This window comes from Pseudomonas putida (genome assembly GCA_041879295.1).
Lineage (GTDB): Bacteria > Pseudomonadota > Gammaproteobacteria > Pseudomonadales > Pseudomonadaceae > Aquipseudomonas > Aquipseudomonas putida_Y.
The window spans coordinates 4299315-4356985 of record CP047152.1; the positions used below are offsets into that span (position 1 = coordinate 4299315).

Consider the following 57671-nt stretch of genomic DNA (forward strand, 5'->3'; position numbering starts at 1 on the left):
GCTGAGGTAGATCACCATCATCACCTGCTGCGAATGCCACACGGTCAGCAACTGCTTCTGGCTCAGGGCGTAGAACACCCAGATACTGGTCGCCAGCAAGATGGTCAATACGCCCGTGGTATAGGCACCCAGTGAAGTCAGCAATTCCTCCAGGCGCTGGTTGAAGAACAGGCCAAACCCTGCCAGCAGCACCAACAGCCCCATGCCCTGCCCCACACTGAAGCGCTCGCGGAACACGAATACGCTGGCCACCAGCAACAGCACCGGGCCGATCTGTACCACCAGTTGTGCGGTGCCCGGGCTAAGCAGTTTGAGACCGATCAGGTAAAGCACGTAGTTGCCCATCAGGCCGAACACCGCAACCAGCACCAGGCCCTTGCCCCTGGGCGCCAGTTTGCGGATGGACGGCAAACGCCGTTGAGCCGCCAGCCAGGCGAACAGCAGGCCACCGGAGACCAGCAGCCGGTACCAGGTGACGGTGATCGGGTCGACCACTTGCAATACCTGCTTGAGCTTGATCGGCAGGATGCCCCAGAGCAGCGCCGTCAGAAGTGCCAGGAACAGCCCATAGCCCCAGCGGCCAGAAGTGGTGTGCATAAAATCCTCGATCAAGCCCGTGGTGGGGGTGATTGAATTCTACGGGGTTGGAGGACGGTCACGGTGCAGAGTGCCGAGAAAAGAATTCATCAGGTCATTCTTCCAGGGCATGGCTGGGGGGCGAGGTGTTGCCTGTGCTGACCGCGAAAGCGCCAGAACAGGCAACATCACATTGGGCTATTTCTTGTGCTTGGCAAACGCCTCTTCCAGCGCCTGGTTGATGGTGCGCAACACCTTCACCCGCGCCCAGCGCTTGTCATTGGCCTCCACCAGCGCCCACGGGGCAATCTCGCTGCTGGTACGGTCGACCATGTCGCCCACAGCCTGGGTGTACTCGCCCCACTTGTCGCGGTTGCGCCAGTCATCCTCGGTGATCTTGTAGCGTTTGAACGGAATCTGCTCTCGCTCTTCGAAGCGCTCCAGTTGGGTCTGCTGGTCGATCGCCAGCCAGAACTTGACCAGCACAACGCCGGCATTCACCAACTGCTCTTCAAAGTCGTTGATCTCGCTGTAGGCACGCATCCAGTCAGCCGGGCTGCAGAAGCCTTCCACCCGCTCCACCAGCACCCGGCCATACCAGGAGCGGTCGAAGATGGTGAACTTGCCCCGTGCCGGGATGTGCCGCCAGAACCGCCACAGGTACGGCTGGGCGCGCTCTTCTTCGGTGGGTGCGGCAATCGGCACGATGCGGTACTGACGTGGGTCCAGCGCCGCCGCCACGCGTCGGATGGCGCCCCCCTTGCCGGCCGCGTCGTTGCCCTCGAACACCGCCACCAGCGCGTGCCGGCGCATGCGCTTGTCACGCAGCAGACCGGCCAGACGGGCCTGTTCGGTGATCAACTGTTCCTGATAGTCGGCCTTGTCCAGGCGCAACGTCATGTCCAGGGCGCCAAGCAGGCTGCGGTCGTCGATGCTATGGCTCAGCGGGGCCACGTTGCCCTGGTGCTTGCCCTTGGGATTATTGGCCAGCGCGGCTTGCAGGCTTTCCAGCAGAATACGCCCCACCGCCAGGCTGCGGTAATTCGGGTCTACCCCTTCGATGATGTGCCATGGTGCATAGTCGCGGCTGGTGCGGCGCAGCACGCGCTCACCAAAGCGCACGAAGCGGTCGTACGTTTGCGACTGCTGCCAATCCAGCGGGCTGATCTTCCAGCTGTGCAGCGGGTCGTCCTTGAGCGATTTCAGCCGTGCCTTCATCTGCTTCTTGGACAGGTGGAACCAGAACTTGATGATCAGCGCACCCTCATCGCAAAGCATCTCCTCCAGGCGTTCGGCACCGGTAATGGCCTGATCGAGCACGGCATCCTTGAACACCCCGTGCACCCGCCCCTGCAGCATCTGGCTGTACCAGTTGCCAAAGAACACCCCCATCCGCCCCTTGGGTGGCAAGGCCCGCCAGTAGCGCCAGGCGGGCGGGCGGGCCAGCTCTTCGTCGGTCTGCTGGTCGAAGGTGAGCACATCGATCATGCGCGGGTCCATCCACTCGTTGAGCAGCTTTACCGTCTCGCCCTTGCCGGCGCCTTCGATGCCGTTGATCAGCACGATCACCGGAAACCGCGCCTGCTGCTTGAGTTCGTACTGGGCTTCGAGCAGGGCCTCGCGTAAAGCGGGTACCTCGGCGTCGTAAGCCTCCTTGTCGATGCTGTGGCCGATTTCGGCAGATTCGAACATGCACTGGCTCCTTCAATGGATAAGCAAGACTAGCGGATTTCATTTCTGCCTGTACGGGCCTCTTCACGAATGAACGCGCTCCCACAGCTCATCCGGATGGCATAAAATCCCGCCATCCGCTGCAACCGAGCCCACCATGCCCACCCTCCTCCAGCACGCCCAGATCGACTGGGACGACCAGGGCCGCCCCCATTCGCGGCACTATGACGACGTCTATTTCGCAGTCAACGAAGGCATCGAAGAAACCAAGCACGTGTTCCTCGGCCAGACCCGCCTGGCCGAGCGATTTGCCAACCTGGCGCCGCATGCCTGCACGGTGATCGGCGAAACCGGCTTTGGCACCGGCATGAATTTTTTCTGCGCCTGGCAGCTGTTTGACCAGCACGCACACAGCGACGCGCGCCTGCACTTCGTCAGCGTCGAGAAGTACCCACTCGCCCACGCCGACATGGCCCGCGCAGTAAGCCTGTGGCCTGAACTGGCCGCCTATACGGGGCCGCTGCTGGAGCAGTACGTGGCGGTGCACCCGGGCTTTCAGCAGTTCACCTTCGCCGATGGCAGGGTCACCCTGACCCTGTTGATAGGCGATGTGCTGGAACAGCTGCCGCAGCTCGATGCGCAGATCGATGTGTGGTTCCTCGACGGCTTCGCCCCCGCCAAGAACCCCGACATGTGGACCCCGGCGCTGTTTGCGCAACTGGCGCGGCTATCGCATCCGGGCACGGTGCTGGGCACCTTCACCACCACCGGCTGGGTACGCCGCAGCCTGGTCGAAGCTGGCTTCGCCATGAAGAAGGTGCCAGGCATCGGCAAGAAGTGGGAGGTGATGAGCGGCGCCTACGTCGGCCCCCTGCCCGGCTCATGCGCGCCCTGGTACGCGCGCCCCGCTGTTGCGCAGGGGCCGCGCGAGGCGCTGGTGATCGGTGCCGGACTTGCCGGCAGCAGCAGCGCCGCCAGCCTGGCCCGGCGTGGCTGGCAGGTAACCGTGCTGGAGCGCCACGAAGCCCCGGCCCAGGAAGCTTCGGGCAACCCGCAAGGGGTGCTGTACCTCAAGCTGTCCGCCCATGGCACCGCACTGTCGCAGATGATCCTGTCCGGGTTCGGCTACACCCGGCGCCAGCTGCAGCGGTTGCAGCGTGGCCGTGACTGGGATGCCTGCGGGGTGCTGCAACTGGCCTTCGACAGCAAGGAGGCCGAACGCCAGGGCAAGCTGGCTGTCGCCTTCGACCACGGCTTGCTGCACTGCCTGGCGCGCGCCGAGGCCGAAGCCATCGCCGGCGTGGCGTTGCCTGGCGGCGGGTTGTTCTACCCCGAAGGTGGCTGGGTGCACCCGCCGGCGCTGTGCCAGCAGCAGTTGCAGCACCCCGGTATTCACCTGGTGGCCCACCAGGAAGTGCTCGAACTGCGCAAAGTGGGTGAACGGTGGCAGGCCTGGGCTGGCGACCAACTATTAGCCAGCGCTCCAGTGGTGGTCCTGGCCGGCGCGGCCGATGTGCGGCGCTTCGAACCTTGCGCGCAGTTACCACTCAAGCGCATTCGTGGGCAGATCACCCGCTTGCCGGCCACCGCCAGCAGCCAGGCGCTACGCACCGTGGTGTGCGCGGAGGGCTATGTGGCACCGCCGCGCGAGGGTGAACATACACTGGGGGCAAGTTTTGACTTCCACAGTGAAGACCTTGCGCCGACGGTGGCCGAGCACCGGGGCAACCTGGCGTTGCTGGATGAGATTTCTACTGACCTGGCCCGGCGCCTGGGCGTGGCCGAGCTGAACCCCGAGCAACTGCAAGGGCGCGCGGCGTTCCGTTGTACCAGCCCGGATTATTTGCCGATTGTCGGGCCGATGGCTGACGCGCAGGCGTTTGCCGAAACTTATGCCGTGTTGGGGCGTGATGCCCGACAGGTGCCGGATGTGGCCTGCCCTTGGCTGGAGGGGTTGTATGTGAACAGCGGGCATGGGTCGCGCGGGTTGATCACGGCACCTTTGAGCGGGGAACTGGTGGCCGCCTGGGTGTGCGGCGAGCCGTTGCCGTTGCCGCGTGAGGTGGCGCAGGCGTGTCATCCGAACCGGTTTGCCTTGCGCAGGCTGATCCGGGGGAAGTGATTGCTTCGGGCGCATGGCGTTGAATTTATTGCGCCGGTGAGATCGAGCGCCGCCCGCGCGGCGCATCGCGAGCTGCGCTCGCTCCTACGTTTGTTTCGGGCCAATTATTCCTGGGGGATTTGCGCGCGAACGCTTTGGTGTATGACCCTGTATTGCGTCGTACGAGCAAGGCGGTCGCGCGCGCCTGTTACAGGCGTTACTGGCCCGAAACAAACGTAGGAGCGAGCGCAGCTCGCGATGCGCTGCGCACGCGGCGCTCGATTTCTGCAATACTGCGAGATCCCAGGCAATAACCTGCCACCTCAACCTTATATAACAAACTGTTCTAAAACTCTAAAAAAGCAAACAGGTCAGTTCATTAAGGTGCCCTAATCCGGGGCATCACCTCCCCAACGGAAAAACCGGTAAGGACTTATGTGCGGATTAGCAGGAGAATTACGTTTCACCCCCATCGACCAAGCCCCTCGCCCAGCCGACCTGGCTGCGGTAGAGCGCATTACCCATCACCTGGCCCCGCGTGGCCCGGATGCCTGGGGCTTCCATAGCCAAGGCCCGATCGCCCTGGGCCACCGGCGGCTGAAAATCATGGACCTGTCCGACGGCTCGGCGCAGCCGATGGTCGACAACACCCTGGGCCTGTCATTGGCCTTCAACGGCGCCATCTACAACTTCCCCGAACTGCGCGAGGAACTGCAGGCGCTGGGCTACAGCTTCTGGTCCGACGGCGACACCGAGGTGCTGCTCAAGGGCTACCACGCCTGGGGCGCTGCCCTGCTGCCCAAGCTCAACGGCATGTTTGCCCTGGCCATCTGGGAGCGCGACAACCAGCGCCTGTTCCTGGCCCGCGACCGCCTCGGCGTCAAACCTCTGTACCTGTCGCGCAACGGCGAGCGCCTGCGCTTTGCCTCGACCCTGCCGGCACTGCTCAAGGGCGGTGACATCGACCCGATGCTCGACCCCGTGGCACTCAACCACTACCTGAATTTCCACGCCGTGGTACCGGCACCGCGCACCCTGCTGGCCAACGTGCAGAAACTGGAGCCTGGCACCTGGATGCGCATCGACCGGCATGGCGAAGTGGAGCGCCAGGTCTGGTGGCAACTGCACTACGGCCCCCACCCCGACGAGCGTGAGCTGGACCTGGAAGGCTGGACCACCCGCGTGCTTGACGCCACCCGGGACGCCGTAGCCATCCGCCAGCGGGCTGCTGTGGATGTTGGCGTATTGCTGTCCGGTGGGGTCGACTCCAGCCTGCTGGTGGGCCTGTTGCGCGAAGTGGGGGTGGAAGACCTGTCGACCTTCTCCATCGGCTTCGAGGATGCCGGCGGCGAGCGCGGCGACGAGTTCCAGTACTCCGACCTGATCGCCAGGCACTACGGCACCCGCCACCACCAACTGCGCATTGCCGAACACGAGATCATCGACCAGTTGCCGGCCGCGTTTCGCGCCATGAGCGAGCCGATGGTCAGCCACGACTGCATCGCGTTCTACCTGCTGTCGCGGGAAGTGGCCAAGCACTGCAAGGGCGTACAGAGCGGCCAGGGTGCCGATGAGCTGTTCGCCGGTTACCACTGGTACCCGCAGGTGGACGGCGCCGACGACGCCTATGCTGCTTACCGAGATGCGTTCTTCGACCGCAGCCACGCCGAATACCGCGACACCGTGCAGGCCCCCTGGCTGCTGGAAACCGACGCCGCCGGCGACTTCGTACGCGAACACTTCGCCCGCCCCGGCGCACCGGCTGCGGTGGACAAGGCGCTGCGCCTGGACAGCACCGTGATGCTGGTCGACGACCCGGTCAAACGGGTGGACAACATGACCATGGCCTGGGGCCTGGAGGCGCGCACGCCGTTCCTCGATTACCGCCTGGTGGAACTGTCGGCACGCATTCCCGCACGCTTCAAGCTGCCCGATGGCGGCAAGCAGGTGCTCAAGCAGGCGGCGCGACGGGTGATCCCGCATGAGGTGATCGACCGCAAGAAGGGTTACTTCCCGGTACCGGGCCTGAAGCATCTGGAAGGTGCCACCCTGGGCTGGGTACGCGAGCTGTTGACCGACCCCAGCCAAGACAGAGGGTTGTTCAACCCGGCCATGATCGACCGCCTGCTAAGCAACCCGCACGGCCAACTGACGCCATTGCGCGGTTCCAAGCTATGGCAACTGGCGGCGCTTAACCTGTGGTTGAGCGAACAAGGAATCTGACCGATGAAAGCCCATGAAATCGCTTATGGTCAGCGCCTGCTGCGCGGCCAGGCGCCGTCCTATGAGCGCCTGCAAGCGCGCTTGGCCGGTGACGGCAGCCAGCCCCATGACCAACCGCGTGCCGTGCACTGCGGCTGGGGCCGGCTGCTGATAGGCCACACCTACCCCGACCCGGTTTCCCTGGCCGAGGACTTGCTCGACGAGCACCCGGGCGAACGCGACATCGCCCTGTACGTGGCCGCACCGCAGCAGGTGCTGGCCCAGGCCCCACAGCAGCTGTTCCTCGATCCGTCCGACACCCTGCGCCTATGGTTCACCGACTACCGCCCGGCGCAGCGAGTATTTCGCGGCTTCCGCGTGCGCCGGGCACAGAACCCCGCCGACTGGCAGGCAATCAACACCCTGTACCAGGCCCGCGGGATGCTCCCCGTCGACGCCGAGCTGCTTACCCCCCGGCACTTGGGTGGCCCGGTGTACTGGCTGGCAGAGGACGAAGACAGCGGCTCGGTGATCGGCAGCGTCATGGGCCTGAACCACACCAAAGCGTTCGATGACCCCGAGCATGGCAGCAGCCTGTGGTGCCTGGCGGTGGACCCACACTGCACCCGCCCGGGCGTGGGCGAGGTGCTGGTGCGCCACCTGATCGAACACTTCATGAGCCGTGGCCTGGCTTACCTGGACCTGTCGGTGCTGCACGACAACCGCCAGGCCAAGCGCCTTTACCAGAAACTGGGTTTTCGCAACCTGCCCACCTTCGCCGTCAAGCGCAAGAACGGTATCAACGAGCAGTTGTTCCTCGGGCCTGGCCCGCAAGCCGACCTCAACCCCTATGCACGCATCATCGTCGACGAGGCGCTACGCCGCGGCATTGAAGTGCAGGTGGATGACGCCGCTGGCGGCCTGTTCACCCTGAGCCTGGGCGGGCGACGCATTCGCTGTCGGGAATCGCTCAGCGACCTGACCAGTGCCGTGACCATGACCCTGTGCCAGGACAAACGCCTGACCCAGCACGCGCTGCACAACGCTGGGCTGCAGGTGCCAGCGCAACAGCTGGCTGGCAATGCCGATGACAACCTGGCGTTTCTCGACGAGCATGGCGCGGTGGTGGTCAAGCCGGTCGATGGCGAACAAGGCCAGGGCGTGGCGGTGAACCTGACCTGCATCGACGACATCACCCGTGCCGTGGCGCACGCCCGCCAGTTCGACAGCCGCGTGCTGCTGGAAAGCTTCCACGCCGGGTTCGACCTGCGCATCGTGGTGATCGGCTACGAGGTGGTGGCCGCCGCCATCCGTCACCCGGCGCAGGTGCTGGGCGATGGCAAACACAGCGTGCGCCAGTTGATCGAAGCCCAGAGCCGTCGCCGCCAGGCCGCCACCGGTGGCGAAAGCCGCATTCCGCTGGACGACGAAACCGAGCGCACCTTGCGCGCAGCGGGCGTTGGTTATGACGACGTGTTGCCGGCCGGCCAGCGTCTGGCCGTGCGGCGTACGGCCAACCTGCACACCGGCGGCACCCTGGAGGACGTCACCGAACGCCTGCACCCGGTGCTGGCCGATGCTGCCGTGCGCGCGGCACGGGCACTGGAAATTCCGGTGGTGGGGCTGGACTTCATGGTGCGTGATGCCGGGCAGCCGGAGTACGTGATCATCGAGGCCAACGAACGTGCTGGCCTGGCCAACCATGAACCGCAGCCCACGGCCGAGCGTTTTATCGACCTGCTGTTTCCCCATAGCCGGCCTTTGGCGTAAACCCGTGCCGGCCTCTTCGCGGGCAAGCCCGCTCCCACAGGGATATCACCGCCCTTGAAGGTTGCGTTGTACCTGTAGGAGCAGATTTCCCGCGAAGGCAGCGTTGTACCTGTAGGAGCGGGCTTGCCCGCGAAGTCAGCGCTGTACCTGTAGGAGCGGGCTTGCCCGCGAAGAGGCCAGCACAGGAGTAAAGGAGTCCCCAACATGTCCGAGCGACACCCCGAACCCGATCTCGACTACCTCAAACGCGTGCTGCTGGAAATGCTCGCCATCCCCAGCCCCACCGGTTTCACCGACACCATCGTGCGCTACGTGGCCGAACGCCTTGACGAACTGGGCATCCCCTTCGAGCTGACCCGCCGCGGCACCATTCGTGCAACCCTCAAAGGTCGGCAGGCCACCCCCGATCGCGCCGTCTCTGCCCACCTGGATACCATCGGCGCCAGCGTGCGCCAGTTGCAGGACAATGGCCGCCTGGCCCTGGCGCCGGTCGGTTGCTGGTCCAGCCGTTTTGCCGAAGGCAGCCGGGTTAGCGTGTTCACCGATACCGGGGTATTCCGTGGCAGCGTGCTGCCGCTGATGGCCAGCGGGCATGCCTTCAACACGGCCATCGACCAGATGCCGATCAGCTGGGACCACGTGGAAGTGCGCCTGGATGCCTACTGCGCCACACGCGCCGACTGTGAGGCACTGGGCGTGAGCATTGGTGATTTCGTGGCCTTCGACCCCTTGCCCGAGTTCACCGAAAGCGGCCACATCAGCGCCCGTCACCTGGACGACAAGGCTGGCGTAGCCGCATTGCTGGCGGCATTGAAGGCCGTGGTGGAAAGCGGCCGCCAGCCGCTGATCGACTGCCACCCGCTGTTCACCATCACCGAGGAGACCGGCTCGGGTGCAGCCGGCGCCCTGCCCTGGGACGTCAGCGAGTTCGTCGGCATCGACATTGCCCCGGTGGCGCCTGGGCAGGCGTCCAGCGAGCATGCGGTCAGTGTGGCCATGCAGGACTCGTCGGGACCTTACGACTACCACCTGTCCCGGCACCTGCTGAAACTGGCCGGCGACCACGACTTGCCGGTGCGGCGCGACCTGTTCCGCTATTACTTCAGCGATGCCCATTCGGCGGTGACGGCCGGGCACGATATCCGTACCGCGCTGGTGGCCTTTGGTTGCGATGCCACCCATGGTTACGAGCGCACCCATATCGACAGCCTGGCAGCACTGAGCCGGCTGTTATCAGCCTACCTGCTGAGCCCGCCCGTGTTTGCCAGCGACTCGCAGCCGGCCAATGCATCGCTCGAGCGCTTCAGCCACCAGCTGGAACATGATGCGCAGATGGAAAGCGACACGCGGGTACCGGCGGTGGACAGCCTGGTCGGAAACAAAGGCTAAACGCCCATGGGGCTGCAAAGCGGCCCCAACACCTCGAATGTTTCGCGTAGCATGCTCATACCCACTTCAGACACCACCCGACCATGCTGATCCCCTACGACCAACTGCAAGCCGAAACCCTGACCCGCCTGATCGAGGACTTCGTTACCCGCGACGGCACTGACAACGGCGACGATACCCCGCTGGAAACCCGCGTGCTGCGAGTACGCCAGGCGTTGGCCAAAGGCCAGGCTTTCATCCTTTTCGACCTGGAAAGCCAGCAGTGCCAGTTGCTGGCCAAGCATGATGTGCCCCGCGAACTGCTCGAATAGCAGGTCTGGCCTGTTCAGGCCTTGTTCTGCTTGGACGCCTTGATGCGCTTGTAAACTTCGGCTCGATGCACCGGCACCTCACGCGGGGCATCCACACCAAAGCGCACCACGCCGTCCCGGGTCTCCACCACCATGATCCGGATATCATCGCCAATCATGATGACCTCCCCCACTTCACGCCCTATTACCAGCATGTTCCGATCCTCCTGCAAAAGGAAAAACCGGAGCCTGCCCCGTAGGCATTCAGCTACTCAATAGCTCCACTGCGATTCAGAAGCCCCTTACGCATTTGAGTAACTTCTCCTACAGACCAATCATCGCGACTGGGCTTTTGCCCGCATTTTCACCGCCATTTCGGCCATCTCGTCATACAGCCGCTCAGGGGCCTGGCGTTTCAGTTGCCAGGCCTGGCGCCCTGCCTCATGGGGCAGGATGAGGAACTCGCCTGCAGCGACCTGCTGATGGATATAGTCGGCAATGTCCGCCGCACTGATCGGCGAACCTTCGAGCAGCTTGCCCACCTGTGCCTTCATCGCCGGGTTCGGCCCGCGGAACGAGTCCAGCAGGTTGGTCTGGAAGAACGACGGGCACACCACGTGCACCGCCACCTCAATCTGGCGCAACTCCACCAGCAGGCTTTCCGACAATGCCAGCACACCGGCCTTGGCCACGTTGTAGTTGCTCATGCCCGGGCCCTGCATCAGTGCAGCCATCGAGGCGACGTTGATAATGCACCCCTTGCTGCGCTCCAGCAGCGGCAGGAACGCCTTGCAACCCTTGACCACGCCCATCAGATTGACGGCGATCTGCCAGTCCCAGTCTTCCAGCGACAGCTCGGCGAAGAACCCGCCCGAAGCGATACCGGCGTTGTTGACGATCACATCGACCCCACCAAATTTCTCTTCGCAGGCCTGGGCAAGGGCCGTCAGCTGGCTATAGTCGCGCACATCGCAGCGCTGGACGAAGCCGTCGCCACCGGCCTGATGAACCTGCTCCAGCGTTTCGCGCAGGCCGGTTTCGTTAACATCGGCCAGTGCCAGGCGCCAGCCCTCACGTGCCCAGCGCAGGGCGATCTCGCGGCCGAGGCCGGACCCGGCGCCGGTGATCATGATGCGTTTTTGCATGGTCGCAGGCCTTGTTCTGACAGGTAGTCCGGTGAGTCTAATCAAGGCGTTGCCATCCAGCAGGATTCATCAGGGTAGTGAATGGGGGGGCATGATTGGGCAGACGGCTGCACGGGGATGGAATCTTTGCCAACCCGCACCGGTCCGAATTATCGAGAGGCCAGCAATCTCAGGCTCTTGCCCCCTAATCATGCAAGGACTTTGACATGACCACGATCCTTATCATCATCCTGATTCTGCTGCTGATCGGTGGCTTACCGGTCTTCCCCCACTCGCGCAGCTGGGGCTATGGCCCTTCCGGCATTATTGGCGTGGTGTTGGTGATTCTGCTGGTACTGCTGTTGCTTGGGATGATATGACGCGCTGCGGATAGCCACTTCATCCAACCAGTTGAGGTGAATGGCAAGCGGGTCGCAACACCCGGTTGCCGTCCTACAGGTTCGCATCGAACACCATCGTCACCACAGCGTGATACTCGATACCAGGCAACATGTCCTGTTCCTGGGTGTGACCGCGAGGGTATACATGAAAATGCAACTGCCCTTGGCTGCCGGTCACACCCTCTGGCGGGACTTCCAGGCTCATGGCGTTCTCAGCTCCGCCAAAGGACATTGCCTGCCGATAGAGCGAACGGCCATGGTAGGACACACCTGGCAAGGTCATGGCCAGATACAGCGGTATGTCATGGCCCTTGGCCGAGCGTAAATTGCACGTGCTGCCCAGCCCCGTGCTGCACAGCGCCCAGACGTTGAACGGGCCACTGGCAGTCAGGCTGAAGGTCACGTCTTTTTCCAGCTTGTCTGCCGCACCCCGCCCTCGGCTCCCATGCCCCTGCGCGTGCCGCGGCACCAGAGTCACCTGCTCGGAGCCCGGCTCAAAACGCACCTCAAGGTCATGCACCACCTCCAGCTCGACGTTGATCGCCACTGAATCGTCCGTGAGCCCGGAGACCGTTCGGCTCGAACCCAGGCTTATATCCCTGTCAGGGCCTATCGAATAGACCACGCGCCCTCGGTACACGCCCGACTTCAAGCTCGCCGGTAAAGGCGTCTTCAACCTGTAGCCCAGCGTCAGGTGACTCACGTGGTAAGTGCTCGCATTCGCCGCATTGACGTTGGCCCAGCAACCGTTGCTGGCTGGCGACCACAGAAACAGGCGATGGGCCGCGCTGGCCAACGCAACCTGGCAACCACTCGAGTCCAGGCCCGTGCGCGCCGCAAGCGTCGGTGCCCCATCGTCCGAAGTTACCGCACCGCCCAGGTGGGTAATGGCAAAGTCCATGCTGACTTGCTCACCGGTCTGGTCACGGACCATCAGTAGCGTAGTCGGCTGGACAGGGGCCGAGAGGTAGAAGCCGTCGGCGCCTTCGCCATCGACTGTTTTCGAGTACTCGACCCCCACATCCAGCAGGTCCTGCAGCGGATCGCCACAAAGCTGCGGCAACTGAGTACACACAGGGGACGACCGGGGCGTCAGGTTTTCAAACTGCCGGGTCTCGCCGCGGTAACGCAGCTTGAGCGTAATATCGGCCGCTTGCGCCCACGACGAACCCAACACGCCAGACAGCAGTACCAGCATTGCACACTTGCGAAACATGCCCCTACCTCTCACTCGGCCTTGAAGCTCATAGCTTTGCGTGCATCGCCTTCCACCAGCTCGAAGCGGTATTCGACACCGGGCTTCTCGACGAACTCGCGCTTACGCCCGGGGCGAAGATGGTGCTTGGCCGGAGGCTCACACTCCTCCTCGTTCAGCACACAGACCTGGACGTTGTCGAGCAGCACCGTCGCATTGCCCTCGTTGCGCACGGTCCATTTCCCACCGGCTTGCTCGATCGAGGTCTGATACTGCGTGGCAGCAGGCTTGGTAATCAAAATGGTGCCGTAGCCGGCCAGAAACTGCACACCGGCACTGAGTTCTTTGCGGTAAGCGTCAAGCTCCGTTTTATCCAGTGCGAAGCTGTCATCCTGTTCCGGCACCACCGGGACGAAGCGCAGCCGGTAGTAACGCTCCTGGTTCCGTTCACCGCGATACAGCAACCGCACGGCCTGCATACCGCGTGCAGGGATGATCATCCGCGCTGGGCTGGCAACAACGCTGCGCTGGTCGAAGGGCAGCTCATCGATGTCCACCTCACGGGGTTCTGCCTGACCGTCGTAGACCAACTCCAGCACGCTGACTTTGACGAAGGCGGTACTGTCCCCCCGGTTGTAGATGCGTTTGGCATAGGTGCCCTTGCCTGGTTCGAGGTAGTCATAGAGCGTGCCGACATCCAGCTGTGGCCCGGCCTGGGCAAACCACGGCAGCATCAGCGCAACGAACAACAAGGGTGACAAGTGAAATGTGAACCTGTGCATCTTCAACCTCTGTTTATTCAACATCCAATCCATCGACCCGGGAATCGGGCCCTCTACAGCTTCATGCCGAAAGCCGGCTCAGCCCACACTGGGCACACACCGCTGATCACCCACGATCAGCAGGTCATCCTCGCGATCAAAGTTGTCCGGCGGTAATGTCAGAAGGCAGTTGCCTGCCGTGCCATGGCGAATTTCCAGGGTGGGCCGTGACTCACTCATTTCCACGTTGAAATAGCCATCCGCCTCGACAACCGTGCGCCCGGCGTCATTGACCACATGCGCGCCGTGCAGTGGCTGGCCTTGCCCGTCGAGCAGCCGGCCAAACACAGTCACCGTTCGCATGACTTTCACTGCGTGGTACCCCACCCCACCGCGGTTGAGGTGATAGTCCACAGCGAGGGGTTGGATCTGTGCTGGCGGCACGTCCTTCGTGTCGAAGTCGAAACGCACATGGCCAGATTTGAACGCCGTCACCGGCACGATATTGCGCCCGGGGTGCAGCACTGCACTCATGCCCTGGCCATCGTTGGCGCGCAGCTTCACACCGTGCAGATCGCTTTCGACATCGATGATCAAGCCGGCTTCGAGCGGCAGGTTGCTGCCCCCCATGGCCAGCTTCCCGGCGCCCAGCGCCAGGGTGCTTTCCAGGTTGAGGCCACCGCTGAGGTTATTGTTGAAAGAGGAACTCTGGGCATAGGCATCGCCCTGCAGCGCCTGGCTGTGGAAGCGCCCATTGGCCGCCAGGCTGGTGCCATAGCCGTCGAGCGTCGCGCTGCCCCCCAGGCTGTGCACGGGGCCCAGGTCGACGTTCTGCCGATACCACAGCGAAGCGTAGGGGTCATTGCCCCCCTCACGCGAGGCGCGGCTACCCACATCGACCCCAAGCTGCTTGCCATCGCGCTCGAGCTTCATGCTTACAGCAACGTTGACACCGCGGCTGCGGACACCGGCGCTGCTGCGCGTTCCAGGCCTGTCGAAAAGTGACAGGCGAACACTGCTCTGATGCCCCCCGCAGCTTCCCGTAGAACGCCCAGCTCAGGTCGGCACCCAGGCCGCTTGCCGAGCCCGCACTGTGTTCCAGGCGCAGCGTCGCTGAACTGCGCGCGGTTATCCGCTGGTTGATCGAAAAGGCGGTGCGGCTGCGCACCTGGCGCTGTGAAGTATCGTCGCGACCACTACTGCCAGGCTCCAGCCAGGTCTGGTTGTGGCTCAGTAGCAACGAGCCCCAAGGATGGGTGTAGGTCAACTGCAGATCGCCGCCGTTGCCCAGGCCTTGGGTCTGATTGAGGCTGGCGTAAAGCTTGAACCGTTCATGCACGTCCCAGTCCAGCGAGGTACCCAACTGCAGGTCAGCATCGACCTGTTGCACTGACAGCCCCAGCACCGCAGCAGGATGCATCAGGTAGTTGGAAAGGGCCCCGAACACCGGGCTCTGTTCACGTTCGCCATCCCCGTTGCTCAGCAGCTCGACCTGCTGGCCCAGGTACAGGTTGTAGCGCCAGCGGTTATCCATGTTCTGCCACCGGCTGGGCTTGTAGATGGACGCTTCGCTGCGCGAGGTCTCCAGGCCGTCTTCGAGCAAACGCAGCTCTACATCATAGATGCCGCCAGGCAATACCCGCGTGTCGAGCGCCTGTAAACCGGCCTGTACCGGCTGACTGTTGATCAGCGAACCATTGCGATAGATTTCGACGATACCCGGGCGGTTCGGCGTGACATAGACCGGGATGGCGCTGGCTTGGCCATTGTCGACCAGCAGGCTGTCACTGCTGCCCAGCATCAAGCCAAGCGTGCTATCAGGGCGACGCCCCAGGAGGGCTGGCTGGCGCACGAGGCCTTCTGCGCCAGTAGAGAAGTAACCCAGCCGAAAGAAATGCTCTTCGTGCATGCTCTCTGCGTAAAGCTGGTTCATGCGGTAACGCATATCGCCTTGCTCCGCTGGGGTGCGTTCCACGCGCGCATCGGCAAGCGTCGTCCAGTTATGCAGATTGCCCTGACCGAGCAGGCCGACTCTGCCCGTGGTCTGATTGCCATCATTGACCAGGTTGAGCTGGTTACGCAGCAGCAACCCAGCGTCGCTCTGCTCCGGGAGGCGGTGGAAGAGCGCGTCCTGCTCCAGCTTCTCGGCATTGGACGTCAGCAATGACAACTGGGAATTGGCCAGGCTGTAATGGATAGCCTGCAACCCGTCCGGGCAGTTTTGCAGGCAGTCGCCCAGCATGCGCCCGCCCTCCAGGCGCTGTTGCCATAACTGCCGGAGTGTGGCCGGCTCTGCGCTCTGCTCAGTGTCGGTAAACGCCAGCAACTGCACACGGTTATCACGGCTCAATACCACCATGGCATCACCGAGGTAGCGTTGATCAAGCTCCACTCGTACGGCAAGTGGCACATCGAAGAAGTGCGCCTCGAAGTCTTCAGGCAAACGCCCGAATGTATTCAGGTCAATGGCACTGGACGCGCGCTCGGCCAACACTTCGAGGGGCAGAAGGCAGGCAGCACCCAGCAGCCAGACAGCGAGTGCACGGCCGGGTGCAGCAAACTGGAACATGATTCAATCCACTTCAACACCTGCCCCTACACGGATAAACATCCAGTAAGTTGAGGCAGGCGGCACTGCTTCAGTCAAAGGCTGGCGGAGGAAGTTTCAAACAACACGCTCACTGTCCCGGCATACTCACCCTTTACATAACCACTGTCGGGCCTTATGGCATTAAAGGTAATGGGAAGTTCCTTGCCAACTTTAGCATCTTCCGCGCTCATGACCTCCGTGGCCGTCAACGCCAACTGTTTACCCCCAACAGAGATGATAAGATCAATCTTCTCGTCGGTTTGCGGGTCTTGCAGCGCTGCTGTGTACAGCAGGTGGGCCTGAATAGCGCCGACATCACTCTGTGCCGAGAACCTTTCACTGACCGCCTTGAAGTCTTCGCGCTCCGGCTCATATTCAAGCGTCACGCCTTTATCCAGCCAGTCCCCTATGGGGGCCACTGAAAACTCATTCCCGGGAATGACCGCCGTCACTGAAATATTCTGACTGATCGGCGCAGGGGCGGACGCGACAGCAGCACCGGCAAACAATGCAAGGAACGGGACAGCCAATACATAGGATTTCACATCAAACTTCCTTTAACGGTTGCACAACAAATAGCGGGCACACTGGAGCACCCGAATGGAATTGCGAATCAGGGCGCCCCTGTTTCGAACATCAAGGTGGCTTGCGTGACATAGGTGCCGGGTATGCGAGTCGACGACGCTTCCGGCATCGGATAGAACCTGAATTGAATGCTTTTTCCCTGAGCGGCTTCAGCAGCACTGACGATTTCAACCGGTGCCGTGCCCATTCTTTTGCGATTCAACATGATGTGGTATCGACGGGGCGCTTCTCCACCGCCCACCCGGGTAAACCGATACTCCGAACGGTCGGTTTTCGCGTAGATCGGGCCGTAGGTACTTTTTACAAACACCTCTTTTTCAATTTGCTTGAAGACACCCCGATCCGGGTCATATTCAGCCTGAAGTACGTCTTCCCACCAACTGTCAACCGAGTTCACCTGAAATTCAGGAACCGACACGACAGCCTGGACACTGATGTCCTGCGGTATTTCCTTCGCCCCGGCAGCGCCCACCACGCCAAGGAGAGCGAAGGTGATCAAACAGCGTAACTTCATTGAACATTCCCCAAATGTGCCGGCATCTATAGATGCCCTTACGACATGAGGAAACTTTATGGGCAGAGCCTCACTCTGTATGTAGGCTGTTTCTGACTGCATAAAATAAAAAACGCCCCGACAGGCGGGGCGTTTTCAATGCAAGGGGTTGACGTTAGTGCGAGACCGCCCCGCTGGCACCCAGGCCAGTCTGCGAACGCACGAACTGCGGGAAGAACAGCGCGCGCTCATCCTCAGCTGCCTTGGACTTGTCGGTGACCGAGAAGAACCAGATGCTGACGAAGGCAATGGCCATCGAGAACAGCGCCGGGTACTCGTACGGGTAGATGGGCTTCTCGTGGCCGAGAATCTGTACCCAGATGGTCGGGCCAAGGATCATCAGCGTCACCGCACTCACCAGGCCCAGCCAGCCGCCGATCATGGCGCCGCGGGTGGTCAGCTTCTTCCAGTACATCGAAAGCAGCAGTACCGGGAAGTTGCAGCTGGCGGCAATGGAGAACGCCAGGCCGACCATGAAGGCGATGTTCTGTTTCTCGAACAGAATTCCCAGGCCAATCGCCAGCACACCCAGGGCGACAGTGGTGATCTTCGATACGCGGATCTCGTCCTTGTCGTTGGCTTTGCCCTTGCGCCAGACGCTGGCATACAGGTCGTGGGACACCGCCGAGGCACCGGCCAGGGTCAGGCCAGCCACCACCGCCAGGATGGTGGCAAAGGCCACCGCCGAGATGAAGCCGAGGAACACACTGCCACCCACCGCATTGGCCAGGTGCACCGCGGCCATGTTGTTGCCACCCAGCAGAGCGCCTGCGGCGTCCTTGAATTCCGGGTTGGTGCTGACCAGCAGGATCGCACCAAAGCCAATGATGAAGGTGAGGATGTAGAAGTAGCCGATGAAGCCGGTGGCGTACAGCACGCTCTTGCGCGCTTCCTTGGCATCACTGACGGTGAAGAAGCGCATCAGGATGTGCGGCAGGCCGGCAGTACCGAACATCAGTGCCAGGCCCAGGGAGAATGCCGAGATCGGGTCCTTGACCAGGCCGCCGGGGCTCATGATCGCCTCACCCTTGGCGTGTACCTTGATCGCTTCGGTGAACAGCGTGTTGAAGTCAAAGCCCACGTGCTTCATGACCATCAGCGCCATGAAACTGGCACCGGACAGCAGCAGCACAGCCTTGATGATCTGTACCCACGTAGTGGCCAGCATGCCACCGAACAGCACGTACAGGCACATCAGGATACCCACCATGACCACCGCTACATGGTAGTCCAGGCCGAACAGCAACTCGATCAGCTTGCCGGCGCCGACCATTTGCGCGATCAGGTAGAACGCCACCACCACCAGCGAACCGGAGGCCGACAGGGTGCGGATTTCCTTTTGCCCGAGGCGGTACGAGGCCACGTCGGCAAAGGTGTACTTGCCCAGGTTGCGCAGGCGTTCAGCAATCAGGAAAAGAATGATCGGCCAGCCGACCAGAAAACCGATCGAGTAGATCAGGCCGTCATAACCCGAGGTGAACACCAGCGCGGAAATACCCAGGAACGAGGCGGCTGACATGTAGTCGCCAGCGATCGCCAAACCGTTCTGGAAGCCGGTGATCTTGCCGCCGGCAGCATAGTAGTCCGATGCCGACTTGTTGCGCTTGGAGGCCCAGTAGGTGATGCCGAGCGTGAAGGCGACGAAGGTCACGAACATGGCAATGGCGGAAACGTTCAGCGGTTGTTTCTGCACCTCGCCGGTCAGGGCATCTGCGGCCCACACGGCGGGTGCAAAGGCTCCGCAGGCCAGTACGGCCAGAGCTTTGACAGAGCGAATCATTGTTGCGCCTCCTTCAGGATTTCCTTGTTCAGCTCATCGAACTCGCCGTTGGCGCGGCGCACGTAGATGGCGGTCAGGACGAATGCCGAGACGATCAGGCCGACGCCCAGGGGAATGCCCCAGGTAATCGATGACTCAGGACTGAGCTTCGTGCCCAGCACATGAGGACCGTAGGCGATCAGGAGGATGAAGGCGCAGTAAAGGCCGAGCATGATCGCCGAGAGAATCCAGGCGAACCGTTCGCGTTTGGTGACCAGCTCCTTGAAACGGGGGCTGTTTTGTATCGAGAGGTAAATGCTGTCGTTCATTGTTTTTGTCCTAGCAGCACAGGTAGGGGAAGAACCCACACCCTTACTTTATGCGGCTGCCGGACGCCAACCAGACGACCTTAGTCTTAGATGCAACGGTGTTTTACCGATTGCGTAACAAAGAAGAGATTTGGCCAGGGGTGGCAAGGGACCGGTTCAGGTTTTGCGGTCGGGCATAAAACCAGCGCCGCCCGCGCGGCGCATCGCGAGCTGCGCTCGCTCCTACGTTTGTTTCGGGCCAGTCATTCCTGTGGCAGGCGCGCGCGACCGCCTTGTTTGTACGACGCGATATTGCGTCATGCGCCAAGGCGTTCGCGCGAAAAACCCACAGGTATAATTGGCCCGAAACAAACGTAGGAGCGAGCGCAGCTCGCGACGCGCCGCGCGGGCGGCGCTCGATCTAACTGGCGTTAAAAAAACAACGGGAAACGCCCAAAGTTACTTGCCAGTCCACTCCTTCACACGATCAGGGTGCTTGGCTACCCAGTCCTTGGCTGCTGCGTCAGGCTTGGCCCCTTCCTGAATCGCCAGCATCACCTCGCCAATCTCGTCCTTGGACTGCCAGTTGAACTTCTTCAGGAACTCCGCCACTTCCGGTGCCTTGGTTGCCAGTTCCTTGCTGCCGATGCTGTTAACGGTTTCCGACGCGCCATATACGCCTTTCGGATCTTCGAGGAACTTCAGCTTCCACTTGGCGAACATCCAGTGCGGAACCCAACCGGTCACCGCAATCGACTGGTGCTTGGCATAGGCACGGCCCAGCTCCGCAGTCATCGCAGCGCCCGAGCTGGCCTGCAACTTGTAACTCGTCAGGCCATAGTCCTTGATTGCCTGGTCGGTCTTGAGCATCACACCGGAGCCTGCATCAATGCCGACGATCCTGTCCTTGAAGCTGTTATCGGTCTTGAGGTCGGCGATGCTCACTGCCTTGACGTACTCGGGGACGATCAGGCCGATCTTGGCGTCCTTGAAGTTCGGGCCGTAGTCGACCACGTTGTCCTTGTTCTTGGCCCAGTACTCGCCATGGGTCACCGGCAACCAGGCCGACAACATGGCATCGAGCTTGCCAGTTGCCACACCCTGCCACATGATCCCCGTGGCAACGGCCTGCAACTTCACGTCGTAGCCGAGTTTTTGCTTGATTACTTCGGCAGCCACGTTGGTGGTCGCCACGCTGTCGGCCCAACCATCCACGTAACCAATGCTTACTTCTTTGGCCATAGCCTGTGCAGCGCTCATGGCCATTACCAGGGCGGTGCCCACACCCAGTAAACGTCGCATTTTCTTCAAAGTTGCCATCAAAGCATCCCCTCGTCAGGTCTTGGAGATTGCATCATCTTCCTGCAACACAAGACGACCTGATCCAGCTGCGACCTGTACCCGCCCCATATGCGACAGCACTATGCCATTAGCGCCATCGGCCGGCAGCGGCCTGCGCGATCCTTGCATGCCAAAGGTTTGGCGCCGGGCTACTATCTAACCTTTTGTGCCAGACGATGGACCGCCCGATGCCCAGTTGTAGCCGCCTGTTGTTACCGTTGTACCTGCTTGCCTGCCTGCTGGCCCTGTTCGGGCTGGGGGGGCTCTGGTACGGGCTGGGCAAGCCAGTGCACCTGCCCGATGCGGCCAGCCCTGCACACAAGCTGCAGTGCGCCTCGTACACACCTTTTGACAAAGACCAATCGCCTTACGACCAGCCGTTTCGCCTGCGCCCGGCGCGGATGGACGCCGACCTGGCGTTACTGGCCGAGCGGTTTCAGTGCATCCGTACCTATTCCATGAGCGGTCTTGAGGCAATCCCGGCGCTGGCACGCAAGCACGGTCTGAAGGTGATGCTGGGCGCCTGGGTGAATGCCCACCCGGCCGACACCGAGAAGGAAATCAACCTGCTGATCGCCGCTGCCAACGCCAACCCTGACGTGGTCAGCGCAGTGATCGTCGGCAATGAGACACTGTTGCGCAAGGAGGTGACCGGTGCCCACCTGGCCAAGCTGATCGGGCGGGTGAAGAGCCAGGTCAAGGTACCGGTAACCTACGCCGATGTCTGGGAGTTCTGGCTGCAGCACCCGCAGGTGGCCCCGGCAGTGGACTTCCTGACCATCCATTTGCTGCCCTACTGGGAGGACGACCCGCGTGGCATCGACGAGGCCTTGGCCCACGTCGCCGACGTGCGCCGGGTATTCGGCACACGCTTCGCGCCCAAGGACATACTGATTGGCGAAACCGGCTGGCCCAGCGAAGGCCGCCAACGCGAAACTGCGGTACCCAGCCGGGTCAATGAAGCGCGCTTCATCCGCGGCTTTGTGGCCATGGCCGAGCGCAATGGCTGGCACTACAACCTGATCGAAGCCTTCGATCAGCCATGGAAACGCGTCAATGAGGGCGCGGTGGGCGGCTACTGGGGGTTATACGACGCGGACCGGCAGGACAAGGGTGTGCTCGAAGGGCCAGTGAGCAATCTGCATGACTGGCCGCGGTGGCTGCTGGCCAGTGCCGTGCTGATGGTGATCATGCTGGTGCTGGCCGGGCGCCCCGCTACACCGATGGCGGCCTTGCTGCTGCCATTGCTGGCGGCGTTTGGCGCCGCTTGCCTGGGCCTGTGGGGCGAGTTGATGCGTACCCACGCGCGCTTTGCCGGGGAGTGGTTATGGGCACTGATGCTGGCCGGGCTGAACCTGCTGGTGCTGGCCCATGCGTTGTTGGCGCTGGCACGGCGAGCCGGCTGGCGTGAGCGCTTGTTCGCCCGGCTGCAGGTGCAAGCTGGCTGGCTGTTGGTGGCGGCGGGCTTTGCGGCGGCGGTGAGCATGTTGGCACTGGTGTTCGACCCACGCTACCGCAGTTTCCCCAGCGCAGCGCTGGCGTTGCCGGCGCTGGTGTATGTGTTGTGGCCGGTGCGGGCGCGGAGGCCGGAGGTGGCGTTGCTGGCTTTCATCGTCGGGGCCGGGGTGGCGCCGCAGTTGTTCGTGGAAGGGCTGGAGAACCAACAGGCCTGGAGCTGGGCTGTGGTGAGTGTGCTGATGACAGCGGCGTTGTGGCGGAGTTTGCGGTTACGCCAGGCTTGATTTTTGCGGTGGGGCGGAGATCGAGCGCCGCCCGCGCGGCGTTGTGGCGGAGTTTGCGGTTACGCCAGGCTTGATTTTTGCGGTGGGGCGGAGATCGAGCGCCGCCCGCGCGGCGCATCGCGAGCTGCGCTCGCTCCTACGTTTGTTTCGGGCCAGTCATTCCTGTGGGTTTTGCGCGCGTACGCCTTGGCGCATGGCTCGATATCGCGTCGTACGAGAAGGCGGTCGCGCGCGCCTGCCACAGGCGTTACTGGCCAAAAACAAACGTAGGAGCGAGCGCAGCTCGCGATGCGCCGCGCGGGCGGCGCTCGATCTCCGCCCCACCACAAAATCCAAAACGGACACCTGTCAGCCACGCCGCAGCATCGCGAGCTGCGCTCGCTCCTACGTTTGTTTCGGGCCAATCATGCCTGTGAGATCTGTGCGCGTACGCCTTGGCGCATGGCTCGATATCGCGTCGTACGAGAAGGCGGTCGCGCGCGCCTGCCACAGGCGTTACTGGCCAAAAACAAACGTAGGAGCGAGCGCAGCTCGCGATGCGCCGCGCGGGCGGCGCTCGATCTCCGCCCCACCACAAATTCCAAAACGGACGCCTGTCAGCCGCACCGCAATTACCTGACCAGGCGCAACCCCGCCAATACCAGCGCAAACACTGCAATGCTGGCGGTATACAGCACCAGCGCCGGCACCGCGAACACCAGGGCCAGCACCGCCAGCCACCAGCCAGCGCGGCCGGGAGCCACCTGCGCCAGCAGCGCAAGACCCAGCCCGCCCCAGGCCATCACCTGATGGTGAATGCCCAACCCCAGCAGCGAACGCACCTCGCACTGCCAGTACGCCGTCGGCACTGCGCACAGCCCTACCCACTGGCCATCCTCCATCAGGCCGTAACGCACACCATAACTGGCCGCGAGCCAAAGCCCCAGAAACAGCACCAGCAGCACCGTCGGCAGCGAACGAGACATCCTGTTCTCCAATAGCGGTAATCGAAAACGTCCATGATCGCTTATGCCCGTTTCTAAGGCAAAATCACACCCCGGCAGCTATGTTGCAGATAGCAAGTACGCCAAAGGCCACCGCAGCGGGCAACTTTGCCCGCCTGGCTGTGGTCCTAGCCTGCACACTGCTCGACCTTGCGTTCTTTTGGGAGATTAAATGCTTCGATCTTTGCGCCTCGCTGCCCTGCTCGGCAGCCTGCTCATGGCTGTGGCCGCTTCAGCGCGGGATATCGACGCTGCCAGCTATGGCTACCCTTTGACCAACCCGTTCGAGGCGACCATCGCCACCACGCCGCCGGACAAGCGCCCTGACTTGCCAAACGACGATGAAATCAATCAGTCCGACTACAGCCTGAACTTGCGCCCGGAACGTGAGTTCACCTTGCCCGACAACTTCTGGGCCGTGAAGAAGCTCAAGTACCGCCTGGCTCGACAGGATCGCGAAGCGCCGCTGATCTTCATCATCGCCGGCACCGGCGCGCCCTACAGCAGCAGCATCAATGAATACCTGAAAAAGCTGTTCTACAAGGCGGGTTTCCACGTGGTGCAACTGTCATCGCCCACCAGCTATGACTTCATGAGTGCAGCCTCACGCTTTGCTACCCCCGGCATCAGCCAGGAAGACGCCGAAGACATGTACCGGGTGATGCAGGCCGTGCGCGCCCAGCATCCACGCCTGCCGGTCAGTGATTTCTACCTCACCGGTTACAGCCTGGGTGCGCTCGACGCCGCCTTCGTCAGCCACCTGGACGAAACCCGCCGCAGCTTCAACTTCAAGCGTGTGCTGCTGCTCAACCCACCGGTCAACCTCTACACCTCGATCAACAACCTCGACAAACTGGTGCAAACCCAGGTCAAGGGCATCGACCGTAGCACCACGTTCTACGAGCTGATGCTGGAAAAGCTCACCCGTTACTTCCAGGACAAGGGCTACATCGACCTGAACGACGCCCTGCTGTACGACTTCCAGCAGTCGCGCCAGCACCTGTCCAACGAACAGATGGCCATGCTGATCGGTACCTCGTTCCGCTTCTCGGCAGCAGACATCGCTTTTACCTCCGACCTGATCAACCGCCGCGGCCTGATCATTCCGCCGAAGTTCCCGATCACCGAAGGCAGCAGCCTCACGCCGTTCTTCAAGCGCGCCCTGCAGTGCGACTTCGACTGCTACATGACCGAACAGGTGATTCCGATGTGGCGCGCCCGCACAGACGGCAACAGCATCCTGCAGTTGGTCAACCAGGTAAGCCTGTATGCGCTGGAAGACTACCTGCGCAGCAGTGACAAGATCGCCGTGATGCACAACGCCGATGACGTCATTCTCGGCCCGGGCGACATTGGCTTTTTACGCAAGGTGTTCGGTGACCGACTGACCCTTTACCCCCATGGCGGCCATTGCGGCAACCTCAACTATCGCGTCAACAGTGACGCCATGCTGGAGTTCTTCCGTGGTTAACAAACTCCTCTTCGCCACTGCCTTGCTTGCCGCTGGTCACACCCTGGCCGCCGAAACCGCACCGCGAGCCAGCGTGGTCGAGGCCGACCCGCAGGTGGTCGGTACCGCGCCCCTGGTGCCTGAAGCTGATGGCTTCCTCGACCCGCTGCGTGAGCTGAAATTCAACCCTGGGCTGGATCAGCGCGAGTTCGAGCGCTCAACCTTGGCGGCGCTTAACGTGTACGACCCGCTGGAGTCGATCAACCGGCGCATCTATCACTTCAACTACCGACTGGACCAATGGGTGCTGCTGCCGCTGGTGAATGGCTACCAGTATGTCACCCCAAGCTTCGTGCGCACGGGGGTGAGCAACTTCTTCAACAACCTTGGCGATGTGCCGAACCTGTTCAACAGCGTGTTGCAGCTCAAAGCCAAGCGCTCGGCAGAAATCACTGCGCGACTGATGTTCAACACCATTATCGGCGTGGGTGGGCTGTGGGACCCGGCGACCAGCATGGGCCTGCCGCGCCAGAGTGAGGACTTTGGCCAGACCCTGGGCTTCTATGGCGTACCAGAGGGGCCCTACCTGATGCTGCCGGTGCTAGGGCCATCGAACCTGCGCGATACCACCGGGATTGTGGTGGACTATGCGGGAGAGCAGGCAGTCAACTACCTGAACGTGGCTGAAGTCAGCAGCGACCACCCGGAAATCTTCGCCCTGCGCGTGGTGGACAAGCGCTATACGACCAAATTCCGCTATGGCCAGCTCAACTCGCCGTTCGAGTATGAAAAGGTGCGGTATGTATATACCCAGGCGCGCAAGTTGCAGATAGCCGAGTAAGCCTGCTGCGGCCCTTTCGCGGGTGAACCCGCGCCTACACAGGTATTGGCGCACCTCCTTGTCGCGAAAGGGCCCGCACAGACAACATCAAATCGCCAGGAATTCACAAAGCTCGCGCTTCTTGGCCAGGGCATCGCGCCGCCCCAGTTCGATCAGTTCACTGCAATAGCTGGCCTCGAACAGCAAATAGCTCAACACCCCCGCCCCGCTGGTGCGCGTCGCCCCTGGCCCACGTAAAAACAGGCGCAACGCCGCCGGCAACTCACGGCGGTGCCGAGCGGCAATCTCATCCAGCGGCTGGCTGGGCGCCACCACCAGAACATCGATCGGTGCCAACCCCAGGCGCCGGGCATCAAGGTGCGCCGGCAATAGCCCGCTCAAGTGGTTGAGGCGCTGCAGCAGTTCGATATCGTCTTCCAGGCTGTCGATGAATGTACTGTTGAGCATGTGCCCGCCGATCTGCGCCAGGCTCGGTTGCTGCCCGCTGAACACACGTTGGGGCGGCACCGGTGGCGCTGGCCGCTGCGGGTTTCCGCTGACCCCGACCACCAGCACCCGGCTGGCGCCCAGATGCAAGGCCGGGCTGATCGGCGCCGACTGGCGCACTGCACCGTCGCCATAATATTCACCGCCCAGTTGCACCGGGGCGAACAGCAGCGGAATCGCCGCGCTGGCCAGCAGGTGGTCGATGGTCAGCGGTGCGGGTACACCAATACGCCGGTGACGCAGCCAGGCCTCGATGGTGCCGCGGCCCTGGTAGAAGGTCACCGCCTGGCCAGACTCGTAGCCAAAGGCGGTCACCGCCACGGCGCGCAGTTGCTCGGCGGCCAAGGCGTGGCCGATACCATCCAGGTTCAGGTGCGTTTGCAGCAGGCTGCGCAACGGACTGCTGTCGAGCAACGCCACAGGGGCCTGGCCACCCAGCCCCAGCAGGTTGTGGCCGACGAAACGGCTGGCCTGGCGCACGACCCCGGGCCAGTCGCTGCGGATGACCAGATGGCTGCGGAAATTCTGCCAGAAGGCAGTGAGCCGCTGCACGGCGTCGTTGAAGTGCACCGCACCACTGGCCAGGGTGACAGCGTTGATGGCCCCGGCGGAGGTGCCAACAATGACCGGGAACGGGTTGTGCGCGCCGGCGGGCAGCAACTCGGCGATGCCCGCCAGCACGCCGACCTGGTAGGCGGCGCGGGCGCCGCCGCCAGAAAGGATGAGACCGGTTACCGGGGGGGGAGCCATGGAGTCCTTCCTGGGGTCAAGGTGCTTTCATGCCCGGCTTCTTCGCGGGTAAACCCGCTCCCACAGGGCCCCGCAATATGCAGAACCTGTGGTAATCCTGCAGGAGCGGGTTTACCCGCGAAGAGGCCAGGCCTGCTTACAAGGTTCAGCGCTTTTTCTTGTCATACAGCCGCGGCAACCCTTCGGGCCGCGACTTGAAACGGCGGTGCGCCCACAGGTACTGCTCGGGGCACTCGCGCAATACGCTCTCGACCCACTGGTTGATGCGCAGGCAATCGGCCTCTTCGCTTTCCCCGGGGAAATCCGCCAGCGGCGGGTGGATGACCAGCCGATAGCCGCTACCATCCTCCAGGCGCTTCTGGGTGAACGGAATCACCTGCGCCTTCCCCAACCGGGCGAACTTGGTAGTGGCCGTTACCGTCGCTGCCGGGATGCCGAACAGTGGCACGAAGATACTTTGCTTGGCGCCATAGTCCTGGTCCGGTGCGTACCAGATCGCCCGGCCCGAACGCAGCAGCTTGAGCATGCCGCGCACGTCTTCACGCTCCACCGCCAGCGAGTCGAGGTTGTGCCGCTCGCGGCCGCTGCGCTGGATGAAATCGAACAGCGCATTGCCATGTTCGCGGTACATGCCGTCGATGGTGTGCTGCTGGCCGAGCAGCGCGGCGCCGATTTCCAGGGTCGTGAAGTGCACCGCCATGAGGATCGCGCCCTGCCCCGCCTGCTGGGCGGCTTGCAGGTGCTCAAGGCCCTCGATATGGGCCAGGCGCGCCAACCTGGCCTTGGGCCACCACCAGCTCATGGCCATTTCGAAGAAGGCGATGCCGGTTGAGGCAAAGTTGGCCTTGAGCAAACGCTGCCGTTCGTCGACCGACAGCTCCGGGAAGCACAGTTCCAGGTTGCGCGCGGCAATGCGCCGACGTTCACCGGCAAAGTGATACATGACAGCGCCCAGCGCGGCACCGATTTTCAGCAGCACCCGGTACGGCAACTGGACTACCAGCCACAGCAGGCCCAGGCCCAGCCACAGGCCCCAGAACTTGGGGTGAAGGTAATAGGGACGAAAACGCGGGCGTTCCATTGAAGCATCCGGAAAGACAAAGGCCGCGCATTCTACAACGGATCAGCGCATGTTGCGGGCAACCGGTGTTCTCGTTATAAGTCAGGGCACTTTTTTCGCAACAAGCCGTCTATGCAGACCATGAGCCCAAACCACACACCCGACACCGCCTCCGTGTTCCAGCTCAAGGGCAGCATGCTCGCCATTACGGTACTGGAACTGGCACGCAATGACCTTGAAGCCCTCGACCGCCAGTTGGCGGCCAAAGTCGCCCAGGCCCCGAACTTCTTCAGCAATACACCGCTGGTGCTGGCGCTGGACAAGCTGCCGGCCGACGAAGGGGCGGTCGACCTGCCCGGCTTGATGCGAATCTGCCGCCACCACGGCCTGCGTACCTTGGCCATCCGCGCCAACCGCATCGAGGACATCGCCGCCGCCATCGCCATCGACCTGCCGGTGCTGCCGCCGTCAGGGGCCCGCGAACGGCCGCTGGAGCCAGAGCCCGAGGTGGTCAAAAAGCCCGAACCGGCCCCGGCGCCACCACCGCCCCCCGAACCCGAGGTGCGCCCGACCCGCATCATTACTTCGCCAGTACGCGGTGGCCAACAGATCTATGCTCAGGGGGGAGACCTGATTGTTACCGCCTCGGTCAGCCCAGGTGCGGAACTTCTGGCCGATGGCAACATCCATGTGTACGGCGCCATGCGCGGCCGCGCCCTGGCCGGCATCAAAGGCAACACCAAGGCGCGTATCTTCTGCCAGCAGATGACCGCCGAAATGGTCTCGATCGCTGGCCAGTACAAGGTCTGCGAAGACCTGCGCCGGGATCCACTGTGGGGTACCAGCGTGCAAGTCAGCCTGTCTGGTGACGTGTTGAACATCACCCGTCTTTAACGGATACTTGCCAGCATTTTTAGAGCAACTTTTTTACCGTTGCCTTTATTTAGCTATTTCAGTTTTTTGCAGGGACAAGTGTCCCGACTATTTTTAGGGGTGAAACACCTTGGCCAAGATTCTCGTGGTTACTTCCGGCAAGGGGGGTGTGGGCAAGACCACTACCAGCGCCGCCATTGGTACCGGCCTCGCACTGCGCGGCCACAAGACCGTCATTGTCGACTTCGACGTGGGCCTGCGTAACCTCGACCTGATCATGGGCTGCGAACGCCGCGTGGTGTACGACTTCGTCAACGTGGTCAACGGCGAAGCCAACCTGCAGCAGGCCCTGATCAAGGACAAGCGCCTCGAGAACCTGTACGTGCTGGCCGCCAGCCAGACCCGTGACAAGGACGCGCTGACCCAGGAAGGCGTGGAAAAGGTACTGATGGACCTGAAGAAAGACTTCGAGTACGTCATCTGCGACTCGCCGGCCGGTATCGAAAAAGGTGCCCACCTGGCCATGTACTTCGCCGACGAAGCTATCGTGGTAACCAACCCGGAGGTTTCTTCGGTACGTGACTCCGACCGCATGCTGGGCATTCTGTCGAGCAAGTCGCGCCGCTCCGAAAACGGCGAAGAGCCGATCAAGGAGCATCTGCTGATCACCCGCTACCACCCAGAGCGCGTCGTCAAGGGTGAAATGCTGAGCGTGGCCGACGTCGAAGAAATCCTGTCGATCAAGCTCAAGGGTGTGATCCCGGAATCGCAGGCCGTCCTCAAGGCGTCCAACCAAGGTATCCCGGTCATTCTCGATGACCAGAGCGATGCCGGCCAGGCCTACAGTGATGCGGTCGACCGCCTGCTGGGCAAAGAGAAGCCGATGCGCTTCATCGATGTACAGAAGAAGGGATTCTTCGAGCGCATTTTCGGGAGCAAATAAACCATGAACCTTTTTGACTTCTTTCGTGGCAGACAGAAACAGTCCAGCGCGTCGGTAGCGAAAGAGCGTCTACAGATCATCGTGGCGCACGAGCGCGGCCAACGCAGCGAGCCGGACTACCTGCCCGCGCTGCAGAAAGAACTGCTGGAAGTGATCCGCAAATATGTGAACATCGGCAACGATGACGTGCATATCGAACTGGAAAACCAGGGCAGCTGCTCGATTCTGGAGCTGAACATCACCCTGCCGGATCGCTGATCCGCGTAGTCGACAATTTGGGGCTGCCTTGCAGCCCTTCGCGGGCAAGCCCGCTCCTACAGGGGAATGCATATCCTTTGTAGGAGCGGGCTTGCCCGCGAAGGGCCGCAAAGCGGCCCCAGCGTTTACTGCTATTTTCGTGAGACCTGTAATGCCGCTGTCGAATGTCCAGATCCTCTTCGAAGACGCCGCCATCCTGGTGATCAACAAACCGACCCTGCTACTGTCGGTCCCTGGCCGTGCCGAGGACAACAAGGACTGCCTGATCACCCGCCTGCAGGAAAACGGCTACCCCGATGCGCTGATCGTGCACCGTCTGGACTGGGAAACCTCCGGCATCATCCTGCTGGCACGCGATGCCGACAGCCACCGCGAGCTGTCGCGCCAGTTCCACGACCGCGAAACCGAAAAAGCCTACACCGCACTGTGCTGGGGCCAGCCGGCGCTCGACAGCGGCAGCATCGACCTGCCGCTGCGTTACGACCCACCGACCAAACCACGGCATGTGGTGGACCACGAGCAGGGCAAGCACGCCCTGACCTTCTGGCGTATCGTCGAGCGCTGCGGCGATCACTGCCGGGTGGAGCTGACACCGATTACCGGGCGTTCGCACCAACTGCGCGTGCACATGCTGTCGATCGGGCACCCGCTGCTGGGTGATCGGTTATACGCCAACCCGCAAGCCCTGGCAGCTCATGAGCGGCTTTGTCTGCATGCCTCGATGCTGAGCTTTACCCACCCGGTGTCCGGGCAGCGGTTGAAGTTCGAGTGCCCGGCACCGTTCTGATTTCGCAGGGCCTGTACCAGCCTCTTCGGCTAAAGCCGCACCCACAGGTACCGCGCCGCTCTCAGGGGCTGTGTTATACCTGTGGGAGCGGCTTTGGCCGCGAAGATGCAGACACAAATTGTCGACATTGTGCGTTAAACTCGCGCCACTGCTGTCTGGAGTGAGCTATGCGCGATGCACTGAATACCGGCCTTATCGACTTTCTCAAGGCCTCCCCCACGCCCTTCCACGCCACCGCCAGCCTGGTCCAGCGCCTTGAGGCGGCCGGCTACAAGCGCTTGGACGAGCGCGACAGTTGGGACCCCGAGGGCGGCGGCCGCTACTACGTCACCCGCAACGATTCTTCAATCATCGCCATCAAACTGGGCACGCAGTCGCCGCTGCTCAGTGGCATCCGCATGGTCGGCGCCCACACTGACAGCCCGTGCTTGCGGGTCAAGCCTCAGCCCGAGCTTCAGCGCCAGGGCTTCCTGCAACTGGGCGTGGAAGTGTATGGCGGCGCGTTGCTGGCACCCTGGTTCGACCGCGACCTGTCGCTGGCCGGCCGCGTCACCTACCGCCGTGACGGCAAGGTCGAAAGCCAGCTGATCGACTTCAAGCTGCCAATCGCGATCATCCCCAACCTGGCGATCCACCTGAACCGCACCGCCAACGAAGGCTGGGCGATCAACCCGCAGAACGAACTGCCCCCCATCCTCGCCCAAGTGGCTGGTGACGAGCGCATCGACTTCCGCGCCCTGCTCACCGAGCAACTGGCCCGCGAGCATGAATTGATCGCCGACGTGGTGCTGGACTACGAGCTGAGCTTCTACGACACGCAGGACGCCGCGCTGATCGGCCTGAATGGCGACTTCATCGCCGGCGCCCGCCTGGACAACCTGCTGTCGTGCTACGCCGGTTTGCAGGCCCTGCTGGCCGCCGATAGCGACGAAACCTGTGTGCTGGTGTGCAACGACCACGAAGAAGTCGGCAGTTGCTCGGCCTGCGGTGCCGATGGCCCGATGCTGGAGCAGACCCTGCAGCGCCTGCTGCCCGATGGCGACACCTATGTGCGCACCCTCCAGCGCTCGCTGATGGTGTCGGCCGACAACGCCCACGGCGTGCATCCCAACTACGCCGACAAGCATGACGGCAACCACGGCCCCAAGCTCAACGCCGGGCCCGTGATCAAAGTGAACAACAACCAGCGCTACGCCACCAACAGCGAGACTGCAGGGTTCTTCCGCCACTTGTGCATGGCCGAGGAAGTACCGGTGCAGAGCTTCGTGGTGCGCAGCGACATGGGCTGTGGCTCGACCATCGGGCCGATCACCGCCAGCCACCTGGGTGTGCGCACGGTGGATATCGGTTTGCCGACATTTGCCATGCATTCCATTCGCGAGCTGTGCGGCAGCCATGACCTGGCGCACCTGGTGAAGGTACTGACCGCGTTCTACCGTAGCCGCGAGCTGCCTTGATGCAAGCAGGCCCGGCCTTTTCGCGGGTATAACCGCGAAGAGGCCGGGCCTGCCTGAACGTGCTCAAGGTCAATCACGCCTCGTTTGCCAAGCGCTATGCTTGTTACATGGCCCCACTGCAAAAGGATTGCTGTCCATGTCCCCGTTCCTGTCTCTGTTCGTGCCGGTGTTCCTGTTCCTGATGCTGCTGACCATCGGCTTCAGCATGCGCGAACGCAACATCGGTGTACTGATGATGTGGATCGGCACCTTGGGTATTTTCGGCCTCACCTGCTGGAAGATCCTCGAGAAACTGCCGACATAAACCTCTACACTCGGTCAATCGTTTGACCTGAGGTAGATTTTCCAGTGCCTGCCCTCCTGCGTTACCTGTTCCTGCTGCTATTGCTTTTCATTGCCCCGGCACAAGCGGCGGGCCTGCCTGGCCTGCTGGGCGGCAGCGCGCCCGCGCAGCCAGAGGCCACCGAGCCGCTGGGCAAATCGCTGGACGAGGTGATCAAGAACCTCGAAAACGATCAGCAACGGGCCAAGCTGCTGGCCGACCTGAAAAAGCTGCGCGACGCCACCCGGCAATCGCAACCCAGCGTTGAACAGGGTGTGCTCGGCCTGATCGGCGGTGCCCTGCACGACTTTGAAAAACAGTTCAGCGGCGATGCCAGTCCATTCCACCGCTGGGCCGCGGAAATCGAACAGGCCCAGGCCGAACTGGCGGAACTGGTGGTGCCCGTGCACCAATGGCCGGCGATCCTGTTCGGTTTTGCTGCAGTGATTGCCGTGTGGAGCGTGCTGGCCTATGCCTTCAACTGGGTCGGCCATCGGGTCCGCCTGCGCTTTGGCCTGAGCGAAGAACTGCCACAGCACCCGCGTACCTGGGACCTGGTGCGCTTTGCCTTGCGCAAGCTCGGCCCATGGTTGGTCGCGTTGGTGTTCACGGTGTACCTGAGTTTCGTGCTGCCGCCATCGCTGGGCAAATCCCTGGCCATGGTGCTGGCCTACGCACTGGTGGTCGGTACCTGCTTTTCGGCCATTTGCGTCATCGCCTTTTCCTTGCTGGACGGCCCACACCGCCACCGTGCCCTGCACATCCTGCGGCGCCAGGCGTTTCGCCCGTTGTGGCTGATCGGCAGCTTCGCCGCGTTTGGCGAGGCGATGAGCGATCCACGCATGCTGGTGGCCCTCGGTACTCACCTGGCCCACGCCCTGGCTACCTTGGCCAATGTGATTGCGGCGCTGTGCACCGGGTTGTTCATCCTGCGCTTCCGCCGCCCGATCGCCCACCTGATCCGCAACCAGCCACTGTCGAGGCGACTGACCCGACGCACCCTCAGCGATACCATCGAGATCCTCGGCAGCTTCTGGTTCATTCCGGCGCTGATCCTTGTGGCCATTTCGCTGTTCGCCACCTTCGTCTCCGCCGGCGACACCAGCACCGCCCTACGCCAGTCGCTGATGTGCACGGTGCTGGTGGTGGTGTGCATGGTGCTCAACGGCCTGGTGCGCCGCCATACTGCCAACCCCAAGCGGGCCAGCAAGCGCCAGGCGGTGTACACCGAGCGCCTGCGCAACTTCGGCTACCTGCTGGTGCACCTGTTCATCTGGCTGGTGTTCATCGAGTTGGGCCTGCGCGTGTGGGGCGTGTCGATGATCAGCTTCGCCGAGGGCGACGGCCATGACGTCAGCCTGCGCCTGCTGGGCCTGGCCGGTACGCTGATGGTGGCCTGGCTGGTATGGATCCTTGCCGACACCGCCGTACACCATGCCCTGGTGGGCTCGCGCCGGGGGCTGGCCAACGCCCGTGCGCAAACCATGATGCCGTTGATCCGCAACGTGATGTTCGTGGTCATCTTCATCATCGCGGTCATCGTCGCACTGGCCAACATGGGCATGAACGTCACCCCGCTGCTGGCCGGTGCCGGTGTGATCGGCCTGGCCATCGGTTTTGGCGCGCAGTCGCTGGTGGCCGACCTGATCACCGGCCTGTTCATCATCATCGAGGATTCGCTGGCCATCGACGACTATGTGGATGTCGGCGGCCACCTGGGCACGGTGGAAGGGCTGACCATTCGTACCGTGCGCCTGCGCGACATCGACGGCATTGTGCATACCATCCCGTTCAGCGAGATCAAGAGCATCAAGAACTACTCGCGAGAGTTCGGCTACGCAATCTTCCGCGTGGCAATCCCGCACAGCATGAACATCGACCAGGCGATCACGCTGATTCGCGAAGTGGGGCAGAAGCTGCGCAATGACCCGCTGATGCGCCGCAACATCTGGTCACCGTTGGAGCTGCAGGGGGTGGAGAGCTTCGAGTCAGGCTCGGCGATCTTGCGGGCGCGGTTCAAGACCGCGCCGATCAAGCAGTGGGAGGTGTCGCGGGCATTCAACCTGGCCTTGAAGCGGCAACTGGACGAGGCCGGGCTTGACCTGGCAACGCCGCGGTTGTCGGTGCAGGTGGTGACAGCCGGTGGGGGTGGAATGACAGAGGCCGGTTCGCAGGAGCAGCCAGCACGCTAGCCTGCCTGCGCCCTGATGCGAATGGCATCATGCCGCCAATACTCGAGGTCGCAGTCGATCAGGTGCCCATGCTGGTCACTGTTGACCCGGGTAATGTGCAACCCCGGGCTGCCCGCCGACACTTTCAAGGCACTGGCCGCCTCCACCGGCAACGCTGTCGGCAGGATCTCGAAGCACACCTGCCCGTATTCGATGCCATACACCCGCCCATAAATCTCGGTCAGTGACTGCGCCAGGTCGTGTTCAAGAATGCCGGGAAAGTACCGGGGGTTGAGGTAGTGCTCGGCATACAGCACCGCCCGCCCGTCAATCCGCCGTAACCGGCAGACGCGCACCACGCTGGACAACGCCGGCAGCTGCAAGCGTGCACAAATGGCCGCCGAAGCCGGCTGCAGCCTCGCCGACAGCAGTTCGGTACTGGCCACCCGCCCCTGATCGCGCACCATGGCATGGAAGTGGCTGCGCTCGATCAGGTCGTAGGTCAAGCGCTGCGGTGCAACGAACCAGCCTCGGCGCTCTTCGCGGTAGATCAGGCCTTGGGCCTCCAGCTGCACCAACGCCTCACGCAGGGTAATGCGCGTGGTGTCGAACACCTCGCTGAGCCGCCGCTCGGCCGGCAGCTTGCCGCCCGGCGCCAGCAGACCATGCTCGATCTGCTCCTGCAGGGCATGACAGATGGCTGTTACCGCACGCGGGGGCGTCGACTGCATCAAAAGGTTACCTATCTGGACTAGTCCAGCCCCATTACAGGGCATTTGGAGAACAGTGCAAGCCTATGCAGGGCTGATGAACATCCTGTGACAAAGCTTAGGCCAGCCATTGCCAGAAACGCGCCAAGCCAGCAGAGCCGGGGCGATTACCTGGTCTACGCTGTAGCTTCAGGGCCCTTGCCGGCCCCCTGCCTACATCAAACTGTCACGCAAGCGGCCTACCTTGGCTCAAGGTTTGCTGACCTAGACCAAAGGTGCCAGTCAAAGGCTTGCAACGGCTTTACCCAGAATAATGATCGCAAGGCACCCACCCAAAGGAGCTTCGGATGAAAAAGTTCTTCATGGCGTCACTGCTCGGTTCGGCCATCGCGTTGTGCACCACGGCCATGGCCGCCGGCACTGACCTCAAGGCCCTGGAAGACGCCGCCCGCAAGGAAGGCACTGTCAACAGCGTGGGCATGCCCGACGCCTGGGCCAACTGGAAAGGCACCTGGGAAGACCTGGCCAGCAAGTACGGCCTCAAGCACAGCGACACCGACATGAGCTCGGCGCAGGAACTGGCCAAGTTCGAAGCCGAGAAAGATAACGCCAGCGCCGACATCGGTGACGTGGGTGCCGCTTTCGGCCCGATCGCGGTGACCAAGGGCGTCAGCCAGCCTTACAAGCCAAGCACCTGGGACCAGGTGCCGGAATGGGCCAAGGACAAGGACGGCCACTGGGCGCTGGCCTATACCGGCACCATCGCCTTCATCATCAACAAGGACCTGGTCAAGGAAGAAGAACGGCCGAAAACCTGGCATGACCTGGAAAAAGGCAAGTACAAGGTTGCCATTGGCGACGTCGGCACCGCCGCCCAGGCCGCCAACGGTGTGCTGGCTGCGGCCATCGCCTACAAAGGTGACGAGCAGAACATCCAGCCGGGCCTGCAGTTGTTCACCAAACTGGCGCAGCAGAAGCGCCTGTCGCTGGCCAACCCGACCATCCAGACCCTGGAAAAGGGCGAAGTGGAAGTTGGCGTGGTGTGGGACTTCAACGGCCTGAGCTACCGTGAACAGATCGATCCCAAGCGTTTTGAAGTGCTGATTCCCTCGGACGGCTCGGTGATTTCCGGCTATACCACGGTCATCAACAAGTACGCCAAGCACCCCAACGCGGCCAAACTGACCCGTGAATACATCTTCAGCGATGCCGGGCAGATCAACCTGGCCAAGGGGCACGCGCGGCCGATCCGGGCCGAGCACCTGAAACTGCCGGCGGATGTGCAGGCCAAGCTGCTGCCCAACGACCAGTACGGTGCCGCCCAGCCGATCAAGAATGCCGAGGCCTGGGAAGCCACCTCGAAGAAACTGCCGCAGATGTGGCAGGAGCAGGTGATCATCGAGATGGAGTAAGGGGCCGGGCTTTGTAGCGCCTGATCCGGCCCTTTCGCGGGTAAACCCGCTCCTACACAGGGATACGCGATACATGTAGGAGCGGGTTTACCCGCGAAGGTGCCAACGCGGTTCATGACTGGAGAAAACATGCAACACAACGTCATCCTGGTCCTGCTCGACGGCCTCAACTACCAGGTCGCCCACCACGCGATGGGCCACCTGCACGCCTACGTCGAGGCCGACCGTGCCGCGCTGTACCGCGTGGAATGCGAGCTGCCATCGCTGTCGCGGCCGCTGTACGAATGCATTCTTACCGGCGTGCCGCCAATCGACAGCGGCATCGTGCACAACAACATCAACCGCCTGTCCAACCAGCGCAGCGTGTTTCACTACGCACGCGAGGCCAATCTGGGCACTGCAGCGGCCGCGTACCACTGGATGAGCGAGCTGTACAACCGCTCGCCCTTCGACCCGCAGCGTGACCGCCACACCCACGCGCCAAAGCTGCCGATCCAGCACGGGCTGTTCTACTGGGACGACCGTTACCCCGATTCGCACCTTCTGGCCGATGGCGAGTACCTGCGCCGCCGCCACGCCCCCAACTTCCTGCTGGTGCATCCGATGAGCGTTGACGACGTGGGTCACCGCCACGGCCTGGACAGCAGCCAGTATCGCAACGCTGCGCGCAGCGTCGACATCCTGCTGGCCGACTACCTGCCCGGCTGGCTCGAGGAGGGCTATCAGGTATTGGTCACCGCCGACCACGGCATGAACAACGACCGCTCGCACAACGGCCTGCTGGCTGAAGAACGTGAGGTGCCGCTGTTCGTCTTCGGCGACGCCTTCAGCCTGGACCCGGCCGCCAAGCCGCTGCAGACCGAACTGTGCGGCACCATCTGTGAACTGCTGGGCGCCGCGCATGACAAGACGGTTTGCCGGGAGCTGCTGAAGTGAGTGGCGGTATACGTGGCCGCTACCTGGCCCTGCTCTGCCTGCTACCGTTCGCCGTGTTCTTCGTCATCTTCCAGGTCGCCCCGCTGGCCTGGGTGGCGATCAACAGCCTGCAATCGGAAGCCGGCTGGGGCATCGACAACTTCAGCAAGGTGTTCGCGTCCAAGTTCTACCTGCAGGCGTTGCAACGCAGCCTGGAAATCAGCTTCTGGTCGAGCGTGTTCGGCATCGTCATTGCTACCCTCGGCGCCTACTCGCTGCGCCAGGTGGACTCGAAGCTGCGCGACTTCGTCAGCGCCTTCGCCAACATGACCAGCAACTTTGCCGGCGTACCACTGGCCTTTGCCTTCATCATCCTGCTCGGTTTCAACGGCGCGCTGACCCTGCTGCTGAAACAGATCGGCCTGCTGGAAGACTTCAGTATCTATTCCAAAAGCGGGCTGATCCTGGTGTACACCTACTTCCAGATCCCGCTGGGCGTATTGCTGCTGTACCCCGCCTTCGATGCCCTGCGCGAAGACTGGCGCGAGTCAGCCGCGCTGCTGGGCGCCAACCACTGGCAGTACTGGCGACACATCGGCCTGCCGGTACTGGCCCCGGCACTGCTGGGCACCTTCGTCATCCTGCTGGCCAACGCCCTCGGCGCCTACGCCACCGTGTACGCACTGACCACCGGCAACTTCAACGTACTGCCAATCCGCATCGCCGGCCTGGTGGCGGGCGACATCAGCCTCGATCCGAACCTGGCCAGCGCCCTGGCGATGGTGCTGGTGGGGCTGATGACGCTGGTCACGGTGGTGCATCAATGGCTGCTGAAAAGGAGCTACCATGCGCGCTGACATCCGCTCCGGCGGCTGGTACCACCGCCTCGTGGTCTACCTGCTGTTCCTGATCCTGCTGCTGCCCCTGGCCGGCACCCTCCTCTACTCGCTGGCCACCAGCTGGTCGGCGAGCCTGCTGCCCAGTGGCCTGACCCTCAAGTGGTATGCGGCGCTGTGGAGCGAGCCGCGCTTCCTTGCGGCCTTCGGCCAGTCGCTGCTGGTGTGCGTCGGCGCACTGCTGCTGTCGGTGGTGCTGATCTTGCCACTGCTGTTCGTGGTGCATTACCACTTCCCGCGGCTCGACGCGCTGATGAACATCCTCATCCTGCTGCCTTTTGCGGTGCCGCCGGTGGTGTCGTCGGTGGGGCTGCTGCAACTGTATGGCAGCGGGCCGATGGCCATGGTCGGCACACCGTGGATCCTGATCGGCTGCTACTTCACCATCGCCCTGCCGTTCATGTACCGGGCCATCACCAACAACCTTCAGGCCATCAACCTGCGCGACCTGATGGACGCCGCGCAACTGCTCGGCGCCAGCACCTGGCAGGCCGCACTGCTGGTGGTGCTGCCGAACCTGCGCCAGGGCCTGATGGTGGCATTGCTGCTGTCGTTCTCGTTCCTGTTCGGCGAATTCGTGTTTGCCAACCTGCTGGTCGGCACCCGCTACGAGACCCTGCAGGTGTACCTGAACAACATGCGCAACAGCAGCGGCCACTTCAACAGCGCACTGGTGATCTCCTACTTCGCCTTCGTGCTGGTACTGACCTGGGTCGCCAACCGCCTGAACAAGGACAAGACCTGACATGAGCTTCGTCAGCGTACAGAAACTGCAGAAAAGCTACGCCGGTAGCCCGGTGTTCGAGAGTATCGACTGCCACATCGAACGCGGCGAATTCGTCACCCTGCTCGGCCCGTCCGGCTGCGGCAAGTCCACCCTGCTGCGTTGCATTGCCGGGCTGACCTCGGTGGATAGCGGGCAGATACTGCTCGACGGCCACGACATCGTGCCGCTAAGCCCGCAAAAGCGTGGCATCGGCATGGTGTTCCAGAGCTACGCGCTGTTCCCCAACATGACCGTGGAGCAGAATGTCGCCTTTGGCCTGCGCATGCAGAAGGTCAAGGCCGATGAAAGCCAACTGCGGGTACACGAGGCGCTTGAGCTGGTGGAGCTGGGCAAGTTCGCCGGGCGCTACCCACACCAGCTTTCCGGCGGCCAGTGCCAGCGTGTGGCCCTGGCCCGCTCACTGGTCACACGCCCGCGCCTGCTGCTGCTCGACGAACCGTTGTCGGCGCTGGATGCGCGTATCCGCAAGCACCTGCGCGAGCAGATTCGCGCCATCCAGCGCGAACTGGGGCTGACCACCATATTCGTCACTCACGATCAGGAGGAAGCGCTGACCATGTCCGACCGCATCTTCCTGATGAACCAGGGGCGCATCGTCCAAAGCGGCGATGCCGAAACCCTCTACACCGCACCCGTGGACCTGTTTGCCGCCGGTTTTATCGGCAACTACAACCTGCTCGACGCCGACAGCGCCAGCCGCCTGCTACAGCGCCCGGTGGCCAGCCGCCTGGCGATCCGCCCAGAGTCGATCACCCTTGGCGAGCACGGCGAGCTTGACGCCGAGGTACGCAGCCACAGCCTGCTGGGCAACGTGATCCGCTACCGGGTGCGGGTGCGTGAAGTGGAGCTGGTGGTCGATGTGCTCAACCGCTCGCCGGCCGACTTGCACGCGGACGGGAAACGGGTAAGCGTGTCGATCGACCCCACTGCGCTGCGGGAAGTGGCTTAAGGAGACTCACCACAATGGCACTGGCAATTTTCGATCTGGATGAAACCCTGATCCACGGCGACTGCGCATCACTGTGGAGCGAGCAGATGGCCCGGTTGGGCTGGGTCGACGGCAAGGACTTCCTGCGCCGCGACCATGAACTGATGGAAGCCTATGGCAGGGGCCACCTGCAGATGGAGGACTACATGGCTTTCAGCCTGGAGCCGATTGCCGGGCGCACCCTGGAAGAAGTCGAGCACCTGGTGGCACCGTGGGTCGAAGAAGTGATCGAACCCATCATCTACGGTGACGCCTGCCGCTGCATTGCCGAGCACCGCAAGCGTGGGGATCGCATACTGATCATTTCCGCTTCGGGTACGCATCTGGTCGGGCCGATTGCCGCGAGACTGGGCGTGGATGAGTACCTGGCCATCGAGCTGGAGGCAGTGAACGGGGTGTACACTGGCAAGACCCACGGGGTGCTGACCTATCGTGAGGGCAAGATCACCCGATTGCTGGAGTGGTTGGATCAGGAGCAGGAAAACCTGGAGGGCGCGAGTTTCTATTCCGATTCGAGGAATGACTTGCCGTTGCTGTTGAAGGTGGATCACCCACATGTGGTGAACCCGGATGCGGTGTTGCGCGAGCATGCCGAGATCAACGGGTGGCCGATTCTGAGCTGGAGCTGAAGGTCTTCATGGCCTGCGCCGGCCTCTTCGCGAGTGACCCCGCGAAGAGGCCGGGCCTGCTTACACCAGGCTAGGGTCGATCACCATCACCAGCTTGCCCGACACCTGGTTGGTCTCCAGCTCGGCATACGCCGCCTGGGCAAACTCCACCGGATAGGTATCGACCAGCTGCGGCGACAACCGCCCCTCGGCAAACAGCGGCCATACGTGCTGCTGCAGTTCGCTCAGCAGCTCGGCCTTGAAGCCGTCGTCACGGTTGCGCAGGGTGGAACCGGTAATTTCCAGACGCTTGCCCAGCACTTGGGCCAGGTCCAGCTCAAACTTGCGTCCTCCCATCAGGCCGATGATCACCCAGCGACCGTCGCGGGCCAACAGTTTGAGGTTCAGCTCACCGTAGCTGGCGCCCACCGGGTCGAGAATCACATCGAACGGGCCAAAACCTTCCAGCGCTTCCAGGTTCTCGTTACGTACCACACCACCCGCAGCGCCCAGCGCCTGGCAGTAGGCAAGACGATCCTGCGAACCGACGCTGACCCATACCGGGCTGCCGAACGCCTTGCATAGCTGGATAGCGGCCGAGCCAACGCCACTGGCGCCGGCGTGCACCAGCACCTTCTCGCCAGCCTTCACTGCACCGAGCTGGAAGATGTTCAGCCAGGCGGTGGCATACACCTCCGGCAACGCTGCCGCTTCATGCAGGCCAAGGCCCTCGGGCACCGGCAGCACATGACGGGCATCCACCACCACTTCCTCGGCCATGGCGCCGCTGGCCAGCAGGGCGCAAACGCGATCACCCACGCGCCAATCGGCACCAGCCCCCACCTCTTCAACCACCCCGGCACACTCCAGCCCCATGTACGGGCTGGCACCTGGCGGTGGCGGGTACAAACCTTTCATCTGCAGCAGGTCGGCGCGGTTCAGCCCCGCAGCGGCCACGCGAATGCGCACTTGGCCCGCGTCACAGGTCGGGCGTTCGGCCTCGACCCACTCCACATGTCCGTCAACGCCTTGCAATGCCTTCACAGTGCCTCCATAGTTGAATCATGACTGGGCCTGAGGTCGCTTACCTCAGGCCTTTTGCAGTATTTGCCCGGCTCCATGGAACCGGCAACGGAAAAGACGGCCTACTATGCGTGATCAATTGCCTCCACGTCGAATCAGCATGAAGCATTTCCTTCCAAGCACCGCACTGGCTGTGATGATCGGCCTGGGCAGCCTCACGCTCGGCGGCAATGCAGTGGCCGCCAACAAGTGGGACAGCCTGCAGCCGGACCGCGACGAGATCGTCGCCAGCCTCAACGTGGTGGAGTTGCTCAAGCGCCACCACTACAGCAAGCCCCCCCTGGACGATGCCCGTTCGGTCATTATCTACGACAGCTACATCAAGCTGCTGGACCCGGCGCGCAGCTACTTCACCGCTGCCGACATTGCCGAATTCGATAAATGGAAAACGCAATTCGACGATTTTCTCAAGAGCGGCAACCTGGACCCGGGCTTCACCATCTACAAACGCTACCTCGACCGCGTCAAGCAACGCCTGGACTTCGCCCTGGCCGAGCTGAACAAGGGCGTGGACAAGATGGACTTCACCACCAAGGAAACCTTGCTGATCGACCGCAAGGACGCACCGTGGATGAAGAACCAGGCCGAGCTCGACGACTTGTGGCGCAAACGCGTTAAAGACGAAGTGCTGCGCCAGAAGATCGCCGGCAAGGAACCCAAGCAGATCCAGGAAACCCTGATCAAGCGCTACAAGAACCAGCTCGCGCGTCTGGACCAGACTCGTGCCGAGGACATCTTCCAGGCCTACATCAACACCTTCGCCCAGTCCTACGACCCACACACCAATTACCTGTCGCCGGACAACGCCGAGAACTTCGACATCAACATGAGCCTGTCGCTCGAAGGCATCGGTGCGGTGCTGCAAAGCGACAACGACCAGGTCAAGATCGTGCGCCTGGTGCCGGCCGGCCCGGCAGCCAAGACCAAGCAGGTGGCCCCGGCCGACAAGATCATCGGCGTGGCCCAGGGCAACAAGGAAATGGTCGACGTGGTGGGCTGGCGCCTGGACGAAGTGGTCAAGCTGATCCGCGGCCCGAAAGGCTCGGTGGTGCGCCTGGAAATCATCCCGGCCAGCAATGCGCCTAGCGACCAGACCAGCAAGATTGTGTCGATCACCCGTGAAGCGGTAAAGCTTGAAGAGCAGGCGGCGAAGAAGTCGGTGCTCAAGCTCAAGCAGGACGGGCGTGACTACAAGCTGGGCATCATCGAGATCCCGGCCTTCTACCTGGACTTCAAGGCCTACCGCGCTGGCGACCCGGAGTACAAGAGCACCACGCGTGACGTGAAGAAGCTGCTCACCGAACTGCAAAAAGAAAAAGTCGACGGCGTGGTCATCGACCTGCGCAACAACGGCGGTGGCTCGCTGCAGGAAGCCACCGAGCTGACCAGCCTGTTCATCGAAAAAGGCCCGACCGTGCTGGTGCGCAACAGCGACGGCCGCGTCGACGTGCTGGAAGACGAAAACCCGGGGGCCTTCTACAAGGGCCCGCTGGCACTGCTGGTCAACCGCCTGTCGGCCTCGGCATCGGAGATCTTCGCCGGTGCCATGCAGGACTACCACCGCGCGCTGATCATCGGTGGCCAGACCTTCGGCAAAGGCACCGTGCAGACCATCCAGCCGCTCAACCATGGCGAGCTGAAGCTGACCCTGGCCAAGTTCTACCGGGTTTCCGGGCAGAGCACCCAGCATCAGGGGGTACTGCCAGACATCGACTACCCATCGATCATCGACACCAAGGAAATCGGCGAGAGCGCCCTGCCAGAGGCCATGCCGTGGGACACCATCCGCCCGGTGGTCAAGCCTGCAGCCGATCCGTTCAGGCCGTTCCTGGCCCAGCTCAAAGCGCAGCATGAGGCACGTAGCGTCAAGGATGCCGAGTTCACCTACATACGCGACCGCCTGGCCCTGACCCAGAAGCTGATGAACGAGAAAACCGTCAGCCTCAACGAGCAGGAACGCCGTGCACGCCACGACAGCATCGAGACCAAGCAACTGGCGCTGGAAAACATCCGCCGCAAGGCCAAGGGTGAAGAACCGCTGAAAGAGCTGAAGAAAGAGGACGAAGACGCTCTGCCGGTCGAGGATGAAAACACCAAACCGGAAGACGACGCTTACCTCGCCGAGACCGGTCGCATCCTGATCGACTACCTCAGTGCCAGCACCAAGGTGGCCAAGAAGTAAGGCACGTCAGCAATGATGGCAGAATAATGCGACCTGTCATCAAACAGTCATCGCGCTGTCGTGAAATATAGGGGCCGGGCATGCAGATGTCCGGCCCTTTCATTTTCAGGAATACATCATGACCGTTGCCGAACAGCTCAGTGCCTTGAGTGCCATCCTGGCTCAACGCAGTATTCACAGTCTGTTCCAGCCAATCGTGTGCCTGAGTGAACATAGGGTGTTTGGCCATGAGGCGCTGAGCCGTGGCCCGTCCAACAGCCCACTGCATGCGCCGCTCAACCTGTTTACCATCGCCCGCCAGGCCGGCCGCCTGACCGAGCTGGAAGCCGCTTGCCGAGAAAGCGCCTGCCGACGCTTCAGCGAGCAGCAACTGCAGGGCAAACTGTTTCTCAACATTTCGCCCGAGTCGCTGCTGGAGCCGCACTACCCCTCCGGCCTGACCCTGAAACTGCTCGAACAGGTTGGCCTGCCGCCAAGCCGGGTGGTGATCGAGTTGACCGAGCACACACCCACCGACGACTTCCAGCTGCTGTCCAATGCCCTGCACCACTATCGCGACATGGGCTTCTCGATTGCCATCGACGACTTGGGCGCGGGATATTCCAGCCTGCGCCTGTGGTCGGAGCTGCGCCCCGAGTACGTGAAGATCGACCGGCACTTCATTGACGGCATCCACCGTGACCCGCTCAAGCGCGAGTTTGTTGGCTCCATTCTGCAGATCGCCCGGGCGTCGAAGGCACAAGTGATTGCCGAGGGCATCGAGCTGGCGGAAGAGCTGGCAGTGCTGGTGGAGATGGGCGTGGACCTGGTGCAGGGCTACTTGCTAGGGCGGCCACAGGAGCTGGGGGTACGCGACAACGGGCTTTTACCAGCACTGACGCAGGTGCCACTGGCCGAACAATCGACAGTGCGCTTGAATGCCACGATCGGGCAGCTGCTGGAGCTGTTTGGCCGGCACCAGCACCTGGAGGCATTGGAAGTGGTGGATGCCGATGGCAGAGTGTGCGGGTTGATTCACAGAGATGCGCTGCCTGTGCCGGCCTATCCGCGGGCCAACCCGCTCCTGCAGGGTCACCACCTGTAGCGAATAGACTGGAACGGGAGCGACTCAGGCTGTTTCGGGATAGCTGTACTCGAACACCCGAACCACCTCAGAGGCATGCCACGAGGCGGCCTCCAGGCCATCGACCGGCCCGGTAAACCGCCCCAGGCGCTCGACACACTCAAAGAACCCAGTACGCGGCAAACGGCTGGCGCCTTGGCTGATCACCAGCGAACTGCGCAATGGCTGCTCGGCACGTGCATCCAGCACCGCCAGGTATTCCAGCGCGGCAGTCAGCGTTTGCATGGCCGGGCTGGGCAACTGCAAGCGCTCGATCAGTGCTCGGTAGGTCAGCAAGTGGCGTTGACGACGGGCCAGGTCAAGCTCACCCAGCAGGTTATCCCAGTGCTGACGGCTGATCCTGACCTGGCTCATGATGGCTCGCTCCAGCCAGCCACCCCCAGATGCCAGGCCAAGGCGCGGCGGATGGCAGCATCTGGCTGGCGCTCACCCGATTCGATCATGGCCAGATACGCCGGGCTCACCCCGATGTTGCGCGCCAGTTGCTCAGGGGCAATGCCCTTGGCCTGACGAATATGGGCGACTTCGCTGAAGGCTGGCAGAGGTGCACTGGCAACAACGCCCTGCGCCTCACTGGAAACTGCGTCGGCAGGTGCCTGCCCTGCAGCCCTGAGCAACGCCTGATATTGCTCCCAGGGAACGACGGCGTACTCGGGTTGACCGTCCCGGCTGATGACCTGAATACCCATTACAAACCCCTTTAAAAAGGATTACAGCATGTAATCCGTAGGCATAACCCTTATGCCAATTATATTACCAACTCCGAGGTCTGTGCAGTTGAGGTGAGATTCAGGCCAGTTTCATCAGCTGTTGCGCTCCAGCCGCAGCGCTTCCGGGGTAGCCGGCAGGCGCTCGACCACGCGTAGCCGCTCGGGTGCCTGGCTATCGCGCCAGGCCTTGAAGCGCGCCAATTCGTCGGCCACGGTTTTCAGCACCCAGCCCAGCACCGCGATGTCATCAAGGAAACCTACCCCCAGCAACCAGTCCGGGATGGCATCGATAGGGCTGACGAAATACAGCAGGCCAGCCACGACAGTGACCAGTGCCTTGGGGCTGATGGCGCGGTACTCCCCCCTCCACCAGGCCAGGCATAGCGACTGCAGCAGCTTCACGTCTTCGCGCAGTTGGCCGAGGCGCGGGCCTTTGCGCGCTACCGCGAACAGCAAGGCCGGCAACCGACCGCGGCTGAGCAGGCGCTCGGCCAATGGCAGGAAACGGGCAAAATTCCAGGGTGCGCTCATGGAGCCTCCAAGAGGAAAAGGTTATCCACATTTATTGTGGATAACCTTGTGAACAGGGCGAGGTTTCCGACCCCAGGTGCCTGCCAGGCAAGGGGCCCAGTCAGATCGGGCGTTTTTTACACAGTCGTTTCACGCCATGGCTACCTGCGCCGCAAACGATTTGCGTCAGAAACATCCTACTTCTTCACGCTGCATTTCTTCGGACAGTATCAGCTGTTGCTGGTTCGTCCAATCGGCACAAACGAAAACGCCCCATCAATGTGGGGCGTTTTCGACAACCAGCCAATGTTACTTGGCAGGTGCTTCTTCAGGGGCTTCGGCTTGCGGCTCGGCGCCTTGCAACTGGGCCGGGTCCTTGATGGCGATCAGTTCCAGATCGAACACCAGTACCGAGTTGGCCGGGATCAGCGGGCTTGGGCTTTGTGCGCCATAGGCCAGTTCAGCCGGGATGAACAACTTGTACTTTTCGCCGACGTGCATCAGCTGCAAACCTTCGACCCAACCTGGGATCACACCGCTGACCGGCAGGTCGATCGGGCTGCCACGTTCGACGGAGCTGTCGAATACCTTGCCGTCGATCAGCTTGCCTTCGTAGTGGACAGTGACCACGTCAGTCGGCTTGGGCTGCGGGCCGTCGGCCTTCTTGACCACTTCGTACTGCAGGCCCGAGGCAGTGGTGACCACGCCTGGCTTCTTGGCGTTTTCTTCGAGGAACTTCTTGCCGGCGGAGGCGGCTTCTTCGCTGGCCTTGGCCAGGCGCTCCTCGGCGCGTTTCTGCAATGCGGTGAAGGCCTCTACCAGCTCTTCGTCCTTGATGCGTTGTTCTTTCTTGCTAACGGCGTCTTCGATGCCGAGGGCGACTGCTTTCGAATCAAGGTCTTCCATGCCTTCCTGAGCCAGGCTCTTGCCCATGTTCAGGCCGATACCGTAGGAGGCTTTCTGCGCCGGAGTCTTCAGCTCGGGGCTGCTGGCTTGTTGATCGCAGCCAGCCAGTACCAGGCCTACCAGGGCAACCGCAGCCGCCAAACGATGCTGTTTCATGCTATTTCCTTGTTCATGCGCCATAAGGGCAATCAGGGTAAAGCCGCGAGCTTAGCAGGCGGCCATGACCAATGGCTACCGGCATAGGAGCGGGTTTTCGTAAGGAAGTTCAGTCGTTAAAAGCTTCTTCATCGAAGCGTTGCAGCCATTGGCCAGTATTGACCCTTTGTGCCGGGCTCGCCGGTTTTTTGTGGCCTTTTATTTCTGCAGGTTCTGAGGTCAGAAACATCAGGGCAGGCAGCCCCCGAAAACCTCAAGGATACCGACCCTCTCGATATTCCCCCGCCACCTCCCGCAGCACCTCGCCCACCCACTGCCCCGGCAAACTCAACGGCAAGGCGGCATTGCGGCAAATCCCCACCGACCCTCCCGGCTCGCGCACACCCAGGTCAAGCTCGACCAGTTCGCCACGGCGCAGGTCGAGCAGCACGGCATCACGCGGCGCCACCCACAGGCCATCGCTGCCCAGCAGGTAGCGCCGGCTCAGGGCCAGCGACAGGGTTTCCAGCCGCTGCGCCGGCATCTGGATGCCGCATTGCACAAACAGGCTGTCGGCGTGCTGGCGGATGGTGGTGCCGACGGGTGGCAGCACCAGCGGGTAACGCCCCACCTGCCCCCGCTCCACGGGCGTGCAGGCCAGCAGCGGGTGACCCGGGCGCACCACCAGGCTCATCGACTCGCTGTACAGGTGCTCGAAGGACAACCCCTGGATTTGCGGACTGTCGGTCATGCGCCCCACCACCAGTTCCAGCTCCCCCAGGCGAAGCTGGCCAAGCAACTGCGCGCTGACCCCGGTGACCACGCTGATCACCAGCGCTTCATGGCGCTGATGCAGGCGGCACAGCACCTCGGGCATGAGCAGGCCTTCGACCGTGGACAGCACACCAATGCGCACCTGCGACGGCGCCCGCGCTTCACCGCGCAGGCTGCTGACGCCATCGCGCAGCGCCTGCACGCTGGGCCCGGCGTAACGCATGAAGCGGGTGCCGGCCGGGGTCAGCTCGACACCCTGGCGGCTGCGCTCGAACAGGCGCGCCTCGAGCAGGTCCTCAAGCTCCTTGAGGGTCTTGGAAATCGCCGGCTGGCTGATCGACAGGCTATCGGCCGCCCTGGCCAGGCTGCCCTGCCGGGCAATCTCCAGGAAGCACAGCAGGTGGCGGTATTTGATGCGGGTGTCGAGGTTCATGGCAGCAAGCTTACCGCATCGCTACCTGCGGCGTATCCAGGTCTGCCGCCCCGTGCTCCCCGTTGCAGCCCAAACTCCAGGACCGGATCGTTATCCATCGACCACCAACACCTATCATTTTTGCCAGTACCCGCAGCTATCCGGATCGCATTAAATGAGATCGCAAAAACCACTCCCCCAGTGACAGGTCATATCATGCATCCAAATATGGTTTTTTTTGCCCAGACTCAACACAACCCCCGTGATTACCAAGGCGAGCGTCAGGAACTCAAGGCGCCCATTGACGTAACCTATGCCGACAAAGGGCACCTTCACATCGGCGAGCCTATCGCGGATCCTAGAAACGCGGTTTCGCAAATCCTGGCAAGCAACTACTATCCCGAGCGATTTTACTTGAGAGGCGTCCACAACGGCACGAAACCTTTCATTGCGCGCACCTTGAAAGATGGCGAGCTGGATACGTCTTTCAACAAAACAGGTCTTGTCTATCTGACTGACCTGAGCACAGTTTTTGATTATCATAGTTTCTCTCATATGGCCGAGGATGCGGAGGGTCACATCCTGCTCACTATGAATGATCTAACCCAAGGCTTCACACACCTGTGGAAGCTTAAGCCAAACGGAAAGCCAGATACTGATTTCGGCAGCAACAACGGCTACATCATCCTAAATAATTTTTTCAATTTTAAAGATATCACGCTCTACCAATTCACCACTTACAAGAACGACTATATCTTCTCAGGCTCCCTTGAAAACGCTCCCATCCTTTTCGTGCTCACCCATGAAGGTGTCCCACGCCAGAGCTTTGGTAAGCTAGGCATCCTCAAGATGCAAGATCTTATTCCGGACCTCCGTTATGTCATTGGGGCGCCTAAGATGCTGGAGGTTGGTGAGAAGGTGCGCATCATCATCTACACGCGCTATTTCAACGATTCGTCGAGCATAAACGGAATCGCAGCACTGACATTGTCCGGAGCGCTCGACCAGCGCTTCGCTGACAACGGGGTCTATTGGTCAAAGCCTGGCATTATCATTTATGATTTCACGCTAAATAACGCCAGTCAGCGCATCACCGTCCACGGCCAGGTGTGGTCCGAAGGGACCAGTACTCCCATGATCTATCGGCTAGACTACACAGGAAAACCTGCTAAAGAATTCAACGAGGGTCGTGTCGTATTATTCCCCATTGAGGGTGCCTGGGACTATATGACAGAGGCCGATGGAAAACTGGTAGGTTATGGTTCATTTCTCGATCGCGGCATGGCGGTGCGTTACCGTCTGGACGGCCAACTTGATACTACATTCGTGCCGCCGAATGGTTACGGTGTTTTTACGGCAATCGGGTCGCAACCAGGATTCTATGGTAACAGCCATTCCGCGACGGTAATGCCAGAAAGCCAACGCCTACTCGTAGCGGGGCGGGAAATACAGACGGGTTCCACCCCTTGTGTCATTGCCGTCTCATTGAAGCAATAAAAATGAGACTAACTGGCACTTCACCAGAGACTGCATGAAAGTCTTGAGACGAAGTTCAGGCAATGCGAAAACAGCCAAGGAAGCGGAGTTTACGGGCTGTAAACCGACATCCCGAGGCTGTTTTCAACGCAGCATCAACGCGTATCAAGACTTAAGTGCTCGACAGGATATCGGCCGCCCCGGCCAGGCTGCCCTGCATGTCCAGATCGTTGACGCACCTGTCACTTCTGCCAGTAGCCGATCCTACCGAAACATCGCTCAATAGGCGTTCAGCGGTTTTATTGTGAATGGAGCTCAACGCCATGATCCGAGTCAAGAATCACTTCCCTTCAATCCATTCAGCGCACCCGTATCGCAAGGCTGTTCAGCAGCAACCCAAGGCCCCCATCGATACCCGCTATGGCGACAACGGCCATGGCCACTTCACCAAAAGCGACCCGGGCACCTTAGGGGCAGCGACCAGCGTGCTGAGGAGCAAAGTGCGGCCGGGCCGTTTCTACGTGACTGGCCAGAAAGCCGATCCCGATGGGCTACACAGTGTTTTCATTGCCTGCCTGGACGCAAGTGGAAAGCTTGACATCACGTTCAATGGCAGCGGCATGGTCGACTTCAACACGTTGTCCACGGGTTTCTATCTGGACGCCAATGCGGTAGCGGAAGACATGTCGGGCAATCTGCTGGTGACTGTGGCGCCTCATGAGCAATCAACCACTCACTTGTGGAAGCTGACAGCCCAAGGCGAAGCCGATCCGAGCTTTGGTCAAGGGAAGGGCTATATCGACAGTCGCGCTTTGTTCGGTGTGGATCTGCTGCTGGAGAGGCTGGCCTGCCACCAGGAAGGGGTGGTGGCGACTGCGGTCAGATACGAAGCGGGGGGGGCTCAAAGCAGTGGTTGTCGCCCTGGACGCTCACGGTGGAAAGGACCACGGTTTCGGTGAAGATGGGCTGCTGGCCTTGAGCACTCTAATTCCCGAAAGTTCATCGCACGCGCTTGACGGCATTGCCGTTATATCCCCAGCCGCCGGCGTGCAGCGCATCGTGATATCGACTACGTTGCGACGCGGTCCGGACTGGTATGGAGTAACCAGTGGCCTGTCGCTGGCGGGGGTACTTGATGACGCATTCGGCGAGGGGGGTCACCACTGGTCAGACGCGTGGATTCTCAATAACGGCTTTTCCATAGAGGACAGCAGCAAACGCATCACGTTATACGGCCAGCACTACTCGGAAGACGACGATAGCGGCAAACCGACCCTCTACCGGTTGGATTATGAAGGTAGGCCTGCTCTTGAGTTCAATCAGGGCCAGGTAGTGCGTTTTCACATCGACGGCGGGTGGAGCCATATTGAAGAAGCCGAGGGTGGCCTGATCGGTTACGGTGGTTTCTATGCCTTCAACATGGCGGTGCGCTACCACTCAAGCGGTCAACTTGACACTCGCTTTGCCCCCCCATATGGCTACGGTCAGTTTGGAGCGTTTTCGGGGGAATTTGGCTTCATCACTCACACCGACTCGATGGTAATCGATACCGACAACCAGCGCATGCTCGTGAGCGGGCAAGACGTACAGCAGGGCTACCGACTCCCCTGCCTGCTCGCCCTCTCTCTGAGACCGGTCCAGTAGTACGCCACGGCAGAAGCGGGCAGGCTTAAAGCATTGCCGCCTGCGGCGTATCCGGGTCGCGTTGCTGGCGTCGGAACTGGCCAGGTGGCAGGCCGTGGATCTGGCGGAAACGTCGAGAGAAGTAGGCTTCGTCCGCAAAGCCACAAAGCCGCGCCACCTCGCCCACTGGGCGGCTGCCGTTGAGCAGGTAGTTGCGTGCGGCGTGCATGCGCCGCTCCAGCACCAGCTCGCTGAAGGTCTTGCCGATTTCCTTGCGCAGCCAGTGGGTCAGGTAGGTCGGCGACAGGTAGGTGGCGGCAGCGACTTTCTGCAGGTTCAGGTCGGGGTCGTCGATATGCCGGCGCAGGTAGTCGCTCATGCGGCCCAGCGCAGCACGGCGGCTGAGCTGGGCAGCGTTGCTGTCGGCCAGTTCGCGCAGCGGCTCGGCATACAGGCCACAGACCTGGCCGATCAGCTGCAGCAACAGGCCTTTGAGGATTTCGCGGGTGCCGAAACGGCGGTTGGCATCCAGCGCACGCATGCGCTCGAGGGTTTGCCGTACCTCGGCAAAGTCCGGCTCACTCAGGTAGAAGTCGAGATGCTCCTGAAAGCGGAACGGCGACAGCTCCGGCGCCTGCAGGATCGACACTTCCTCCAGGTCCATCGGGTCGCAGGCCAGGTGCGGCAGCAGGAACGTCTGGGAGAAATTGATCACCACGAAGTCGCTGTCCTCCGGATGCGGGATCACATGCACCCGGTGCGGCAGGATGAAGGCCAGGGTGTTGCGTCTGAATGGGCGTTGCACGCTGCCGATGTGTTGCACCGTGTCGCCGCCGAGATTGACCTGGATCTGGAAGTACTCATGACGATGCGGCGCGGTCTCGGCGGGACGCCCGCGCTGGTCGCGGATGTAGAAATCCATCAGCTCGCTGCGCTGCTGCATGACATAGGTCGGAACCTCGCGCTTGGGGGGCATGGGCAATCTCCGGGATACAGGCGCTTTAAGTTGTACGACGTCCAAACTCTGCAATTTAACCCCTTATGCAAAAACCTGCGCAACCGAAAATCCACGCAGCCCTCTGAGAATGCGCTATTCAACCAATATTTCAGGCGAAACCCCGGCTGAGAAATTTCTTGGACAGCACAGCACTGCCCCGCCTCCAATGAAAAAAACGGTCTAAATACCCCGTTGCATTCACCGCGTTGTACGACCACCTTAGAAAAGGGACTTCAGCCCAACCTCTACCAACAACAACAAACGAGGTCGACTCATGTCGAGCACGCCTACCCCCCGCGCCGCGTCGTCGTACACGCTGGACGCGGCCCCTGCCCAGCGCCTGCCTACCCGCCGCCGCTGGTTCATGCTGTCGCTGCTGCTGGTGGCGACCATCATCAACTACGTCGACCGGGTGAACATTTCCATCGCCGCGCCGTTCATGGCCAAAGACCTGGGCCTGGACAAGGTCGAGATGGGCCTGATTTTCTCCGCCTTCGCCTGGACCTACGCGTTGGCCCTGGTACCGGCTGGCTTCATTGCTGACCGCTTCGGCTCGCGCCTGACCTATGGCGTGTCGCTGATCAGCTGGTCGGCGGTCACCGTGGCCCAGGGCCTGGCCAGTGGCTTCGCCTCGCTGTTCGGCCTGCGCCTGGCGGTCGGCGCCATGGAGGCCCCGGCCTTCCCGGCCAACAGCCGTGCGGTTACGGTATGGTTCCCCGCTCGCGAGCGCGGCATGGCCAGCAGCATCTACGTATGTGGCCAGTACCTGGGCACCGCGCTGTTCACCGGCGCGCTGCTGTGGCTGGCGACCACCTATGACTGGCGCCACGTGTTCTACAGCACCGGCCTGGTGGGCATCCTGTTCGGCGTCGTGTGGCTGGTGCTGTACCGCGACCCGCTGAACTGCAAGAAGGTCAGCAAGGAGGAACTGGCCTATATCGAGCACGGTGGTGGCCTGGTGAAGAGCAGCCAGCAACGTACCCGCTTCGACTGGCGCCAGGTTGCCGAACTGTTCCGCTATCGCCAGATCTGGGCGATCTGCCTGGGCAAGTTCGCCAGCACTTCGGCGCTGTACTTCTTCCTCACCTGGTTCCCCACCTACCTGATCGAAGAACGCCAGCTGACGCTGATCAAGGTCGGCATCTTCGCGGTCATGCCGTTCATTGGTGCCACGGTCGGCATCCTCCTGGCGGGCATCGTCTCCGACCTGCTGATCCGCAAGGGTTACTCGCTGTCGTTTGCCCGCAAGCTGCCGCTGGTGGTGGGCTCGATGCTGGGGATGTCGATCGTGCTGGTGAACTTCACCGACTCCAATGTGCTGTGCATCGCCGTGCTGACCCTGGCGTTCTTCGCCCAGGGCATCGCCTCGTCGTCGTGGGCTGCCGTCTCGGAAGTGGCGCCAAAGGAGCTGATCGGCCTGACCGGCGGCATTACCAGCCTGGCGGCGAACATCGGCGGCATCGTCACACCGATCGTGATCGGCGCGATCGTGCACGCCAGTGGCTCGTTCGCCATGGCGTTCTGGTTCATCGGTGGTGTGGCGTTGATGGGCACACTGTCTTACTCGCTGCTGCTTGGGAAGCTGTATCGCATCGAGCTGAAGGCTGCGGGCTGAGCCAAGGCGTGTATTGACGGTACCGGCCTCTTCGCGGCTAAAGCCGCTCCTACGGGGGGACGGTATTGCCCCTGGGTTTGACGCTATCCCTGTAGGAGCGGCTTTAGCCGCAAAAGGGCCGGTCCAGGTGCCTTGGATAGTCCAACCCAACCCCGCTTTCGTCCAACTTTGCCGGCCAGCCGCTGGATACGCTGTCCACTCCAGTACGGAGGATCCACCCATGACCTACCTGTTCAACCCGCCGGCCATCGTCAGCCTGCCGATCCGCGGCAGCGATGCGCGCTTCCCGGTCGGCCGGGTGTTCTGCCTCGGCCGCAACTACCCGTGGCCGGAATCCTACGGCGCGGCGCCGCAGGAGCCTGTGTTTTTCATGAAACCGGCAAGCAACGTGGTCGAGGCACTGGGCGAACTGCCCTTCCCGCCGCAGACCGACGAGTTCTGCCATGAAATCGAGCTGGTCGCGGCCATCGCCAAAGGCGGCGCCAACATCGCCAGCGAGCATGCCCTGGAGCACGTGTTCGGCTTTGCCGCCGGTCTAGACATGACCCGTCGCGATCACCAGCGCAAGGCCAAGGCCGAGGGCCTGCCGTGGGAAGGCGCCAAGGTGTTCGAGGCTTCGGCACCGATGACCGCCATCGTCCCTGCCAGCGAATGCGACTGGCCGCTGGATACGTCGCTGTGGCTGCAGGTCAATGGCGAGGAGCGCCAGCGTGCCCACCTGAGCCAGCAGACCTGGGCATTGGCCGAAGTGATCAGCCGGCTGTCACGCCAGCTGCCGCTGCACCCGGGCGACCTGATCATGACCGGCAGCCCGCCTGGTGTGGCACCGCTGAACCCGGGCGACACGATACACGCCGGGATCGACGGCATTGGCGAGCTGCACCTGCGTGTCGGCCCCCGCCCTGCCGGGCAAACAGCCAACGCAGCCTGAACCTGACGGAGACCCGACATGACCCAGAACAAGAAAATCGCCCTGGTCACCGGTGCCGGTAGCGGCATCGGCCGCGCCGTCGCCCTTGCCCTGCTGGATGACGGCTTCAGCCTGGTGCTCGCCGGGCGCCGCGCCGAACCCCTGCAAGCCGTGGTTGCACAGGCGCTGGCAGCAGGCGGTGAGGCACTGGCCGTGCCCACCGATGTACGCGACGAGCAAAGCGTCGCGCAGCTGTTCGCCACCATCGAAGAAGTGCACGGCCGGCTCGATGTGATCTTCAACAATGCCGGCATCAACGCGCCCGCCGTGCCGGTGGACGAGCTGCCGTTGGAGAACTGGCGCAACGTCATGGCCACCAACGTCGATGGTGTGTTCCTGTGCGCCCGCGCCGCCTTCGGCCTGATGCGCCGCCAGCAGCCGCAAGGCGGGCGAATCATCAATAACGGCTCGATCTCGGCGCACACCCCACGCCCGTTCACCGCACCTTACACCGCCAGCAAGCATGCGGTGCTGGGCCTGACCAAGGCGCTGGCGCTGGATGGTCGGCCTTACCACATCGTGTGCAGCCAGTTGGACATCGGCAACGCCCTGACCGAGTTGTCCGAGCGCATGACCCGTGGGGTGCGCCAGGCCAATGGCGAGATCGCCGCCGAACCGATGCTCGACGTGCGCCATGTGGCCGATGCGGTGCGCTACATCGCAGCGCTGCCGCTCGACGCCAACGTACTGAACATGACCGTGATGGCCAGCAACATGCCGTTCGTTGGCCGTGGCTGATCCCTGTTTATGATGGAGTGACCGATGAAACCAGAAGTCCTGCAACTGAGCCCTATCCTGATCCCGCAGATCCGTGAGCGCCTGGAACAGCTGTTCACCGTACACCGTTACTACGAACAGGCCGACAAGGATGCCTACGTCAGCCAGTATGCAAGCAACATTCGGGGCGTGATTACCGGCGGCCACACCGGCATCAGCCAGGCGCTGATGGCGCGCCTGCCCAACCTCGAAGTGATCGCCGTCAATGGCGTCGGCACCGACGCGGTAGACTTGGCCTATGCCCGCGATCGCGGCATCCAGGTGACGGCGACCCTCGGTGCGCTCACCGAGGACGTCGCCGATCTTGCCATCGGCCTGCTGATCGGCTTGTGCCGGGGTATCTGCACCGGTGACCGCTTCGTTCGCGCCGGCCGTTGGGCCACCAGCACCACGCCGCTGGCACCGCTGCCACTGGCCCGGCAGGTGTCGGGCATGCGCGTGGGCATCGTCGGCATGGGCCGGGTCGGGCGGGCGGTAGCACAGCGGGCGACAGCCTTCGGTTGCCCGATCCGCTACACCGATCTACAGGCGCTGGATGTGCCCTACGGGTTCGAGGCAGATCTGCTGCAGTTGGCCAAGGACAGCGATGCGCTGATCCTCGCGGCGGCGGCTGACAAGGGCGAGGCGCTGATCAATCGCGACGTGCTGCGGGCGTTGGGCGCCGAGGGGTATCTGATCAATATCGCACGCGGCAAGCTGGTGGATGAACCCGCGTTGGTCGCGGCGTTGCAGGCCGGCGAGATCGCTGGCGCGGCGCTGGATGTGTTTGCCGATGAACCGCGAGCGCCCGAGGCGTTGTTCGAGCGCGAAGATGTAGTCCTGCAACCGCATCGCGCCAGTGCCACGGTACAGACACGCACGCGCATGGGCGAGATGGTGGTGGCCAGCCTGGTGGATGTATTTGCCGGACGCAAACCGCAGGGGTTGGTTATCTAGTCGGCTTGTGCTGGCCTCTTCGCGGGAAGGCCCGTTCCCACAGGTGCAGCGCCGTATTTGAAGGCGGTGCAGATTCCGTAGGCGCGAGCTTGCCCGCGAAGAGGCCGGCACAGGCAGCAAAGGGGTATCAGGTCACCGCCAGCTCCACCGCCTCCCCCTTCAACCGCACCGGCCACACCCGCAACCTCTGCCCGGCATCCTCCAGGCACTCCCCACTCAGCAGGCTGAAGTGCTGCTTGTAGAGCGGCGCTGCCACCACCAACTCACCTTGCACACTGCCCACCAGCCCGCGGCCGATGATGTTGGCGCCGGAGCGTGGGTCGCGGTTGTCCACTGCATACAGCGGCTGGGCCTGCCCCGGCAGGTAGAACAACGCCACCTGGGCCG

At 62.2% G+C, this 57671-nt stretch carries 51 protein-coding genes and 2 pseudogenes (2 of these 53 cut by a window edge); 29 read left to right on the forward strand and 24 right to left on the reverse strand.

The genetic code is table 11. From position 1 onward, the window contains the following. Positions 1–597: the 5' portion of an EamA family transporter gene (locus tag GST84_19690; protein ID XGB14423.1), read on the reverse strand. It extends 357 nt beyond the left edge of the window; 597 of the gene's 954 nt are visible here — the first part of the coding sequence; its start codon is at positions 595–597; the stop codon falls past the left edge of the window. Between the two features lie 177 nt (positions 598–774). Beyond that, positions 775–2268 carry a polyphosphate:AMP phosphotransferase gene (gene pap / locus GST84_19695; GenBank protein ID XGB14424.1) on the reverse strand — a complete coding sequence of 498 codons (1494 nt, stop codon included), beginning with the start codon at positions 2266–2268 and terminating at the stop codon, positions 775–777. Between the two features lie 136 nt (positions 2269–2404). Between pap and mnmC the strand changes: the two genes are divergently transcribed. The 5 genes from mnmC (at position 2405) to GST84_19720 (ending at position 10020) form a co-directional block, all read left to right on the forward strand. Beyond that, complete coding sequence (mnmC, locus tag GST84_19700) at positions 2405–4369, forward strand: bifunctional tRNA (5-methylaminomethyl-2-thiouridine)(34)-methyltransferase MnmD/FAD-dependent 5-carboxymethylaminomethyl-2-thiouridine(34) oxidoreductase MnmC (protein ID XGB14425.1); 1965 nt, start codon at positions 2405–2407, stop codon at positions 4367–4369. Positions 4370–4783: 414 nt separating this feature from the next. After that, the gene (locus GST84_19705) at positions 4784–6571 is read left to right on the forward strand and encodes an N-acetylglutaminylglutamine amidotransferase (protein ID XGB14426.1); all 1788 of its coding nucleotides are present in this window, start codon (positions 4784–4786) and stop codon (positions 6569–6571) included. Positions 6572–6574: 3 nt separating this feature from the next. Further along, on the forward strand, positions 6575–8320 hold the full coding sequence (gene ngg, locus GST84_19710) for an N-acetylglutaminylglutamine synthetase (protein ID XGB14427.1): 1746 nt from the start codon (positions 6575–6577) through the stop codon (positions 8318–8320). Positions 8321–8524: 204 nt separating this feature from the next. Beyond that, positions 8525–9709: an osmoprotectant NAGGN system M42 family peptidase gene (locus tag GST84_19715; GenBank protein XGB14428.1), complete on the forward strand. Its 1185-nt coding sequence runs from the start codon at positions 8525–8527 to the stop codon at positions 9707–9709. 83 nt (positions 9710–9792) lie between these two features. Further along, positions 9793–10020, forward strand: coding sequence for a YheU family protein (locus GST84_19720; GenBank protein ID XGB14429.1), 228 nt, complete (start codon positions 9793–9795; stop codon positions 10018–10020). Positions 10021–10034: 14 nt separating this feature from the next. Here the strand turns inward: GST84_19720 and csrA are convergent, their stop codons facing one another. Together csrA and GST84_19730 are read right to left on the reverse strand one after the other, a co-directional pair. After that, positions 10035–10214, reverse strand: a complete 180-nt coding sequence (gene csrA / locus GST84_19725; protein ID XGB14430.1) for a carbon storage regulator CsrA — start codon at positions 10212–10214, stop codon at positions 10035–10037. Between the two features lie 120 nt (positions 10215–10334). Then, positions 10335–11144, reverse strand: coding sequence for an SDR family oxidoreductase (locus GST84_19730; GenBank protein ID XGB14431.1), 810 nt, complete (start codon positions 11142–11144; stop codon positions 10335–10337). Between the two features lie 206 nt (positions 11145–11350). Between GST84_19730 and GST84_19735 the strand changes: the two genes are divergently transcribed. Continuing rightward, on the forward strand, positions 11351–11503 hold the full coding sequence (locus tag GST84_19735; protein ID XGB14432.1) for a DUF3309 family protein: 153 nt from the start codon (positions 11351–11353) through the stop codon (positions 11501–11503). Positions 11504–11576: 73 nt separating this feature from the next. Here the strand turns inward: GST84_19735 and GST84_19740 are convergent, their stop codons facing one another. The 8 genes and pseudogenes from GST84_19740 to GST84_19775 all read right to left on the reverse strand — a co-directional run bounded on the left by GST84_19740 (position 11577) and on the right by GST84_19775 (position 20595). Continuing rightward, complete coding sequence (locus GST84_19740; protein XGB14433.1) at positions 11577–12740, reverse strand: hypothetical protein; 1164 nt, start codon at positions 12738–12740, stop codon at positions 11577–11579. A gap of 11 nt (positions 12741–12751) precedes the next feature. Continuing rightward, entirely contained in the window at positions 12752–13525 is a 774-nt protein-coding gene (locus tag GST84_19745) for a molecular chaperone (protein ID XGB14434.1), read from the reverse strand. Positions 13526–13579: 54 nt separating this feature from the next. Beyond that, positions 13580–16049, reverse strand: a pseudogene (locus GST84_19750) (pilus assembly protein PapC). A gap of 74 nt (positions 16050–16123) precedes the next feature. Then, positions 16124–16615, reverse strand: coding sequence for a hypothetical protein (locus GST84_19755; GenBank protein ID XGB14435.1), 492 nt, complete (start codon positions 16613–16615; stop codon positions 16124–16126). A gap of 68 nt (positions 16616–16683) precedes the next feature. Next, positions 16684–17169 carry a hypothetical protein gene (locus tag GST84_19760; GenBank protein XGB14436.1) on the reverse strand — a complete coding sequence of 162 codons (486 nt, stop codon included), beginning with the start codon at positions 17167–17169 and terminating at the stop codon, positions 16684–16686. Between the two features lie 154 nt (positions 17170–17323). After that, the gene (locus GST84_19765; GenBank protein XGB14437.1) at positions 17324–18988 is read right to left on the reverse strand and encodes a sodium/solute symporter; all 1665 of its coding nucleotides are present in this window, start codon (positions 18986–18988) and stop codon (positions 17324–17326) included. Beyond that, the gene (locus tag GST84_19770; GenBank protein ID XGB14438.1) at positions 18985–19296 is read right to left on the reverse strand and encodes a DUF485 domain-containing protein; all 312 of its coding nucleotides are present in this window, start codon (positions 19294–19296) and stop codon (positions 18985–18987) included. The genes GST84_19765 and GST84_19770 overlap by 4 nt, the downstream gene beginning before the upstream one ends. 438 nt (positions 19297–19734) lie before the next feature. Next, positions 19735–20595, reverse strand: a complete 861-nt coding sequence (locus tag GST84_19775; GenBank protein XGB14439.1) for a glycine/betaine ABC transporter substrate-binding protein — start codon at positions 20593–20595, stop codon at positions 19735–19737. A gap of 197 nt (positions 20596–20792) precedes the next feature. Here GST84_19775 and GST84_19780 point away from each other — a divergent pair, with 197 nt between their 5' ends. Continuing rightward, the gene (locus tag GST84_19780; protein XGB14440.1) at positions 20793–22358 is read left to right on the forward strand and encodes a beta (1-6) glucans synthase; all 1566 of its coding nucleotides are present in this window, start codon (positions 20793–20795) and stop codon (positions 22356–22358) included. A 611-nt stretch (positions 22359–22969) separates the two neighbouring features. Here GST84_19780 and GST84_19785 read toward each other — a convergent pair. Then, positions 22970–23323: a hypothetical protein gene (locus tag GST84_19785; GenBank protein ID XGB14441.1), complete on the reverse strand. Its 354-nt coding sequence runs from the start codon at positions 23321–23323 to the stop codon at positions 22970–22972. Between the two features lie 190 nt (positions 23324–23513). On the opposite strand from GST84_19785, the gene GST84_19790 reads away from it, so the two are divergent. Together GST84_19790 and GST84_19795 are read left to right on the forward strand one after the other, a co-directional pair. Then, positions 23514–24812 carry a serine/threonine protein kinase gene (locus GST84_19790; GenBank protein XGB14442.1) on the forward strand — a complete coding sequence of 433 codons (1299 nt, stop codon included), beginning with the start codon at positions 23514–23516 and terminating at the stop codon, positions 24810–24812. Beyond that, on the forward strand, positions 24805–25632 hold the full coding sequence (locus GST84_19795) for a VacJ family lipoprotein (protein XGB14443.1): 828 nt from the start codon (positions 24805–24807) through the stop codon (positions 25630–25632). Before GST84_19790 ends, GST84_19795 begins: the two co-directional genes overlap by 8 nt. A gap of 87 nt (positions 25633–25719) precedes the next feature. Here the strand turns inward: GST84_19795 and GST84_19800 are convergent, their stop codons facing one another. Then, positions 25720–26868, reverse strand: a complete 1149-nt coding sequence (locus GST84_19800) for a patatin-like phospholipase family protein (GenBank protein XGB14444.1) — start codon at positions 26866–26868, stop codon at positions 25720–25722. A gap of 145 nt (positions 26869–27013) precedes the next feature. Then, on the reverse strand, positions 27014–27949 hold the full coding sequence (locus GST84_19805) for a lipid A biosynthesis lauroyl acyltransferase (GenBank protein XGB14445.1): 936 nt from the start codon (positions 27947–27949) through the stop codon (positions 27014–27016). 111 nt (positions 27950–28060) lie between these two features. Between GST84_19805 and minC the strand changes: the two genes are divergently transcribed. The 6 genes from minC (at position 28061) to GST84_19835 (ending at position 34760) form a co-directional block, all read left to right on the forward strand. Beyond that, the gene (gene minC / locus GST84_19810; GenBank protein ID XGB14446.1) at positions 28061–28822 is read left to right on the forward strand and encodes a septum site-determining protein MinC; all 762 of its coding nucleotides are present in this window, start codon (positions 28061–28063) and stop codon (positions 28820–28822) included. A gap of 109 nt (positions 28823–28931) precedes the next feature. Beyond that, on the forward strand, positions 28932–29744 hold the full coding sequence (gene minD / locus GST84_19815) for a septum site-determining protein MinD (GenBank protein XGB14447.1): 813 nt from the start codon (positions 28932–28934) through the stop codon (positions 29742–29744). Positions 29745–29747: 3 nt separating this feature from the next. After that, positions 29748–30002: a cell division topological specificity factor MinE gene (gene minE, locus GST84_19820; protein XGB14448.1), complete on the forward strand. Its 255-nt coding sequence runs from the start codon at positions 29748–29750 to the stop codon at positions 30000–30002. A 151-nt stretch (positions 30003–30153) separates the two neighbouring features. Further along, on the forward strand, positions 30154–30789 hold the full coding sequence (locus GST84_19825) for an RluA family pseudouridine synthase (GenBank protein XGB14449.1): 636 nt from the start codon (positions 30154–30156) through the stop codon (positions 30787–30789). A gap of 167 nt (positions 30790–30956) precedes the next feature. Then, a complete protein-coding gene (locus GST84_19830; GenBank protein ID XGB14450.1) occupies positions 30957–32246 on the forward strand; it encodes a M18 family aminopeptidase in 1290 nt (429 codons plus the stop codon). Between the two features lie 348 nt (positions 32247–32594). Further along, complete coding sequence (locus tag GST84_19835) at positions 32595–34760, forward strand: mechanosensitive ion channel (protein ID XGB14451.1); 2166 nt, start codon at positions 32595–32597, stop codon at positions 34758–34760. On the opposite strand, the gene GST84_19840 is transcribed toward GST84_19835, so the two are convergent. Beyond that, on the reverse strand, positions 34757–35470 hold the full coding sequence (locus GST84_19840; GenBank protein ID XGB14452.1) for a UTRA domain-containing protein: 714 nt from the start codon (positions 35468–35470) through the stop codon (positions 34757–34759). The two genes, GST84_19835 and GST84_19840, sit on opposite strands and share 4 nt — an antisense overlap. 326 nt (positions 35471–35796) lie before the next feature. On the opposite strand from GST84_19840, the gene GST84_19845 reads away from it, so the two are divergent. The 6 genes from GST84_19845 to GST84_19870 all read left to right on the forward strand — a co-directional run bounded on the left by GST84_19845 (position 35797) and on the right by GST84_19870 (position 41076). Next, on the forward strand, positions 35797–36861 hold the full coding sequence (locus tag GST84_19845; GenBank protein XGB14453.1) for an extracellular solute-binding protein: 1065 nt from the start codon (positions 35797–35799) through the stop codon (positions 36859–36861). A gap of 129 nt (positions 36862–36990) precedes the next feature. Then, positions 36991–37797, forward strand: a complete 807-nt coding sequence (locus GST84_19850) for an alkaline phosphatase family protein (GenBank protein ID XGB14454.1) — start codon at positions 36991–36993, stop codon at positions 37795–37797. Continuing rightward, positions 37794–38633: an ABC transporter permease subunit gene (locus GST84_19855; GenBank protein XGB14455.1), complete on the forward strand. Its 840-nt coding sequence runs from the start codon at positions 37794–37796 to the stop codon at positions 38631–38633. Before GST84_19850 ends, GST84_19855 begins: the two co-directional genes overlap by 4 nt. Continuing rightward, the gene (locus GST84_19860; protein XGB14456.1) at positions 38623–39417 is read left to right on the forward strand and encodes an ABC transporter permease subunit; all 795 of its coding nucleotides are present in this window, start codon (positions 38623–38625) and stop codon (positions 39415–39417) included. The genes GST84_19855 and GST84_19860 overlap by 11 nt, the downstream gene beginning before the upstream one ends. A gap of 1 nt (position 39418) precedes the next feature. Further along, on the forward strand, positions 39419–40408 hold the full coding sequence (locus GST84_19865) for an ATP-binding cassette domain-containing protein (GenBank protein ID XGB14457.1): 990 nt from the start codon (positions 39419–39421) through the stop codon (positions 40406–40408). A 14-nt stretch (positions 40409–40422) separates the two neighbouring features. After that, positions 40423–41076, forward strand: coding sequence for an HAD-IB family hydrolase (locus tag GST84_19870; GenBank protein XGB14458.1), 654 nt, complete (start codon positions 40423–40425; stop codon positions 41074–41076). 60 nt (positions 41077–41136) lie between these two features. On the opposite strand, the gene GST84_19875 is transcribed toward GST84_19870, so the two are convergent. Continuing rightward, positions 41137–42099 carry a zinc-binding dehydrogenase gene (locus GST84_19875; GenBank protein ID XGB14459.1) on the reverse strand — a complete coding sequence of 321 codons (963 nt, stop codon included), beginning with the start codon at positions 42097–42099 and terminating at the stop codon, positions 41137–41139. 106 nt (positions 42100–42205) lie between these two features. Between GST84_19875 and GST84_19880 the strand changes: the two genes are divergently transcribed. Both GST84_19880 and GST84_19885 read left to right on the forward strand, forming a co-directional pair. After that, the gene (locus tag GST84_19880; GenBank protein XGB14460.1) at positions 42206–44320 is read left to right on the forward strand and encodes a tail-specific protease; all 2115 of its coding nucleotides are present in this window, start codon (positions 42206–42208) and stop codon (positions 44318–44320) included. 118 nt (positions 44321–44438) lie between these two features. Next, the gene (locus GST84_19885) at positions 44439–45404 is read left to right on the forward strand and encodes an EAL domain-containing protein (GenBank protein ID XGB14461.1); all 966 of its coding nucleotides are present in this window, start codon (positions 44439–44441) and stop codon (positions 45402–45404) included. Between the two features lie 24 nt (positions 45405–45428). On the opposite strand, the gene GST84_19890 is transcribed toward GST84_19885, so the two are convergent. The 5 genes from GST84_19890 to pcaQ form a co-directional block, all read right to left on the reverse strand. After that, positions 45429–45797 (reverse strand): hypothetical protein, encoded by a 369-nt coding sequence (locus GST84_19890; protein XGB14462.1) that lies wholly within the window; start codon positions 45795–45797, stop codon positions 45429–45431. Continuing rightward, entirely contained in the window at positions 45794–46132 is a 339-nt protein-coding gene (locus GST84_19895) for a helix-turn-helix domain-containing protein (protein XGB14463.1), read from the reverse strand. The genes GST84_19890 and GST84_19895 overlap by 4 nt, the downstream gene beginning before the upstream one ends. A 114-nt stretch (positions 46133–46246) precedes the next feature. Continuing rightward, positions 46247–46684: a DUF1232 domain-containing protein gene (locus tag GST84_19900; protein XGB14464.1), complete on the reverse strand. Its 438-nt coding sequence runs from the start codon at positions 46682–46684 to the stop codon at positions 46247–46249. Between the two features lie 288 nt (positions 46685–46972). Continuing rightward, the gene (locus GST84_19905) at positions 46973–47725 is read right to left on the reverse strand and encodes an FKBP-type peptidyl-prolyl cis-trans isomerase (GenBank protein ID XGB14465.1); all 753 of its coding nucleotides are present in this window, start codon (positions 47723–47725) and stop codon (positions 46973–46975) included. A 253-nt stretch (positions 47726–47978) separates the two neighbouring features. Next, positions 47979–48911 (reverse strand): pca operon transcription factor PcaQ, encoded by a 933-nt coding sequence (gene pcaQ / locus GST84_19910; GenBank protein ID XGB14466.1) that lies wholly within the window; start codon positions 48909–48911, stop codon positions 47979–47981. Positions 48912–49118: 207 nt separating this feature from the next. Here pcaQ and GST84_19915 point away from each other — a divergent pair, with 207 nt between their 5' ends. Together GST84_19915 and GST84_19920 are read left to right on the forward strand one after the other, a co-directional pair. Further along, positions 49119–50387 carry a hypothetical protein gene (locus tag GST84_19915; GenBank protein ID XGB15813.1) on the forward strand — a complete coding sequence of 423 codons (1269 nt, stop codon included), beginning with the start codon at positions 49119–49121 and terminating at the stop codon, positions 50385–50387. 287 nt (positions 50388–50674) lie between these two features. Further along, a pseudogene (locus tag GST84_19920) lies at positions 50675–52010 on the forward strand (hypothetical protein). 25 nt (positions 52011–52035) lie between these two features. Here GST84_19920 and GST84_19925 read toward each other — a convergent pair. Continuing rightward, on the reverse strand, positions 52036–52965 hold the full coding sequence (locus tag GST84_19925; protein ID XGB14467.1) for a helix-turn-helix domain-containing protein: 930 nt from the start codon (positions 52963–52965) through the stop codon (positions 52036–52038). Positions 52966–53260: 295 nt separating this feature from the next. Here GST84_19925 and GST84_19930 point away from each other — a divergent pair, with 295 nt between their 5' ends. The 4 genes from GST84_19930 to GST84_19945 all read left to right on the forward strand — a co-directional run bounded on the left by GST84_19930 (position 53261) and on the right by GST84_19945 (position 57284). After that, on the forward strand, positions 53261–54601 hold the full coding sequence (locus tag GST84_19930) for an MFS transporter (GenBank protein ID XGB14468.1): 1341 nt from the start codon (positions 53261–53263) through the stop codon (positions 54599–54601). A gap of 220 nt (positions 54602–54821) precedes the next feature. Continuing rightward, complete coding sequence (locus tag GST84_19935) at positions 54822–55532, forward strand: FAA hydrolase family protein (GenBank protein XGB14469.1); 711 nt, start codon at positions 54822–54824, stop codon at positions 55530–55532. Positions 55533–55550: 18 nt separating this feature from the next. After that, positions 55551–56309 carry an SDR family NAD(P)-dependent oxidoreductase gene (locus GST84_19940; GenBank protein ID XGB14470.1) on the forward strand — a complete coding sequence of 253 codons (759 nt, stop codon included), beginning with the start codon at positions 55551–55553 and terminating at the stop codon, positions 56307–56309. A gap of 24 nt (positions 56310–56333) precedes the next feature. Continuing rightward, complete coding sequence (locus GST84_19945; protein XGB14471.1) at positions 56334–57284, forward strand: 2-hydroxyacid dehydrogenase; 951 nt, start codon at positions 56334–56336, stop codon at positions 57282–57284. A 127-nt stretch (positions 57285–57411) separates the two neighbouring features. On the opposite strand, the gene nirD is transcribed toward GST84_19945, so the two are convergent. Continuing rightward, positions 57412–57671 carry the 3' portion of a nitrite reductase small subunit NirD gene (gene nirD, locus GST84_19950; protein XGB14472.1) on the reverse strand. The gene runs 103 nt beyond the window's last position, so the window shows 260 of its 363 coding nt (coding positions 104–363); its start codon lies off the right edge, out of view; its stop codon occupies positions 57412–57414.

Coding starts and splice junctions, on each gene's coding strand:
- minE (XGB14448.1), top strand. CDS start 29,748: ATGAACCTTTTTGACTTCTTTCGTGGCAGACAGAAACAGTCCAGCGCG.
- GST84_19765 (XGB14437.1), bottom strand. CDS start 18,988: ATGATTCGCTCTGTCAAAGCTCTGGCCGTACTGGCCTGCGGAGCCTTT.
- pap (XGB14424.1), bottom strand. CDS start 2,268: ATGTTCGAATCTGCCGAAATCGGCCACAGCATCGACAAGGAGGCTTAC.
- mnmC (XGB14425.1), top strand. CDS start 2,405: ATGCCCACCCTCCTCCAGCACGCCCAGATCGACTGGGACGACCAGGGC.
- GST84_19845 (XGB14453.1), top strand. CDS start 35,797: ATGAAAAAGTTCTTCATGGCGTCACTGCTCGGTTCGGCCATCGCGTTG.
- GST84_19840 (XGB14452.1), bottom strand. CDS start 35,470: ATGCAGTCGACGCCCCCGCGTGCGGTAACAGCCATCTGTCATGCCCTG.
- GST84_19860 (XGB14456.1), top strand. CDS start 38,623: ATGCGCGCTGACATCCGCTCCGGCGGCTGGTACCACCGCCTCGTGGTC.
- GST84_19735 (XGB14432.1), top strand. CDS start 11,351: ATGACCACGATCCTTATCATCATCCTGATTCTGCTGCTGATCGGTGGC.
- GST84_19925 (XGB14467.1), bottom strand. CDS start 52,965: ATGCCCCCCAAGCGCGAGGTTCCGACCTATGTCATGCAGCAGCGCAGC.
- pcaQ (XGB14466.1), bottom strand. CDS start 48,911: ATGAACCTCGACACCCGCATCAAATACCGCCACCTGCTGTGCTTCCTG.
- GST84_19790 (XGB14442.1), top strand. CDS start 23,514: ATGCTTCGATCTTTGCGCCTCGCTGCCCTGCTCGGCAGCCTGCTCATG.
- GST84_19900 (XGB14464.1), bottom strand. CDS start 46,684: ATGAGCGCACCCTGGAATTTTGCCCGTTTCCTGCCATTGGCCGAGCGC.
- GST84_19720 (XGB14429.1), top strand. CDS start 9,793: ATGCTGATCCCCTACGACCAACTGCAAGCCGAAACCCTGACCCGCCTG.
- GST84_19760 (XGB14436.1), bottom strand. CDS start 17,169: ATGAAGTTACGCTGTTTGATCACCTTCGCTCTCCTTGGCGTGGTGGGC.
- GST84_19915 (XGB15813.1), top strand. CDS start 49,119: ATGGTTTTTTTTGCCCAGACTCAACACAACCCCCGTGATTACCAAGGC.
- GST84_19850 (XGB14454.1), top strand. CDS start 36,991: ATGCAACACAACGTCATCCTGGTCCTGCTCGACGGCCTCAACTACCAG.
- GST84_19730 (XGB14431.1), bottom strand. CDS start 11,144: ATGCAAAAACGCATCATGATCACCGGCGCCGGGTCCGGCCTCGGCCGC.
- GST84_19865 (XGB14457.1), top strand. CDS start 39,419: ATGAGCTTCGTCAGCGTACAGAAACTGCAGAAAAGCTACGCCGGTAGC.
- GST84_19745 (XGB14434.1), bottom strand. CDS start 13,525: ATGTTGAATAAACAGAGGTTGAAGATGCACAGGTTCACATTTCACTTG.
- GST84_19880 (XGB14460.1), top strand. CDS start 42,206: ATGCGTGATCAATTGCCTCCACGTCGAATCAGCATGAAGCATTTCCTT.
- GST84_19805 (XGB14445.1), bottom strand. CDS start 27,949: ATGGAACGCCCGCGTTTTCGTCCCTATTACCTTCACCCCAAGTTCTGG.
- GST84_19800 (XGB14444.1), bottom strand. CDS start 26,868: ATGGCTCCCCCCCCGGTAACCGGTCTCATCCTTTCTGGCGGCGGCGCC.
- GST84_19870 (XGB14458.1), top strand. CDS start 40,423: ATGGCACTGGCAATTTTCGATCTGGATGAAACCCTGATCCACGGCGAC.
- GST84_19890 (XGB14462.1), bottom strand. CDS start 45,797: ATGAGCCAGGTCAGGATCAGCCGTCAGCACTGGGATAACCTGCTGGGT.
- GST84_19885 (XGB14461.1), top strand. CDS start 44,439: ATGACCGTTGCCGAACAGCTCAGTGCCTTGAGTGCCATCCTGGCTCAA.
- GST84_19940 (XGB14470.1), top strand. CDS start 55,551: ATGACCCAGAACAAGAAAATCGCCCTGGTCACCGGTGCCGGTAGCGGC.
- GST84_19780 (XGB14440.1), top strand. CDS start 20,793: ATGGACCGCCCGATGCCCAGTTGTAGCCGCCTGTTGTTACCGTTGTAC.
- GST84_19830 (XGB14450.1), top strand. CDS start 30,957: ATGCGCGATGCACTGAATACCGGCCTTATCGACTTTCTCAAGGCCTCC.
- csrA (XGB14430.1), bottom strand. CDS start 10,214: ATGCTGGTAATAGGGCGTGAAGTGGGGGAGGTCATCATGATTGGCGAT.
- GST84_19825 (XGB14449.1), top strand. CDS start 30,154: ATGCCGCTGTCGAATGTCCAGATCCTCTTCGAAGACGCCGCCATCCTG.
- GST84_19705 (XGB14426.1), top strand. CDS start 4,784: ATGTGCGGATTAGCAGGAGAATTACGTTTCACCCCCATCGACCAAGCC.
- GST84_19770 (XGB14438.1), bottom strand. CDS start 19,296: ATGAACGACAGCATTTACCTCTCGATACAAAACAGCCCCCGTTTCAAG.
- GST84_19740 (XGB14433.1), bottom strand. CDS start 12,740: ATGTTTCGCAAGTGTGCAATGCTGGTACTGCTGTCTGGCGTGTTGGGT.
- GST84_19905 (XGB14465.1), bottom strand. CDS start 47,725: ATGAAACAGCATCGTTTGGCGGCTGCGGTTGCCCTGGTAGGCCTGGTA.
- GST84_19785 (XGB14441.1), bottom strand. CDS start 23,323: ATGTCTCGTTCGCTGCCGACGGTGCTGCTGGTGCTGTTTCTGGGGCTT.
- GST84_19775 (XGB14439.1), bottom strand. CDS start 20,595: ATGGCAACTTTGAAGAAAATGCGACGTTTACTGGGTGTGGGCACCGCC.
- minC (XGB14446.1), top strand. CDS start 28,061: ATGCAGACCATGAGCCCAAACCACACACCCGACACCGCCTCCGTGTTC.
- ngg (XGB14427.1), top strand. CDS start 6,575: ATGAAAGCCCATGAAATCGCTTATGGTCAGCGCCTGCTGCGCGGCCAG.
- GST84_19935 (XGB14469.1), top strand. CDS start 54,822: ATGACCTACCTGTTCAACCCGCCGGCCATCGTCAGCCTGCCGATCCGC.
- GST84_19930 (XGB14468.1), top strand. CDS start 53,261: ATGTCGAGCACGCCTACCCCCCGCGCCGCGTCGTCGTACACGCTGGAC.
- GST84_19715 (XGB14428.1), top strand. CDS start 8,525: ATGTCCGAGCGACACCCCGAACCCGATCTCGACTACCTCAAACGCGTG.
- GST84_19945 (XGB14471.1), top strand. CDS start 56,334: ATGAAACCAGAAGTCCTGCAACTGAGCCCTATCCTGATCCCGCAGATC.
- GST84_19895 (XGB14463.1), bottom strand. CDS start 46,132: ATGGGTATTCAGGTCATCAGCCGGGACGGTCAACCCGAGTACGCCGTC.